General features: G+C 51.4%; 56 protein-coding genes, 2 pseudogenes and 1 other annotated feature (2 of these 59 cut by a window edge). Of the genes and pseudogenes, 41 read left to right on the top strand and 17 right to left on the bottom strand.

Going from position 1 to position 57,204, the window contains the following annotated elements:
• The 20 genes and pseudogenes from BMF08_RS18830 to ugd all read left to right on the top strand — a co-directional run.
• Window positions 1-1,186: the 3' portion of an MOP flippase family protein gene (locus BMF08_RS18830; RefSeq protein WP_072569042.1), read on the top strand. 293 nt of this gene lie to the left of the window's left edge; 1,186 of the gene's 1,479 nt are visible here — the last part of the coding sequence; its start codon lies beyond the left edge, outside the window; it ends in the stop codon at window positions 1,184-1,186.
• Window positions 1,187-1,231: 45 nt separating this feature from the next.
• Complete coding sequence (gene wcaK / locus BMF08_RS18825) at window positions 1,232-2,512, top strand: colanic acid biosynthesis pyruvyl transferase WcaK (protein ID WP_072569041.1); 1,281 nt, start codon at window positions 1,232-1,234, stop codon at window positions 2,510-2,512.
• Window positions 2,509-3,729: a colanic acid biosynthesis glycosyltransferase WcaL gene (gene wcaL, locus BMF08_RS18820; RefSeq protein ID WP_072569040.1), complete on the top strand. Its 1,221-nt coding sequence runs from the start codon at window positions 2,509-2,511 to the stop codon at window positions 3,727-3,729. Before wcaK ends, wcaL begins: the two co-directional genes overlap by 4 nt.
• Window positions 3,730-3,740: 11 nt before the next feature.
• On the top strand, window positions 3,741-5,135 hold the full coding sequence (wcaM, locus tag BMF08_RS18815; protein WP_072569039.1) for a colanic acid biosynthesis protein WcaM: 1,395 nt from the start codon (window positions 3,741-3,743) through the stop codon (window positions 5,133-5,135).
• A gap of 172 nt (window positions 5,136-5,307) precedes the next feature.
• A complete protein-coding gene (gene galF, locus BMF08_RS18810) occupies window positions 5,308-6,198 on the top strand; it encodes a UTP--glucose-1-phosphate uridylyltransferase GalF (RefSeq protein ID WP_072569038.1) in 891 nt (296 codons plus the stop codon).
• Between the two features lie 379 nt (window positions 6,199-6,577).
• Window positions 6,578-7,660, top strand: a complete 1,083-nt coding sequence (gene rfbB / locus BMF08_RS18805; protein ID WP_072569037.1) for a dTDP-glucose 4,6-dehydratase — start codon at window positions 6,578-6,580, stop codon at window positions 7,658-7,660.
• Between the two features lie 2 nt (window positions 7,661-7,662).
• Complete coding sequence (gene rfbD / locus BMF08_RS18800; RefSeq protein WP_072569036.1) at window positions 7,663-8,562, top strand: dTDP-4-dehydrorhamnose reductase; 900 nt, start codon at window positions 7,663-7,665, stop codon at window positions 8,560-8,562.
• A gap of 21 nt (window positions 8,563-8,583) precedes the next feature.
• Window positions 8,584-9,462 (top strand): glucose-1-phosphate thymidylyltransferase RfbA, encoded by an 879-nt coding sequence (rfbA, locus tag BMF08_RS18795; RefSeq protein ID WP_072569035.1) that lies wholly within the window; start codon window positions 8,584-8,586, stop codon window positions 9,460-9,462.
• A 2-nt stretch (window positions 9,463-9,464) separates the two neighbouring features.
• On the top strand, window positions 9,465-10,007 hold the full coding sequence (rfbC, locus tag BMF08_RS18790) for a dTDP-4-dehydrorhamnose 3,5-epimerase (RefSeq protein WP_072569034.1): 543 nt from the start codon (window positions 9,465-9,467) through the stop codon (window positions 10,005-10,007).
• Between the two features lie 9 nt (window positions 10,008-10,016).
• Window positions 10,017-11,147 carry a dTDP-4-amino-4,6-dideoxygalactose transaminase gene (gene rffA / locus BMF08_RS18785; RefSeq protein ID WP_072569033.1) on the top strand — a complete coding sequence of 377 codons (1,131 nt, stop codon included), beginning with the start codon at window positions 10,017-10,019 and terminating at the stop codon, window positions 11,145-11,147.
• Between the two features lie 34 nt (window positions 11,148-11,181).
• Window positions 11,182-12,699: a lipopolysaccharide biosynthesis protein gene (locus tag BMF08_RS18780; protein WP_072569032.1), complete on the top strand. Its 1,518-nt coding sequence runs from the start codon at window positions 11,182-11,184 to the stop codon at window positions 12,697-12,699.
• 7 nt (window positions 12,700-12,706) lie between these two features.
• Window positions 12,707-13,975: a glycosyltransferase gene (locus tag BMF08_RS18775; protein WP_072569031.1), complete on the top strand. Its 1,269-nt coding sequence runs from the start codon at window positions 12,707-12,709 to the stop codon at window positions 13,973-13,975.
• 366 nt (window positions 13,976-14,341) lie between these two features.
• Window positions 14,342-14,483: pseudogene (locus tag BMF08_RS21505) on the top strand (DapH/DapD/GlmU-related protein); the annotation flags it as partial.
• A 212-nt stretch (window positions 14,484-14,695) separates the two neighbouring features.
• Window positions 14,696-15,748: a glycosyltransferase WbsX family protein gene (locus BMF08_RS18765; protein WP_072569029.1), complete on the top strand. Its 1,053-nt coding sequence runs from the start codon at window positions 14,696-14,698 to the stop codon at window positions 15,746-15,748.
• A gap of 57 nt (window positions 15,749-15,805) precedes the next feature.
• A complete protein-coding gene (locus BMF08_RS18760) occupies window positions 15,806-16,834 on the top strand; it encodes an EpsG family protein (RefSeq protein ID WP_072569028.1) in 1,029 nt (342 codons plus the stop codon).
• A 56-nt stretch (window positions 16,835-16,890) separates the two neighbouring features.
• Complete coding sequence (locus BMF08_RS18755; protein WP_083580938.1) at window positions 16,891-17,928, top strand: glycosyltransferase; 1,038 nt, start codon at window positions 16,891-16,893, stop codon at window positions 17,926-17,928.
• A 53-nt stretch (window positions 17,929-17,981) separates the two neighbouring features.
• Window positions 17,982-18,800: a glycosyltransferase family 2 protein gene (locus BMF08_RS18750; RefSeq protein WP_072569026.1), complete on the top strand. Its 819-nt coding sequence runs from the start codon at window positions 17,982-17,984 to the stop codon at window positions 18,798-18,800.
• Window positions 18,790-19,680, top strand: coding sequence for a glycosyltransferase (locus BMF08_RS18745; protein ID WP_083580937.1), 891 nt, complete (start codon window positions 18,790-18,792; stop codon window positions 19,678-19,680). Before BMF08_RS18750 ends, BMF08_RS18745 begins: the two co-directional genes overlap by 11 nt.
• Window positions 19,681-19,898: 218 nt before the next feature.
• A complete protein-coding gene (gene gndA, locus BMF08_RS18740) occupies window positions 19,899-21,305 on the top strand; it encodes an NADP-dependent phosphogluconate dehydrogenase (protein WP_072569024.1) in 1,407 nt (468 codons plus the stop codon).
• Window positions 21,306-21,564: 259 nt separating this feature from the next.
• On the top strand, window positions 21,565-22,731 hold the full coding sequence (gene ugd, locus BMF08_RS18735) for a UDP-glucose 6-dehydrogenase (protein ID WP_072569023.1): 1,167 nt from the start codon (window positions 21,565-21,567) through the stop codon (window positions 22,729-22,731).
• A 31-nt stretch (window positions 22,732-22,762) separates the two neighbouring features.
• Here ugd and BMF08_RS18730 read toward each other — a convergent pair whose 3' ends face one another.
• Complete coding sequence (locus BMF08_RS18730) at window positions 22,763-23,767, bottom strand: NAD-dependent epimerase (RefSeq protein WP_072569022.1); 1,005 nt, start codon at window positions 23,765-23,767, stop codon at window positions 22,763-22,765.
• A 199-nt stretch (window positions 23,768-23,966) separates the two neighbouring features.
• Between BMF08_RS18730 and wzzB the strand changes: the two genes are divergently transcribed.
• Window positions 23,967-24,947, top strand: coding sequence for an LPS O-antigen chain length determinant protein WzzB (gene wzzB / locus BMF08_RS18725; protein ID WP_072569021.1), 981 nt, complete (start codon window positions 23,967-23,969; stop codon window positions 24,945-24,947).
• Window positions 24,948-24,997: 50 nt separating this feature from the next.
• Here wzzB and hisIE read toward each other — a convergent pair whose 3' ends face one another.
• The 9 genes from hisIE to hisL form a co-directional block, all read right to left on the bottom strand.
• Window positions 24,998-25,609: a bifunctional phosphoribosyl-AMP cyclohydrolase/phosphoribosyl-ATP diphosphatase HisIE gene (gene hisIE, locus BMF08_RS18720; protein ID WP_072569020.1), complete on the bottom strand. Its 612-nt coding sequence runs from the start codon at window positions 25,607-25,609 to the stop codon at window positions 24,998-25,000.
• Complete coding sequence (gene hisF / locus BMF08_RS18715) at window positions 25,603-26,379, bottom strand: imidazole glycerol phosphate synthase subunit HisF (protein ID WP_072569019.1); 777 nt, start codon at window positions 26,377-26,379, stop codon at window positions 25,603-25,605. The genes hisIE and hisF overlap by 7 nt, the downstream gene beginning before the upstream one ends.
• Complete coding sequence (gene hisA / locus BMF08_RS18710) at window positions 26,361-27,098, bottom strand: 1-(5-phosphoribosyl)-5-[(5-phosphoribosylamino)methylideneamino]imidazole-4-carboxamide isomerase (protein WP_072569018.1); 738 nt, start codon at window positions 27,096-27,098, stop codon at window positions 26,361-26,363. The genes hisF and hisA overlap by 19 nt, the downstream gene beginning before the upstream one ends.
• The gene (gene hisH / locus BMF08_RS18705; protein ID WP_072569017.1) at window positions 27,098-27,688 is read right to left on the bottom strand and encodes an imidazole glycerol phosphate synthase subunit HisH; all 591 of its coding nucleotides are present in this window, start codon (window positions 27,686-27,688) and stop codon (window positions 27,098-27,100) included. Before hisH ends, hisA begins: the two co-directional genes overlap by 1 nt.
• The gene (hisB, locus tag BMF08_RS18700; protein WP_072569016.1) at window positions 27,688-28,755 is read right to left on the bottom strand and encodes a bifunctional histidinol-phosphatase/imidazoleglycerol-phosphate dehydratase HisB; all 1,068 of its coding nucleotides are present in this window, start codon (window positions 28,753-28,755) and stop codon (window positions 27,688-27,690) included. Before hisB ends, hisH begins: the two co-directional genes overlap by 1 nt.
• The gene (gene hisC, locus BMF08_RS18695; RefSeq protein WP_072569015.1) at window positions 28,752-29,813 is read right to left on the bottom strand and encodes a histidinol-phosphate transaminase; all 1,062 of its coding nucleotides are present in this window, start codon (window positions 29,811-29,813) and stop codon (window positions 28,752-28,754) included. Before hisC ends, hisB begins: the two co-directional genes overlap by 4 nt.
• Window positions 29,810-31,114, bottom strand: coding sequence for a histidinol dehydrogenase (gene hisD / locus BMF08_RS18690; protein WP_072569014.1), 1,305 nt, complete (start codon window positions 31,112-31,114; stop codon window positions 29,810-29,812). Before hisD ends, hisC begins: the two co-directional genes overlap by 4 nt.
• 5 nt (window positions 31,115-31,119) lie before the next feature.
• The gene (gene hisG, locus BMF08_RS18685) at window positions 31,120-32,019 is read right to left on the bottom strand and encodes an ATP phosphoribosyltransferase (RefSeq protein ID WP_072569013.1); all 900 of its coding nucleotides are present in this window, start codon (window positions 32,017-32,019) and stop codon (window positions 31,120-31,122) included.
• Window positions 32,020-32,054: 35 nt separating this feature from the next.
• Window positions 32,055-32,178: a sequence feature (His leader region), on the bottom strand.
• Complete coding sequence (hisL, locus tag BMF08_RS18680) at window positions 32,154-32,201, bottom strand: his operon leader peptide (protein WP_100396937.1); 48 nt, start codon at window positions 32,199-32,201, stop codon at window positions 32,154-32,156. (Overlaps the previous feature by 25 nt.)
• A gap of 174 nt (window positions 32,202-32,375) precedes the next feature.
• On the opposite strand from hisL, the gene BMF08_RS18675 reads away from it, so the two are divergent.
• From BMF08_RS18675 to BMF08_RS18665, 3 genes and pseudogenes are all read left to right on the top strand, one after another.
• Window positions 32,376-33,218: an SDR family oxidoreductase gene (locus BMF08_RS18675; protein ID WP_072569012.1), complete on the top strand. Its 843-nt coding sequence runs from the start codon at window positions 32,376-32,378 to the stop codon at window positions 33,216-33,218.
• A gap of 27 nt (window positions 33,219-33,245) precedes the next feature.
• Window positions 33,246-34,133 (top strand): annotated as a pseudogene (locus BMF08_RS18670) (LysR substrate-binding domain-containing protein); the annotation flags it as partial.
• A 289-nt stretch (window positions 34,134-34,422) separates the two neighbouring features.
• The gene (locus BMF08_RS18665; protein WP_072569010.1) at window positions 34,423-35,784 is read left to right on the top strand and encodes an APC family permease; all 1,362 of its coding nucleotides are present in this window, start codon (window positions 34,423-34,425) and stop codon (window positions 35,782-35,784) included.
• 88 nt (window positions 35,785-35,872) lie between these two features.
• Here BMF08_RS18665 and sbcB read toward each other — a convergent pair whose 3' ends face one another.
• On the bottom strand, window positions 35,873-37,309 hold the full coding sequence (gene sbcB, locus BMF08_RS18660; protein WP_415877722.1) for an exodeoxyribonuclease I: 1,437 nt from the start codon (window positions 37,307-37,309) through the stop codon (window positions 35,873-35,875).
• Window positions 37,310-37,505: 196 nt separating this feature from the next.
• Between sbcB and dacD the strand changes: the two genes are divergently transcribed.
• The 11 genes from dacD (at window position 37,506) to BMF08_RS18605 (ending at window position 46,838) form a co-directional block, all read left to right on the top strand.
• A complete protein-coding gene (dacD, locus tag BMF08_RS18655; protein ID WP_072569009.1) occupies window positions 37,506-38,663 on the top strand; it encodes a serine-type D-Ala-D-Ala carboxypeptidase DacD in 1,158 nt (385 codons plus the stop codon).
• Between the two features lie 129 nt (window positions 38,664-38,792).
• Window positions 38,793-39,266: a DNA gyrase inhibitor SbmC gene (sbmC, locus tag BMF08_RS18650; protein ID WP_072569008.1), complete on the top strand. Its 474-nt coding sequence runs from the start codon at window positions 38,793-38,795 to the stop codon at window positions 39,264-39,266.
• A 159-nt stretch (window positions 39,267-39,425) separates the two neighbouring features.
• Window positions 39,426-40,484, top strand: coding sequence for an FUSC family protein (locus tag BMF08_RS18645; protein ID WP_072569007.1), 1,059 nt, complete (start codon window positions 39,426-39,428; stop codon window positions 40,482-40,484).
• A gap of 166 nt (window positions 40,485-40,650) precedes the next feature.
• Window positions 40,651-40,986 (top strand): DUF496 family protein, encoded by a 336-nt coding sequence (locus BMF08_RS18640; RefSeq protein WP_072569006.1) that lies wholly within the window; start codon window positions 40,651-40,653, stop codon window positions 40,984-40,986.
• Between the two features lie 132 nt (window positions 40,987-41,118).
• The gene (gene cbiB / locus BMF08_RS18635; protein ID WP_072569005.1) at window positions 41,119-42,081 is read left to right on the top strand and encodes an adenosylcobinamide-phosphate synthase CbiB; all 963 of its coding nucleotides are present in this window, start codon (window positions 41,119-41,121) and stop codon (window positions 42,079-42,081) included.
• The gene (locus tag BMF08_RS18630; RefSeq protein WP_072569004.1) at window positions 42,078-43,613 is read left to right on the top strand and encodes a cobyric acid synthase; all 1,536 of its coding nucleotides are present in this window, start codon (window positions 42,078-42,080) and stop codon (window positions 43,611-43,613) included. Before cbiB ends, BMF08_RS18630 begins: the two co-directional genes overlap by 4 nt.
• A complete protein-coding gene (gene cobU, locus BMF08_RS18625; RefSeq protein WP_072569003.1) occupies window positions 43,610-44,155 on the top strand; it encodes a bifunctional adenosylcobinamide kinase/adenosylcobinamide-phosphate guanylyltransferase in 546 nt (181 codons plus the stop codon). Before BMF08_RS18630 ends, cobU begins: the two co-directional genes overlap by 4 nt.
• The gene (gene cobS, locus BMF08_RS18620; protein ID WP_072569002.1) at window positions 44,152-44,892 is read left to right on the top strand and encodes an adenosylcobinamide-GDP ribazoletransferase; all 741 of its coding nucleotides are present in this window, start codon (window positions 44,152-44,154) and stop codon (window positions 44,890-44,892) included. Before cobU ends, cobS begins: the two co-directional genes overlap by 4 nt.
• 20 nt (window positions 44,893-44,912) lie before the next feature.
• Window positions 44,913-45,968, top strand: a complete 1,056-nt coding sequence (gene cobT / locus BMF08_RS18615) for a nicotinate-nucleotide--dimethylbenzimidazole phosphoribosyltransferase (protein WP_072569001.1) — start codon at window positions 44,913-44,915, stop codon at window positions 45,966-45,968.
• A 209-nt stretch (window positions 45,969-46,177) separates the two neighbouring features.
• Window positions 46,178-46,531, top strand: a complete 354-nt coding sequence (locus tag BMF08_RS18610; RefSeq protein WP_072569000.1) for a type II toxin-antitoxin system RelE/ParE family toxin — start codon at window positions 46,178-46,180, stop codon at window positions 46,529-46,531.
• A gap of 4 nt (window positions 46,532-46,535) precedes the next feature.
• Window positions 46,536-46,838, top strand: a complete 303-nt coding sequence (locus BMF08_RS18605) for a helix-turn-helix domain-containing protein (RefSeq protein ID WP_072568999.1) — start codon at window positions 46,536-46,538, stop codon at window positions 46,836-46,838.
• A 41-nt stretch (window positions 46,839-46,879) separates the two neighbouring features.
• Here BMF08_RS18605 and BMF08_RS18600 read toward each other — a convergent pair whose 3' ends face one another.
• Window positions 46,880-47,185 (bottom strand): ArsR/SmtB family transcription factor, encoded by a 306-nt coding sequence (locus BMF08_RS18600; RefSeq protein ID WP_072568998.1) that lies wholly within the window; start codon window positions 47,183-47,185, stop codon window positions 46,880-46,882.
• Between the two features lie 210 nt (window positions 47,186-47,395).
• Here BMF08_RS18600 and fusA point away from each other — a divergent pair, with 210 nt between their 5' ends.
• Together fusA and BMF08_RS18590 are read left to right on the top strand one after the other, a co-directional pair.
• Window positions 47,396-49,495 (top strand): elongation factor G, encoded by a 2,100-nt coding sequence (fusA, locus tag BMF08_RS18595; RefSeq protein ID WP_072568997.1) that lies wholly within the window; start codon window positions 47,396-47,398, stop codon window positions 49,493-49,495.
• A gap of 296 nt (window positions 49,496-49,791) precedes the next feature.
• Window positions 49,792-50,205: a GFA family protein gene (locus tag BMF08_RS18590; RefSeq protein WP_072568996.1), complete on the top strand. Its 414-nt coding sequence runs from the start codon at window positions 49,792-49,794 to the stop codon at window positions 50,203-50,205.
• Window positions 50,206-50,329: 124 nt separating this feature from the next.
• Here BMF08_RS18590 and BMF08_RS18585 read toward each other — a convergent pair whose 3' ends face one another.
• A complete protein-coding gene (locus tag BMF08_RS18585; RefSeq protein ID WP_072568995.1) occupies window positions 50,330-51,409 on the bottom strand; it encodes a YcjF family protein in 1,080 nt (359 codons plus the stop codon).
• 460 nt (window positions 51,410-51,869) lie between these two features.
• On the opposite strand from BMF08_RS18585, the gene BMF08_RS18580 reads away from it, so the two are divergent.
• Window positions 51,870-52,139 carry a hypothetical protein gene (locus BMF08_RS18580; RefSeq protein ID WP_072568994.1) on the top strand — a complete coding sequence of 90 codons (270 nt, stop codon included), beginning with the start codon at window positions 51,870-51,872 and terminating at the stop codon, window positions 52,137-52,139.
• A gap of 35 nt (window positions 52,140-52,174) precedes the next feature.
• Complete coding sequence (locus tag BMF08_RS18575) at window positions 52,175-52,798, top strand: glutathione S-transferase family protein (RefSeq protein WP_072568993.1); 624 nt, start codon at window positions 52,175-52,177, stop codon at window positions 52,796-52,798.
• Between the two features lie 30 nt (window positions 52,799-52,828).
• Here BMF08_RS18575 and BMF08_RS18570 read toward each other — a convergent pair whose 3' ends face one another.
• Entirely contained in the window at window positions 52,829-53,554 is a 726-nt protein-coding gene (locus BMF08_RS18570) for an SDR family oxidoreductase (RefSeq protein ID WP_072568992.1), read from the bottom strand.
• Between the two features lie 122 nt (window positions 53,555-53,676).
• Here BMF08_RS18570 and BMF08_RS18565 point away from each other — a divergent pair, with 122 nt between their 5' ends.
• Window positions 53,677-54,621 (top strand): LysR substrate-binding domain-containing protein, encoded by a 945-nt coding sequence (locus tag BMF08_RS18565; RefSeq protein ID WP_234007195.1) that lies wholly within the window; start codon window positions 53,677-53,679, stop codon window positions 54,619-54,621.
• Between the two features lie 116 nt (window positions 54,622-54,737).
• Here the strand turns inward: BMF08_RS18565 and BMF08_RS18560 are convergent, their stop codons facing one another.
• The gene (locus BMF08_RS18560) at window positions 54,738-55,244 is read right to left on the bottom strand and encodes a phenolic acid decarboxylase (RefSeq protein WP_072568991.1); all 507 of its coding nucleotides are present in this window, start codon (window positions 55,242-55,244) and stop codon (window positions 54,738-54,740) included.
• 97 nt (window positions 55,245-55,341) lie between these two features.
• Between BMF08_RS18560 and BMF08_RS18555 the strand changes: the two genes are divergently transcribed.
• Window positions 55,342-56,229, top strand: coding sequence for a LysR family transcriptional regulator (locus BMF08_RS18555; RefSeq protein WP_072568990.1), 888 nt, complete (start codon window positions 55,342-55,344; stop codon window positions 56,227-56,229).
• Window positions 56,230-56,377: 148 nt separating this feature from the next.
• Here BMF08_RS18555 and BMF08_RS18550 read toward each other — a convergent pair whose 3' ends face one another.
• Together BMF08_RS18550 and BMF08_RS18545 are read right to left on the bottom strand one after the other, a co-directional pair.
• Window positions 56,378-56,722, bottom strand: a complete 345-nt coding sequence (locus BMF08_RS18550) for a cupin domain-containing protein (protein WP_072568989.1) — start codon at window positions 56,720-56,722, stop codon at window positions 56,378-56,380.
• Between the two features lie 397 nt (window positions 56,723-57,119).
• Window positions 57,120-57,204: the 3' portion of an Imm42 family immunity protein gene (locus BMF08_RS18545; protein ID WP_234007194.1), read on the bottom strand. Its footprint extends 356 nt past the window's final position; only the last 85 of its 441 coding nucleotides appear in the window; the start codon falls outside the window, past its right edge; it ends in the stop codon at window positions 57,120-57,122.

Genomic DNA, 57,204 nt, shown 5'->3' with positions numbered 1-57,204 from the left:
AAGCGACGTGATTGCCGGGGTACTGAATAACCCGGATCTGGCGCCGCTGATCAAAACGCTGTCGGTGGCTTTTGTGCTGATCCCCCACGGTCAGCAGTTCCGCGCCCTGATGCAGAAAGAGCTGGAGTTCAGCAAGATCGGCATGATTGAAACCGTATCGGTGATGGCGGGCTTCACCTTTACGGTGATCAGCGCCTGGTACTGGCCGCTGGCGATGACCGCGATCCTTGGTTATCTGGTCAACACCGCGGTGCGTACGCTGCTGTTCGGCTTCTTCGGCCGCAAAATTTACCGTCCGGGTCTGCGCTTTTCGCTGGCTTCCGTCAACTCCAACCTGCGCTTTGGCGCATGGCTGACGGCGGATAGCGTGATCAACTACGTCAACACTAACCTCTCCACGCTGGTGCTGGCGCGTATTCTCGGCGCCAGCGTCGCGGGCGGCTATAACCTGGCGTACAACGTCGCGGTGGTGCCGCCGATGAAGCTTAACCCCATTATCACCCGAGTGCTCTTCCCGGCCTTCGCCAAAATTCAGGACGACACGCAAAAGCTGCGGCTCAACTTCTACAAACTGCTGTCGGTGGTGGGCATTATCAACTTCCCGATCCTGCTCGGTCTGATGGTGGTGTCCGATAACGTGGTGCCGCTGGTGTTTGGCGAGAAGTGGAACAGCATCATCCCCATTCTGCAATTGCTGTGCATCGTCGGCCTGCTGCGCGCGGTGGGGAACCCCATTGGATCGCTGCTGATGGCGAAAGCCCGTGTCGATATCAGCTTCAAATTTAACGTCTTTAAAACCTGCCTGTTCGTCCCGGCGATTATCGCAGGCGGGCACATGGGCGGCGCGCTGGGCGTGACGCTGGGCTTCCTGCTGGTGCAGATCATCAACACCATTCTGAGCTATTTCGTAATGATTAAGCCGGTGCTCGGTTCCAGCTATCGCCAGTACATTCTGAGCCTGTGGCTGCCGTTTTACCTGTCGCTGCCGACGCTGGTGGTGAGCTACGGCCTGGGGCTGGCGCTGGACGGGCATTTGTCCCTTGCCACGCTGCTGGCGGTGCAGATCCTGGCCGGTGGGCTGGCGTTCGCGGTGATGATTGTGCTGTCGCGTAATGCGCTGGTGGTGGAGCTGAAACGTCAGTTTTGCCGCAATGAAAAATTAAGAATGCTGCTGCGCGCAGGTTGATTTTATTCACAAATTTACGACATCAATAATTCAGGTGAAACTGTAATGAAACTACTTATTTTAGGTAACCATACCTGTGGAAACCGTGGGGACAGCGCGATTTTACGCGGCTTACTGGATGCCATTACGGTGCTTGAGCCTGACGCTGAAGTGGATGTCATGAGCCGCTATCCGGTGAGCTCCTCCTGGCTATTAAATCGTCCGGTGATGGGCGATCCGCTGTACAGCCAGATGAAACAGCACAATACCGCCGCCGGTCTGGTCGGGCGGGTGAAGAAAGTCCTGCGTCGCCGTTATCAGCATCAGGTGCTGTTATCCCGCGTGACCGACAGCGGCAAGCTGCGCAATATCGCCATTGCCCAGGGCTTTACCGATTTCGTTCGCCTGCTGTCAGGCTATGACGCCATTATCCAGGTGGGCGGATCTTTCTTTGTCGATCTTTACGGCGTGCCGCAGTTTGAGCATGCGCTCTGCACCTTTATGGCGAAAAAACCGCTGTACATGATCGGCCACAGCGTCGGGCCATTCCAGGACGCGCAGTTTAACCAGCTGGCGAACTATGCGTTCGGGCACTGCGATGCCTTGATCCTGCGTGAGCGCGTAAGTCTTGATCTGATGAAAAAGAGCCAGATCAACACTGATAAGGTGGAGCAGGGCGTCGACACCGCGTGGCTGGTGGATCATCACGATAGCGATTTTACCCCCAGCTATGCGGTGCAGCACTGGCTGGACGTGGCGGCCTCGCAGAAAACCGTCGCCATTACGTTGCGCGAACTGGCGCCCTTCGATAAACGCCTCGGCACCACGCAGCAGGCCTACGAAAAAGCCTTCGCCGAAGTGGTTAGCCGTATTCTGGATGCGGGCTGGCAGGTAATGGCGCTCTCCACCTGCACCGGCATCGACAGCTATAACAAAGATGACCGCATGGTGGCGCTCAATCTGCGTCAGCATGTCAGCGATCCGTCCCGCTATCACGTGGTGATGGATGAGCTTAACGATCTGGAGATGGGCAAAATTTTTGCCGCCTGTGATCTGACCGTCGGCACCCGTCTGCATTCGGCGATCATCTCCATGAACTTCGGCACACCGGCCATCGCCATTAACTACGAGCACAAATCCGCAGGCATCATGCAGCAGCTTGGCATGCCGGAGATGGCCATTGATATTCGTCATTTGCTCGACGGCTCGCTCGCCGCGATGGTGGCGGATACCCTCGGCCAGCTGCCCGCCATTAATCAGCAACTTTCAACGGCGGTGGCCGCAGAACGCAATAATGGATTGCAGATGGTGAAATCGGTGATGGACAGAGTGCGGGGTAAGCAATGAAGGTCAGTTTTTTCCTGCTGAAGTTTCCGCTGTCGTCCGAAACCTTCGTGTTGAACCAGATCACGGCGTTTATCGATATGGGGTTTGACGTGGAGATTATCGCCCTGCATAAGGGCGATCTCAGCAATACCCATGCGGCCTATACCGAATACAAGCTGGCGGAGAAGACCCACTGGCTGCTGGATGAGCCGCAGGGCAAAGCCGCAAAACTGCGCTACCGGGCGCAGGCGATCCTGCGGGGCGCGGGGCGCGCATCCACCTGGAAGGCGCTGAATATGCGCCGCTACGGCGATGAAGCCCGTAACCTGATCCTCGCCGCCATTTGTGGCCTGGCACCACGCACTTTCAGCGCCGATGTGTTTATCGCCCACTTTGGTCCGGCAGGCGTGACGGCAGCAAAACTGCGTGAACTGGGGGTGATCCGCGGCAAAATCGCCACCGTCTTCCACGGTATCGACGTCTCGCACCGGGACGTACTGGCGCACTATACGCCGGAGTATCAGCAGCTGTTCCGCCGCGGCGATCTGATGTTGCCCATCAGCGATCTGTGGGCCGGTCGCCTGCAAAATATGGGCTGCCCGCCGGAGAAGATCGCCGTTTCGCGTATGGGCGTGGATATGTCGCGCTTTACCCTGCGCGAGGTGAAAGCGCCCGGACAACCCTTGCAGATAATCTCCGTGGCGCGCCTGACCGAGAAAAAAGGGCTGCATGTCGCCATCGAAGCCTGTCGTCTGCTGAAGGCGCGCGGTGTTAATTTCCACTATCGCATTCTCGGCATCGGACCCTGGGAGCGCCGTCTGCGCACTCTGATCGAACAGTTCCAGCTTGAGGACGTGATCGAGATGCCGGGCTTTAAGCCCAGCCATGAAGTAAAGGCAATGCTCGATGAGGCTGACGTCTTCCTGCTGCCGTCCGTGACCGGCGCTGACGGCGACATGGAGGGCATTCCGGTGGCGCTGATGGAAGCCATGGCGGTAGGCATTCCGGTCGTCTCTACCGTACACAGCGGTATTCCTGAGCTGATCGACGCTGACCAGTCCGGCTGGCTGGTGCCGGAGAACGATCCCCAGGCGCTGGCTGACAAACTGGCCGCCTTCAGCAGCATGCAGAGCCAGCAGCTGGTGCCGGTGGTGACCCGCGCCCGTGAAAAAGTCGAAACGGACTTTAATCAGCAGAAAATCAATCAGCGTCTGGCGACGCTGCTCCAGACGCTCTGAACTGAGGTTTTATGACAGCATTTTCCCGTCGACACTTTATTAAGGCCGGTTCCGTACTGGCCTCGCTTCCGCTTCTGCCTGCCGCCGCCTTCGCGCAGGGCAGTAAATCCACCGTTGATGTGCGCGACTACCAGAAAAATGACTGGATCGCCGCGTTTAAACAGGCGTTCGCCGATGGCGAGACGGTGGAAGTACCCGCCGATCTCGTTTGTGAAAACATCAATACCGGCATTTTCATCCCGGAAGGGAAAACCCTGCTGGTGCGTGGTGCCCTGAAGGGGAATGGCCGCGGACGCTTTGTGTTACAGGATGGCAGTAAGGTCATAGGTGAGAAGGGCGGTAGCCTGTATAACATTACCCTCGACGTGCGCGGATCGGACTGTGTGATCAAGGGGCTGGCAATGAGCGGCTTCGGGCCGGTGACGCAAATCTACATCGGCGGCAAAAATAAACGTGTAATGCGTAACCTGCTGATTGATGACATCACGGTCACCAGAGCCAACTACGCGATCCTGCGCCAGGGCTTCCATAATCGTATTGACGGCGCGCGTATCACCAACAGCCGCTTCAGCTATCTGCAGGGCGACGCCATCGAGTGGAACGTGGCGATCAACGACAGCAATATTCTTATTTCCGATCATGTCATCGACCATATTGACTGCACCAACGGCAAGATCAACTGGGGGATTGGTATTGGCCTCGCGGGCAGCACCTATGACAATGATTACCCGGAACATCAGGCGGTAAAAAACTTTGTCGTGGCGAACATTACCGGCAGCCACTGCCGCCAGCTGGTGCATGTGGAGAACGGCAAGCACTTCGTGATCCGCAATATCAAAGCCACCGATATTACGCCGGAGTACAGTAAGAAAGCTGGCATTGATAACGCCACCGTGGCGATTTACGGCTGCGATAATTTCGTGATTGATAACGTCAACATGACCAACAGCGCCGGTATGCTGATTGGTTATGGCGTAATCAAAGGCAATTACCTCTCTATCCCGCAAAATTTCAAGCTCAACGACGTGCATCTCGATAACAGCAACAGTGAACTGAAACTGCGTGGTATACAGATCTCATCCGGCAACGCGACATCCTTTGTGGCGATCACCAATCTGACCATGAAGCGCGCGACCCTTGCCCTGCACAATAAGCCGCAGCACCTGTTCTTGCGTAACATTAATATCATGCAGGAAGCCGCCACCGGACCGGCGCTGAAAATGCAGTTTGATCTGCGCAAAGACGTGCGCGGTCGCTTTATGGCGAAGCAGGACACGCTGCTTTCCCTGGCCAACATTCATGCGGTAAATGAAAAAGGCCAAAGCTCGGTGGACATCGACCGGGTGGATCAGCATGTGGTCAATACCGATAAACTGAACTTCCGTCTGCCTGATAAACGCACATAAAAACAAGTTTGCGAACATTCCTGGTGCGCCAGGAGGCAGCTTCGGATTACATCTACTGCATACGGATATTAACCGGCGTAACATGATTTGCCTCAACCAGAGGGTGAAAACCTGCTGGATAAAGCAGGCTAAATAGCTATAATTCATCAACCATTTATAGGTGGAATTAATAATGATTAATTTGAAAGCAGTTATTCCGGTAGCCGGACTTGGGATGCACATGTTGCCTGCCACCAAGGCCATTCCAAAAGAAATGCTGCCGATCGTCGACAAGCCAATGATTCAGTACATCGTTGACGAGGTTGTTGCTGCAGGGATCAAAGAAATCGTTCTGGTAACCCACTCTTCAAAAAACGCCGTTGAGAACCATTTCGACACCTCGTACGAACTGGAAGCGCTGCTTGAACAGCGTGTTAAGCGTCAGCTGCTGGCGGAAGTACAGTCTATTTGTCCGCCGGGCGTAACCATTATGAACGTCCGGCAGGCGCAGCCGCTGGGTCTGGGTCACTCCATTCTCTGCGCGCGTCCTATCGTGGGCGATAATCCGTTTGTGGTTGTGCTGCCGGATATTATTCTTGATAACGCCAGCGCCGATCCGCTGCGTTATAACCTCGCCGCTATGGTGGCACGTTTTAAAGAAACCGGCCGCAGCCAGGTGCTGGCGAAACGTATGAAGGGCGATCTGTCTGAATACGGTGTGATCCAGACCAAAGAGCCGCTGGACAGCGAAGGTAAAGTCAGCCGCATTATTAACTTCGTCGAAAAACCGGATCAGCCGCAAACGCTGGATACCGATCTGATGGCCGTGGGTCGCTATGTTCTGTCTGCCGACATCTGGCCGGAACTGGAAAAAACCGAACCGGGCGCCTGGGAGCGTATCCAGCTGACCGATGCCATTGCTAAACTGGCAGAAAAACAGTCGGTAGACGCGATGCTGATGACCGGCGACAGCTTCGATTGCGGCAAAAAAATGGGCTATATGCAGGCATTTGTCAGCTATGGTCTGCGTAATCTGAAAGAAGGTCAAAAATTCCGCGAAAGCATTGCTAAACTATTACGTTAACGGTTGGCTGATGTTCCGGACGGTTTACGAGTAAGTGAACACAGAGCAGTAGATGATCTCAGAGGCGAATATTTGCCTCTGATGATTATCTGCTGCTTTTTTTATTTTCAACTACAAGTTCTTGTAGATCAACGGCTTAAAAAATATGCGAAGGCCGGTGATCCATAAGAATTTTCCTTGTTTCAATGTGAAATAAGGATGACAATTAGCGGTTGAAAACGGGCGTACGCCCGCTACATTTCGCAGTTGCCCTACAAAATGACCTTACTCAGTCCACTGGTAGCTGTTGAGCCAGGGGCGGTAGCGTGCCTGCGGGCTAAAGCCGCGACAATTCTGTCGTGTCGAACTTCCTCTCAATTTACTAAACGGAATGGATAGCGTGAAAATTCTTGTTACCGGTGGCGCTGGCTTTATTGGCTCTGCAGTTGTCCGACATATTATTAAAAACACTCAAGATTCAGTTGTGAATGTTGATAAATTAACGTACGCCGGTAATCTTGAATCGCTCAGTGATGTCGCTGACAGCGAGCGCTATCATTTTGAACATGCTGATATTTGCGATGCCGCAGCGATGGCGCGTATTTTTGATCAGCATAAGCCGGATGCCGTCATGCACCTGGCAGCCGAAAGCCACGTGGATCGTTCAATCACTGGCCCTGCCGCTTTTATCGAAACCAACATTGTTGGCACCTATGTGCTGCTGGAAGCTGCCCGCGCGTACTGGTCAGCTCTTTCGGACGCGGCAAAATCCGCGTTTCGCTTCCATCACATTTCAACTGATGAAGTCTATGGCGACCTGCCGCATCCGGACGAGCATCCACAAGGCGAGGCATTGCCGCTCTTTACCGAGCAAACGGCCTATGCGCCAAGCAGCCCGTACTCCGCGTCCAAAGCCTCCAGCGATCATCTGGTGCGTGCGTGGCGTCGTACCTATGGTATGCCGACGCTGGTGACTAACTGCTCCAACAACTACGGTCCTTATCACTTCCCCGAGAAGCTGATCCCGTTGGTGATCCTCAATGCGCTGGAAGGTAAAAACTTACCGGTCTATGGCAAAGGCGATCAGATCCGCGACTGGCTGTATGTTGAAGATCATGCTCGCGCGCTCTACACCGTGGTAACACAAGGTCAGCCGGGCGAAACCTACAACATCGGCGGTCATAACGAAAAACAGAACCTCGATGTGGTGCACACCATCTGCGATCTGTTAGATGAAATCGTGCCAAAAGACTCCTCTTACCGCGATCAGATCACTTACGTGGCTGACCGTCCGGGACACGATCGCCGTTATGCTATCGATGCGGATAAAATCAGCCGCGAGCTGGGCTGGAAACCACAGGAAACCTTTAAATCCGGGATCCGTAAAACCGTTCAATGGTATCTGGATAACCAGCAGTGGGTGGCGAACGTCAAAAGCGGCGCTTATCAGAGCTGGATTGAACAGAACTACGAGAGCCGTTAATCATGAATATTCTTCTGTTCGGTAAAACAGGTCAGGTGGGCTGGGAACTGCAACGCGCGCTGGCGCCGCTGGGCAAACTTACGGCAGTCGATGTGCATTCGCAGGAGTATTGCGGCGATTTCAGTAATCCTGAAGGCGTGGCTGAAACCGTGCGCCGTGTGCGTCCGGATGTGATCGTTAACGCGGCGGCGCATACTGCCGTCGATAAAGCGGAATCCGAACGCGATTTCGCCGAATTACTGAATGCGACCAGCGTAGCCGCTATTGCTAAAGAAGCGCAGGCACTGGGCGCATGGGTAGTCCATTATTCCACCGATTATGTCTTCCCGGGCACCGGCGAGACGCCGTGGAAAGAGACTGACGAAACGGCGCCGCTGAATGTTTATGGCGAAACCAAGCTGGCAGGGGAGAAGGCTGTTGCAGAGAACTGCGAAAAACATCTTATCTTCCGCACCAGCTGGGTATATGCCGGCAAAGGCAACAACTTCGCGAAAACCATGCTGCGACTGGCGAAAGAGCGTGAGACGCTGTCGGTAATTAACGATCAGTTTGGTGCGCCGACCGGCGCTGAATTGCTGGCCGATTGCACGGCACATGCCATTCGCGTTGCGCTGCAAAAGCCGGAAGTCGCGGGCTTGTATCATCTGGTGGCTTCAGGCACCACGACCTGGCATGACTATGCGGCGCTGGTGTTTGAAGAGGCGCGTAAAGCGGGCATCGAGCTTTCTCTTAATGAACTGGCTGCGGTATCCACCGAGAGTTTCCCCACACCGGCAAAGCGTCCTCTGAATTCGCGACTAAATACCGAAAAATTTCAGCACACCTTTAGTCTGGTGCTTCCGAAATGGGAAGAGGGCGTTAAGCGTATGCTCGCAGAGTTGTTTACCACAACTGCACATTAACTCATTGTCTGAGATAGTAAAATGAAAACACGGAAAGGCATTATTTTAGCTGGCGGTTCCGGGACACGTCTTTATCCCGTAACGATGGTAGTGAGTAAACAGCTGTTACCAATCTATGACAAGCCGATGATTTATTATCCATTGTCAACGTTAATGCTGGCGGGTATCCGCGATATTCTGATCATCAGCACGCCACAAGATACCCCGCGCTTCGAGCAGTTACTCGGCGACGGCAGCCAGTGGGGATTAAACCTGCAGTATAAAGTGCAGCCAAGCCCTGATGGATTAGCGCAGGCTTTCATTATTGGTGAAGATTTCATCGGCGATGATAACTGCGCGCTGGTTCTGGGCGATAATATTTTCTATGGTCACGATTTACCGAAACTGCTTGATGGCGCAGTTTCCAGGGAAAACGGTGCAACTGTCTTCGCTTATCATGTCAACGACCCTGAACGTTACGGCGTTGTAGAATTTGATTCACAAGGCACCGCAATTAGCCTTGAAGAAAAACCTGCTGAACCAAAAAGTAATTATGCGGTTACCGGGTTATATTTTTATGACAACGATGTCATAGAAATGGCTAAAAATCTTAAGCCATCAGCACGTGGTGAGCTGGAGATTACAGATATTAACCGCCTCTATCTGGAAAAAGGCAAACTTTCTGTCGCCATGATGGGACGTGGGTTCGCGTGGCTGGATACAGGAACGCATCAGAGCCTTATTGAAGCCAGTAATTTTATCGAAACAATAGAAGAACGACAGGGTCTGAAAGTATCTTGCCCTGAAGAAATTGCTTTCCGCAAAGGTTTTATCGATGCAGAACAAGTGAAAAAACTGGCTGCGCCGCTCTCGAAAAATGCTTATGGGCAATATTTGCTGAAAATGATTAAAGGTTATTAATAATGAATATAATTAAAACTGAAATCCCTGATGTCTTAATTATTGAACCAAAAGTTTTCAGCGATGAGCGGGGTTTTTTCTTCGAGAGCTTTAACCAGAAAGCACTTGAGGAGCATGTTGGTACAACGCTGTCATTTGTTCAGGATAATCATTCAAAATCTACGCAAGGCGTATTGCGTGGATTACATTACCAGGCCGAACCCTATGCGCAAGGTAAGTTAGTACGCTGTGCAGTAGGAGAAGTATTTGATGTTGCGGTGGATATACGACGTGACTCTGCCACTTTTGGTAAATGGGTGGGCGTCACGCTTTCAGCCGAAAATAAACGTCAGTTATGGATCCCCGAGGGTTTTGCTCACGGTTTCGTAGTGCTAAGCGAAACAGCAGAGTTTTTATACAAAACGACAAATTACTATAACCCCTCAGCGGAGCGTAGCATCGTCTGGAATGATCCAACGCTCAACATTACCTGGCCAATATCGGCAGAAAAAGTGATCCTTTCCGCGAAGGATGCGGATGCTAACTATTTTAATGATCTTAAATAAGGCAGCAAAATGATTCCGTTTAATAAGCCGTATATGCAGGGAAATGAGCTAAATTATATTGGCCAGGCAGTGAGTAACGGTAAAATTTCAGGTGACGGTGCATTTACTAAAAAGTGCCATGAGTTTTTTGAGAAAAAATACGGTTTCAAAAAAGTCCTTCTGACTACGTCGTGCACGGATGCTCTCGAAATGGCTGCTATTTTACTTGATATCCAGCCAGGGGATGAGGTGATTGCTCCATCCTATACTTTTGTTTCTACTGTTAATGCATTTTCATTACGCGGTGCAAAATTAGTATTTGTCGATAGTTGCAGCGACAATCCAAATATTGATCCAGTTGCTATCCGTAACAGCATTACAGATAAAACCAGAGCTATTGTAATTGTGCATTATGCGGGTATTGCCTGTGATATGGATGAGATTATGTCTATATCCAGGGAGTATAATATACCGGTTGTAGAAGATGCTGCTCAGGCAATTGACTCATACTACAAAGATAAACCATTAGGTAGTATTGGCACTTTTGGCACGTTTTCATTTCATGAAACAAAAAATATTATTTCTGGTGAAGGCGGAATGCTTGTCATAAATGATGAGCAATATATTCAACGCGCAGAGATCATTCGTGAAAAGGGTACTAACCGCGCTTCATTCTTTAGAGGTGAAGTAAATAAATACGGTTGGGTTGACATCGGTTCTTCTTTCTTACCTTCAGACATTATTGCAGCTTACTTGTATGCACAGCTTGAAAGCTTAGATGACATTCAGGGTAAACGTAAGGCGCTGTGGAATCGTTATAATGCGAATCTTGCCAGCTTAGAGGCTGAAAACCTTATTAAATTACCAGATGTTCCGTCTTATGCTACAAACAATGCTCATATGTATTATATTGTTTGTAACGACATAGAAACCCGTTCATCGCTTATTGCTTATCTGAAAGAAAATGGTATCCACTCTGTATTCCATTATTTATCACTTAATAAGAGTGATTTTTTCCTTGAGAAAAATGAGCCTGTAGATCTTGAATACAGTGACCGCTTTACAGATTGTTTACTCAGACTACCTATGTATTATGAGCTCAGTCTGGAACAGGTAGACTCAATTTGCTCCAAAATATCTGACTTCTTCAAAAACATGTAATGTCAGGATTGGCTGGTTTTTATTGTGAGCGGTTATGTTTAAGAAAGTAATAGTATTATATGCCTCGCAGTTGTACAGAGCCGCATTTCCACTGCTATTAGTACCGTTAATTATTGGCATGCTGGGAACGGAACGTTATGGACTAGTATCATTCTTTACTATGCTTATCATGCTAATGGGTCTGTTAGATGCAGGCATTAGCGGTACGTTCATTAAATTAATTGCAACCAATAAAAATCAGCTTGTTAATTTCACAAGAGTTGTAAATTTATTTCTCAAGGTTTTTTGTGGTTTTGTTGTAGTCGCCGGTATTCTTGTTTTCATCTTTAACAACTATGCAGACTATATAGCTAATGACTGGTTGAAGACCAACCTGTCGAACGATGAAACAATAATATGTATTAAACTTACTGGTGTAATACTGGCATTATTATATCTACGCTCGTACCTCCAGAGTTTTGTTAATGGCATGGAGCGTCAGGATTTAATAGCCATATGGAGTATGTTCTATACTACGTTCTTTTATGGCGGTTCGTATCTCGTATTAGTTTATTATTCTAATACATTGATTGCTTTCTTTACTTCTCTTCTGGCTTTAGCAATTGTTGATATTATTGCCACTGCGGGAGGTGTCGCATACGTCATCATGATGCAGCGAAAAAGCTTGAATGAATATCATGATAATAATGATCAAGCGGTTCATGAGATTATTTCTTTCAGAAGCGTAATTAAGTTTTCCCTGCAATTATCTGGCCTGTCAATGATATGGGTTATAGCTAGCCAGGTAGATAAGATATCTCTCTCAACCTATACCGATCTCACAAGCTATACGCAATATCAGATTGGTGCACAGCTGAGTACGGTAGTGCTTACATTAGCTGCGCCTTTATCACAGTTGCTTTTGCCAAGAATGAGCGCGCTGGTTAAAGAGAAAGATCATACCAAATTTGTTGAACTATTTAGCCTTAGTTCAATAGGTTATATAGTATGTCTCGCGCCTCTGGTTCCGTATATGTATTTATACGGAGGTGATTTAATTTCATTGTGGCTAAAAAACAGAGAACTTGGTTTCACTGTTAATGAATATGCTAAATGGCTGGTTTCCGCTGCCTTTTTTGCTGGGATGATGAATTTTGTCTTTATCCTTTTATATTCTACTGGCCAGTTGAAGTTTCACTTTTACGCCTATGCATTATATTCCGCATTAACAATTCCCTTAACAGTGCTTATTGCCAAGTATTTTGGGCCACACTGGTCCTGCATATTCTATTTTATTCAGACGCTTATGTTTATGTTGTTATGGGGCGGTTACTGTGTACATAAGGAGATGACAGGCTATGTCCGGATCATCCCCTTATTGACGATGCTGATCCTTATGGTTTCTTATGTGGTTTTCAAAATCACGCAAAGCTATGAATTATTTTCAGGCAATAAATTCCTTTATATTTTGTGCCCGCCAATAATTAACCTGGTGATTATTTGTGGTTTTATATATATGTTCAAAAATCAATTCTTAACAGCTATCCATAATTTTAAAATAAAAAAATGGTAGAAAAAATATGAAAATTTTACATTTGTCCACTGGCGATAGTAAGGGTGCTTTCTTTGGTGCGTATCGTACACATACTAATCTTAAAAAGTACGGACACGAATCAAGCATGTGTGTAGTGGAAAAAACATCACACGATAAAGATGTAATTGAGCTTTCACAAAATAAGCGAAAGATATTTAGTATTTTTGGAAGACTGATGCGACGATTTTTTGTGCGTCGAGGTGGCCCGGAAGATAAAATTTATTTAATTTACAATACTACTTTCAGTGTCAGCGAAATTTTTAAAAAATACAGAACTAAACCTGATCTGATTATAGTTTATTTCGTTGCCGATTATCTTTCTGATCATGATATTTTAAAAATACAAAAGCATTATGGATGTCCTGTTGCGTTCTATTTAATGGATGCAGCTATGTTTACCGGCGGTTGTCATTATCCATGGCATTGTGAGGGTTATAAGGTTGATTGTGACAACTGCCCTGCAATGAAATACCCTGAGTTGATCAAACTACCGAAAAATATTTTCCATAAGCGTAAGAAGTATTACATGCAAATGGATTGTTTTTTTCTTTCGGCAAGTAAATGGTTAGATGACCGTTGCGAGTCAAGTGGGATTAAAGCGAAACTGGGCATCAAGAAAGCTATAATCGGTATTGATGAGCAGATTTTCAAACCCCGTACAAAGGTAGTCGCCAACGATATTATTGATGTGCAAATACCTGCCGGGAATAGGGTTATCTTCTTAGGCGCGCAATCCTTAAGTGACCCGAGGAAAGGTGTAAAGTATGTACTTGATGCTTTGGCGTTTATCAGAAAGAACTTTCCCAATCTGCTAACAGGCGTATCGATTTTAACGGTCGGTGATCAAGCCCAGGCTACTCTCCCTGAAGGGATTTCCTTTGTGAATATTGGTTTTATTCATGACAAAGATAAGTATCCTTATCTCTACAATCTGGCAGATGGTTTTATTTGCCCTTCGATAGAGGATGCCGGGCCTATGATGATAAACGAAGCACTGATGTCAGGTGTTCCAGTCATGGCTTTCAAAGTCGGAGTTGCAGAGGATCTCATCGTCGACAGAATCAGCGGTTTCCTGGCGGATAGTATTACTACACAAGCTTTAGCCAATTCCATCATGGAATTTTTAAAATTGGACGATCCTTCTTTAGCCGCTCTAAAAGAAAGTAGCCGTCAAATGGCTTTACAGCGATGTACTTCACAATGCCAGGTTAAAGCTATCGAGTCACTGGTAAGCAATCAATCTCCTTCAGCATAATATAAATGAAAAGATTTCAACCGTCAGGAAAAAGAAATGCTAGTAGCTTTTGTAAAAAGAAATCTGAAATTATTAATGCGTAAGCATGCATGGCGAAAAAGAAATAAACACAATGATACAGCCATTATAAACGATTTTGATTTTGATAAAGTTCAGGTCGGTAAAATGACCTATGGTTCCCTATATGTACTGGAATGGGGTAATCCGCTTGAACGGCTTGAAATTGGTCATTATGTTTCAATTGCAGGAAATGTCACTTTTGTTTTAGGTGGTAACCATTCGACTATAGGAATGACTTCATTCCCTGTATCAGCAAAAAAGAATTTAAATAAAAATATTGATGCTGGTACCAAGGGACCCATAATCATCAACGATGATGTGTGGATAGGGTGCAATGTAACCATTCTTTCAGGAGTCGAGATTGGCCGTGGAGCGGTCATCGCTGCTGGTTCTGTGGTAACAAAAGATGTAGCTCCTTATGCGGTCGCAGGGGGAAATCCGGCAAAGACAATTAGTATGAGATTATCACCTCAAGAAATTGAATATGCTAAACAAATTGATTTTTCCAAACTTGATTTAAATAACATCGCTGATGATGATGTCAGTTTATTTTATACACGTCCGGACGAAGAAGTGCTTTCCGCCATTAATCAGCGTGTGTTCAAAAATTAAAAACAATTTTGGCCGTTTCCAAGTCATTCATTTTATTCCTGGATTTTTATGAAAACTGAAGTTGAAGAGATTTTTACTTACTATTTACCACAGTTCCATGCTATTCCCGAAAACGATCAGTGGTGGGGAAAGGGTTTTACGGAATGGGTCAAGCTCAAAAGTGCTAAGAAAATTTATAAGGACCACGTAATCCCTCAACCCATAGAGCCTTTGGGTTACTATGATTTGAATGACGTTTCGGTGATTGAGAAACAATATAAAATTGCTAAAGAAAATGGCATTACGTCCTTTTGTTTTTGGCATTACTGGTTTAACGATCATGATATGTTGCTTGAGAAACCAGCAGAGTTATTGTTAAAAAGTGATATTGACGTTAAATTCTGTTTTGCGTGGGCAAACCACACCTGGTGGAATAAAACAGAAAATAAACTCCTCAAAGAACAACATTATGATTTTTCTTTGGAGTCATATTTTAATTATTTGCTGCCATTTTTTAAAGATAAGCGATATACCAAAATCGATAACAAGCCAGTGTTCTTTATTTATGATCTTAAAAATGCATTAAATGGCAAAGAGCTTATCGAGTATTTTACTGCAAGGGCGCAGGCAGAAGGTTTTGATGGCATCTACTTTATTGGCGAAAACATGTTGCCTGGGGATCCAGAAACTAAATTGGTAAACCAGTATTTGAATAGTTGTGATTTTATGAAACATAGAACCTTTATAAGGAAATGTTTCGATTTGCTGATCGTTAAACTTCAACGGTATAATATTTTTATACCTCGCATCTACAAATACGAACGATGTGCAAGAAAAATGAACATGGATATTGATCCTAATTCGTTACAAATACCTGTTATTTTTCCGGGATGGGATTCGAGTATCAGGCATGGTAAAAAAGGGGTCATACTGAAAAATAACTCCCCTGAATTATTTGAAGAACATGTTAAAAATACTGCTAACATAGTTAGTAGAATGAAAAGAAAAATGTTGATGGTAAAATCATGGAACGAATGGGCTGAAGGTAATTATATTGAGCCTTGCAATGTGAATGGTGATTCATATTTAAAAATAATCTCTAAGTATTTTACTACTAAGTAGTTTTCACAAGTGCTACGGCAATTGGTATATTGCGTAATAACCTGATTAAGGTGCTAAATGTATTTTTTACTATATCTTTTGCTGGCGATAATAGCTTTTTCAGATGCTTTTTATCACCGAAAAGCCTACCAAGATCTTCTGACCTTCTTTATTGTAGTAGTGCTTGTGATTTTTGCGGCAACACGCAGCAATGTAGGCCTTGATTGGTATGCTTATGAAAATATGTATATCAACCAGTATGAACTTGTTAGTCAAAATATTGAGATTGGATTTGCGAGTATCTATCGACTATTGGATGGATTAAGTTATCCTTGGGTATTAATGATAATTAATATCCTTAATTTTACTTTATTGATATGCTTTCTTGATAAGTTTTCATATTATAAGAATGTCGCCTTATTAGTCTTCTTTTCGGATTTGTTTTTTTATCTGAATTTAAGTGGGATGCGTCAAAGTATTGCTTTATCAATCTCGCTGATTTCAATATTCTTTGTTGTAAGAAAACAACTTTTTTTCTTTGCCATTACTATTTTCATCGCCTGCTTATTCCATAAAACCGCGATTGTATTTTCTTTAGCATATATAGTTAACTATTTCAAAGTTGGATACAGAAATATATTAATTGCTTCTCTTTGTTCATTTATCATTGCTGGCTCATTTTTAACATTGTCAGAGTATCTGAGTGGTTTAGGATATTTCCGTAATGTTGAGCTTTATACTGACAGTGCGTACAACTCAACATACTCAGCTATGGACTATCTGCTTGGGTGTATAAAAAGGGTATTGCCAGTAATACTTTTGCTAATGGTTGTTCCATTACGACAAGTACGCGATAACATTTTCTTGAAACTTTATTTAGTAGGTATGTTTTGCTACCTTGCACTTTATCCCTCTTTCCCGGATATCGCTGTTCGGTTAAGTTTATACTTTTTAGTCTATGATATGATTATTTATGGGCTAATCCTTTATAACTGCAAACATTTAATACAGAAAATAGCGTTCTTCAATGTGTTACTCCTGGTGACAGCTTATAAGATTAATGGTTATACGACCATGGAAGGTTATATCTACCATAACATACTTTAGTGCTGGTCATAAAAGTTGATCATTAAAATTTAGTATGCAAAGAGATTCTGCGATCTATGAAAATATATGTACTGGTACTTAATGCTTGTGATTTAGGTGGAATAGAAAGAAGTTCTTTTACCTTAGTGAATACTCTCAAGCATTCTGGCTATGATGCTGAAATTGTTTCATTACATGAAAATGCTGAAATTCATATTGATGCAAATGAGCAGTATCGATTACTGACGGGTAAAAATGAAATTCATAAGTTATGGAACTTCTTGAAATCACTTCCCCCTGATGCCGTACTTATATCAGCTTATGATCGCATTTCGTTTTTCCTTTCGCTGCTAAGGAAATTCAGTAAAAAGAAATTCATGCTAATTGCTCATCAGCACGCTGATTATTATGCCCATAGATCACGAGTAAGATTGTTACGTAAATACTCTTACCGTTTAGGATGTGACGCCATAGTCTGTCTGACAAAACAAGATAATGAATACTACAGAAAATGGTTTACTAAGGTATATACAATCCCTAACATTTTAGATGTTAATTTTGCAACGGGCGCAGTTAATGAACCAATTGCAACCCGTCCTGTTGACTTTGTTGCAGCCGGCAGACTACACGAAATCAAAAGATTTACCCATTTTTTGAAGTTGCACGATTATATCAAGAGTCACCGAAACATTACGTCAAAATTATTTGGCCACGGCGAAGAATATGAGAGTTTATTATCATCTTCTCCGTCTGCCACAGAGATATTGTGCGGTAAATCAAGTGATATTTTCAAGGATTTTCAAAAGTCAAAATTTCTTATTGTGACGTCTGAGCGTGAAAGTTTTTCAATGGTTATTATAGAGGCCATGGCAGCCGGGTGTGTAGTAGTGAGTTATGACTGTCCTACTGGTCCTGCTGAACTTATTGAGAATGCTGTGAATGGATTTTTGATTGAAAATGGAAATCTAGAGGCGCTTCAGGAAAAATGTCTGGCGTTATTAGATGATGAGCAGCTTTGCGAGTCTATTTCGAAGAACGCTGTCGCTAGCAGTAAAAAATATTATCCAGATGCAGTGGTAAGTTCCTGGAAAAAAGTATTCTCCATGCACTCATAAAATTTGAATTGTATTTATTATGCATGACCTGGTTATTATAAGAATATATCATTATGAATAAAATAAGCGTCATCATTCCGGCTTATAATGCGGAGGGTACTATTGAACGAGCCTTGCTTTCCGTTATCCGACAAGAAGGTGCATTCAATTTTGAAATAATTGTCATTGATGATGGCTCATCTGATAGCACAGCCGATAAAGTTTCGAGATTTGCTCATGAACAGAATATCGATATTGACCTGGTCAGGCAAGCGAATGCAGGGGTAGCGTCGGCAAGAAATGCCGGCATCAGGCGTAGTAGCGGGCAATATATTGCTTTTCTGGATGCTGATGACGAGTGGCGTAGTGATAAAACTCGTAAGCAAATGATTTTTCTGGCAAACAGTGACTATTTTGTTGTTGGTGGCGGGTATCAGAATAGATTTATTAGTGCTGATGGTCGTGACGATCATATACATGTCACGTATCAAATGCAGTTAATGAAACAGTACTTCCAGCCTTCGACTGTGATTCTGCGAAAAGAAGTATTCAGCCACATTGATGGTTTTTCTGAAGGTCGAAGGTACAGTGAGGATGCCCTCTTTTTTTATTACGTAACACATCAATTTAAAAGCGCTGTATTACGTGATAATGTAATCAATTATGCAGATGATAAACATCCATATGCCTCTGGTGCAGGACTTGGCTCAAAGCTATGGAAAATGGAATCAGGCGAATTAAGTAACTATACTGAATTAATGGATAAAAAGCTTATAACAATGCCAAAGTATTTCTTTCTGGTAGCTTTTTCACTATTAAAGTTCTTTAGGCGTTTATTCATTTCAAAAATATACAAGTTACGCATGAAGAATGGTGACCGTAATGAAAGATAAAGTTCTCGTCTTGTTAGCTGCTTACAATGGCAAACAATGGATTGAAGAGCAGGTTGAGTCAATATTAAAACAGTCTAACGTCGATGTAAGAATTGTTATCAGCGTTGACGTTTCAACCGATGGTACTGAAGAACTTGTTCAGTCCATGGCCGCTAAACACCCCAATGTTGAATTTTTACCAATGGGTAAGAAGTTTGGTGGCGCGGCCAGAAACTTTTATCGTCTCATTATGGATGCCGATATTAAAGACGACGAGTATATTGCGTTGTCAGATCAGGATGATATCTGGAAAAATGACAAGTTATGTCGCGCTATTGCTAACCTGGACAAGAATGATTTTTATTCCAGTAATGTGACAGCATTCTGGGAAAATGGCATGCAATGTGAAATTGTCAAATCACAGCCTTTTGTTGATTACGATTATTATTTCGAGGCTGCTGGCCCTGGATGTACTTATGTTATAAAAAAAGCGGCCTATCTTGAACTTAGAAAGTTTATAATTGATAACCAGGGGCCGGTTTGTAATATTGCTTTGCATGATTGGTTTATATATGCTTTCGCTCGTTCCAGAAATTACAAATGGTACATCGACAACAATTCTGGGATGCTTTATCGTCAGCATGCAAGTAACCAGGTTGGCGCTAACAATAGCTTACGCTCAATATTCAAAAGACTTAGCCTGGTGAAAAACAAATGGTATCGGGCTGAAATCGAAAAAATAATTGAGCTATTCCCTTTAAGTAATGACAGATTTTTACACAAAAATATCCATTCAGGTTATGTCGGTAACTTGAAATTAATGTTCCATGTTTGCAGGTTAAGAAGACGCTCCCGGGATCGGGTGCTCTTAGCCATGGCGCTGGCCCTTAATTTCTTTTAATAGACGTTATAGTCGTTAAAAATACTTTTGTTAGTAGTTATTTTTTCATAAATAGAAACTATTTTCAGGTTTATGAGATTTTATCAAAAAATGCTTATTTGCTGTGTAAAGACCTGACAATTCATGAACTATTGTTTTTAATATTTTTGAGTTAACATCTAAGACACATTTTCAAGCCGCGCACATGACGCGGTGACCACACCTGACAGGAGTATGTAATGTCCAAACAGCAGATCGGCGTTGTTGGTATGGCCGTGATGGGGCGCAACCTGGCGCTGAACATCGAAAGCCGTGGCTATACCGTTTCCGTTTTCAACCGCTCCCGCGAAAAGACTGAGGAAGTCATTGCTGAAAATCCGGGCAAAAATCTGGTTCCTTTTTACAGCGTTGAGGAGTTTGTTGAATCCCTTGAAACGCCTCGTCGTATCCTGTTAATGGTGCAAGCAGGCGCGGGTACAGATGCTGCTATCAACTCCCTGAAACCGTATCTGGACAAAGGCGACATCATTATTGATGGCGGTAATACCTTCTTCCACGACACTATTCGTCGTAACCGCGAACTCTCTGCAGAAGGTTTCAACTTCATCGGTACCGGTGTGTCTGGCGGTGAAGAGGGCGCACTGAAAGGCCCGTCAATCATGCCTGGTGGTCAAAAAGAAGCGTATGAGCTGGTTGCGCCGATCCTGACTAAAATCGCTGCCGTTGCTGAAGATGGCGAGCCTTGTGTGACTTACATCGGTGCCGATGGCGCAGGTCACTACGTTAAGATGGTTCATAACGGCATCGAATACGGCGACATGCAGCTTATCGCTGAAGCTTACTCGCTGCTGAAAGGCGGTCTGAATCTGTCCAACGAAGAGCTGGCGCAGACCTTTACCGAATGGAACAAAGGTGAACTGAGTAGCTACCTGATCGACATCACTAAAGACATCTTCACGAAAAAAGATGAAGAGGGTAAATACCTGGTTGATGTGATCCTGGACGAAGCAGCCAACAAAGGTACCGGGAAATGGACCAGCCAGAGCTCGTTGGATCTTGGTGAGCCGCTGTCGCTGATCACTGAATCCGTGTTCGCGCGTTACATTTCCTCTCTGAAAGAACAGCGTGTTGCAGCCTCCAAAGTGCTGTCTGGCCCGCAGGCTAAACCGGCTGGCGATAAAGCAGAATTTATTGAGAAAGTACGTCGTGCACTGTATCTCGGTAAAATCGTCTCTTATGCTCAGGGATTCTCACAGCTGCGCGCGGCTTCCGAAGAGTACAACTGGGATCTGAACTACGGTGAAATCGCCAAGATTTTCCGTGCAGGCTGCATTATTCGCGCACAGTTCCTGCAGAAGATTACCGATGCTTATGCGGAAACCCCGGCCATCGCAAACCTGCTGCTGGCACCGTATTTCAAACAAATCGCCGATGACTATCAGCAGGCACTGCGTGATGTGGTTGCTTATGCCGTACAAAACGGCATTCCGGTGCCGACTTTCGGCGCGGCTGTGGCTTATTACGACAGCTACCGTGCTGCCGTACTGCCTGCAAACCTGATCCAGGCACAGCGTGACTACTTCGGCGCACATACCTATAAGCGCACCGATAAAGATGGCGTATTCCATACGGAATGGCTGGATTAATCTGATTTAACCTGAAAACTACTAAACGCCCGGTCTGCAACACCGGGCGTTTTTTTATGCGGAATGCACCTGTTACGGGCGTAGTCACGTTTGAAGGGGTGAGTAATTTCCTAAAAGCTTTTTTCCGGACAAAACCAGGTTCCAGTAGTCGTCTTGACAGGCGATAAAGGTAAGAGGTAAAACCCCCTCAGTTAACAAATTTCAGTGGTGGTGGTATTGCCATCTCCAGACACTTAAACTTGAAGAAGTTACTTAGCGAATGAAAATAACAATCTCCGGTACAGGTTACGTTGGTCTTTCAAACGGTATTTTGATCGCTCAACATCACGAAGTGGTCGCGCTGGATATCATCCAGGCCAAAGTCGATATGCTTAACCAGAAAATCTCTCCCATTGTTGATAAAGAGATTCAGGAATATCTGCAGACAAAACCGCTTAATTTTCGTGCAACCACCGACAAGCAGGATGCCTATCGCGATGCGGATTTTGTGATTATTGCCACGCCAACTGACTATGATCCGAAAACGAATTACTTTAATACCTCAAGCGTAGAAGCGGTGATCCGCGACGTGCTGGAAATCAACCCGCAGGCCGTGATGATCATTAAATCCACGGTGCCGGTTGGCTTTACGCAGTCAATCCGGGATGAACTGGGTATTGATAACGTTATTTTCTCTCCGGAGTTCCTCCGTGAAGGGAAGGCACTTTACGACAATCTGCACCCGTCACGTATTGTCATTGGCGAGCGTTCAGAACGCGCGAAGCGTTTTGCGTCCCTGTTGCAGGAAGGCGCCATCAAAAAAGATATTAAAGTGCTGTTTACGGACTCGACTGAAGCCGAAGCCATTAAGCTTTTCGCTAATACCTATCTGGCAATGCGCGTGGCCTATTTCAACGAACTGGACAGCTATGCCGAAAGCCTTGGTCTGGATTCCCGTCAGATCATTGAAGGTGTCTGCCTCGATCCGCGTATCGGCAGCCATTACAACAATCCGTCATTTGGCTATGGCGGTTATTGCCTGCCGAAAGATACCAAACAATTGCTGGCAAACTATCAGTCCGTTCCCAACAACCTGATCTCAGCCATCGTTGATGCAAACCGTACGCGTAAAGATTTCATCGCGGATTCCATTCTTTCCCGCAAGCCTAAAGTCGTCGGTGTCTATCGTCTGATTATGAAGAGCGGCTCAGATAATTTCCGCGCCTCTTCTATTCAGGGGATTATGAAGCGTATTAAAGCGAAAGGCGTGCAGGTTATTATTTACGAACCGGTCATGAAAGAAGATGAATTCTTCCATTCCCGCGTTGTGCGCGATCTGGATGCATTCAAGAAAGAAGCGGATGTCATCATTTCAAACCGCATGGCGGAAGAACTGGCGGATGTGGCGGATAAAGTATATACCCGCGACCTGTTCGGCAGCGACTGATAAAAAAGGCCCTCAGATGAGGGCCTTTTTTTTACACTTTATAAAATGCTTTATACCAGTCAACAAAGTTCTTCACGCCCTGTTTAACCGAGGTTTGCGGACGGAAGCCGATAACATCATATAACGCTTTGGTATCCGCGCTGGTTTCCAGCACGTCACCCGGCTGGATCGGCAGCATATTTTTTTGCGCTTCGATGCCAAGAGCCTCTTCCAGAGCAGTGATGTAATCCATCAGTTCAACAGGTGAGCTGTTGCCGATATTATAAACGCGATACGGCGCAGAACTGGTCGCCGGTGAACCTGATTCCACTGTCCAGCTGGTATCAGCTTCCGGGATCACGTCCTGTAAACGGATGATGGCTTCGGCGATATCGTCAATATAAGTGAAATCACGCTTCATCTTGCCGTAGTTATAAACGTCGATGCTTTTACCTTCCACCATCGCTTTGGTGAATTTAAACAGCGCCATATCCGGACGACCCCATGGGCCATATACCGTAAAGAAGCGCAGGCCGGTAGTCGGCAAACCATACAGGTGTGAATAAGTATGAGACATCAGCTCATTGGCTTTTTTCGTCGCGGCGTAGAGCGACACCGGATGATCCACGGAATCGTCCGTTGAAAATGGCATCTTGCGGTTCAGGCCATACACTGAGCTTGAGGATGCATATAACAAATGTTTCACCTTGTTATGACGACAGCCTTCCAGCACGTTGACATGACCGATCAAATTAGAATCAGCGTAGGCGAGGGGATTATCCAGCGAGTAACGTACGCCAGCCTGGGCGCCGAGATGGATCACGCGATCGAATTTCTCGTCGGCAAAGAGTTGCGCCATACCTTCCCGATCGGCAAGATCCAGCTTTTTAAACTGAAAGCCCGGCACCTGTAGTCGATCCAGACGTGCCTGCTTGAGGCTGACATCGTAATAATCATTGAGATTATCAATACCGACAACCTGATGACCCGCCTGCAACAGGCGCTCGCTAACGTGGTAACCAATAAAACCGGCAGCGCCAGTCACTAAAAATTTCATACTTGTCCTTTTCACCTGCGGTGCAACATGCCCGCTATTGTATGCTGATGCCATCAGCAAGGCTACCGGTGCAGGTGACCTTTATCTGTAGTTTCAGACAGTAACAAAATTAAACGGATTCTGATTCCAGGATTTTATGGAAAGTGTACACTACACTGAATTTTTAATCTTAGACTGGAATCTTCTTCTTAAGGTTGCTATGACGCACAACGATAATAATTTTGTCAGAAGTAATAATAATTCTGAACAAATTGATCTAATTGATATTTTTATGCAGCTGTGGCGTGGGAAGTGGCTTATTGCCATTTTCATTATGATTGCAGTTGTGGTCGCCGGAATCTATGTGTCCTTTGTAAAAGAGAAATGGACTTCAACGGCTGTTATCACCATGCCAGATGCCGGTCAGATAGCAGGTTACACCAATGCAATGGCGCTGATTTATGGTGATGGAAAAGTCGACAATCCTGACATTCAACAGCGAGTGATCACTCGTTTTAGCGGGGCGTTTTCTGCACTGGCTGAAACGCTTAAAAATCAGTCGGCGCCTGAGGCCCTGACCATTGACTCTGCGGTAAAAGGTCAGCCCTTACCGCTTAAGGTCACCTATCAGGGCGATTCAGCCAAACATGCGCAGCAGCAACTGGCGAAATATATTCAACAGGTTGATGAGCAAATAGCGGATGAGCTGGATCAGGATCTGGCAATCAACATCAAATCACGTCTTACAGAGCTGCAGGACTCGCTGGCGACTCAGGAAAAAGTGGCTCAGGAGCAAAAAAATCTGCGCATCAAGCAGATCACGCAGGCGCTGACTTTTGCTAAAGATGCTGGTGTTAACCAACCCCAGGTGCAGCAAACCCAGGATGTCACCCAGGATACTTTATTCCTGCTGGGTAGTGATGCGCTGGAGTCCATGATTAAGAATGAAGCCTCACGACCGCTGGTGTTCTCCGGGGATTATTATCGTACACGACAAAATCTGTTAGATATTCAGCGTATCAAACCCGATCCGGCAAATATGCATGCCTATCGTTATGTCATGAAACCAACGGAACCCCTGTTCCGCGACAGCCCGAAACGCTCTCTGACGGTATTGATCGCGGCATTGTTGGGTGCCATGGTTGGCGCTGGCGCCGTCCTGGCCCGCAACGCCATCCGTAACTACCAGCCTAAATACTAAAATTCAGGCACAAAAAAACCGGGCACTTAGCAGCCCGGTTTTTTTTCGTCTTATTGATGCCGCTTACGCAGGTTCTCAATCACTGTCGTCATATCCAGTTCCTGATCCTGCAACAGTACCATCAGGTGATACATCAGATCGGACGCTTCATTGGTTAATTCCTCACGATCGTTAACCGTGGCGGCAAGGGCCGTCTCCACGCCTTCTTCACCGACTTTTTGCGCGATGCGCTTGGTGCCGCTGGCGTACAGCTTCGCGGTATATGAACTTTCAGGATCCGCTGTCTTACGCTCCGCCAGCAATTGTTCCAGCTGGTACAGAAATAGCCACTGATGGCTCGCTTCGCCGAAGCAGCTTGAGGTGCCCTTATGACAGGTAGGGCCGATGGGATTGGCCAGCACCAGCAGGGTATCGTTATCACAGTCAGGGGTAATGCTGACTACGTTCAGGAAATGTCCGGAGGTCTCGCCTTTGGTCCATAAGCGCTGCTTAGTGCGTGAATAAAACGTCACTTTGCTGCTCTCCTGCGTTTTCGCCAGCGCCGCTTTATCCATATAGCCCAGCATCAGCACTTCGCCGGATACCGCATGCTGCACCACGGCGGGCAGCAGTCCGTCGGTTTTTTCCCAGTCCAGTCGGGCCAGTTGTTGCTCTGTTAACATACCCTGATCTCCACGCCCTGGGCTGCCAGGTACGCTTTTAATTCACCAATATTAATAATCTGTTTGTGGAACACCGAGGCTGCCAGCGCGCCATCCACATCGGCGTCGCGGAAGGCTTCGAGGAAATGTTCCATGGTGCCCGCGCCGCCCGAGGCAATGAGCGGTACGTGGCAGACCTCGCGGACTTTTTTCAGCTGCGCAAGATCGTAGCCGTTACGCACGCCGTCCTGGTTCATCATATTAAGGACGATTTCCCCCGCGCCGCGCTTCTGCACTTCCTGCACCCAGTCGAGGGTTTCCCACTGTGTCACGCGCGTGCGGCTTTCATCGCCGGTATACTGATTAACGTGATATTTGCCGCTGGCGTCATCAAACCAGGTATCAATACCCACCACAATACACTGCACGCCAAAGCGATCCGCCAGACGGGTGATCAGCTCCGGATCCGCCAGCGCCGGGGAGTTAATGGAAATCTTATCCGCGCCGAAGGTGAGAATGCGCGCCGCATCTTCTGCGGATTTAATCCCGCCCGCCACGCAGAAGGGGATGTCGATCACTTCCGCCACGCGCGTCACCCAGCTTTTATCCACCACGCGGCCATCGCTGGAGGCGGTAATATCGTAGAACACCAGCTCATCCGCGCCTTCCTCGGCATAGCGTTTTGCCAGCGGGACGATGTCGCCGATAATCTCATGATTACGGAACTGCACGCCCTTCACCACCTGGCCGTCACGTACGTCCAGGCAGGGTATTATCCGTTTTGCCAGCATTGGATGGCCTCCGTTACGTTAAATTTACCTTCCAGCAGCGCACGCCCGACAATCACGCCGCGCACGCCCGTGCCGCGCAGGGCGGCAATATCTTCCAGATCGCCAATGCCGCCGGATGACTGGAACGCCACCTGCGGATAACGGGCGCAGACTTCTTTATATAAAGAGACGTTCGAGCCTGCCAGCGTACCGTCACGGGAAATATCGGTGCACAGCACATGCTTAAGGCCTGACGGCAGATACTTCTCCACCAGCGCTTCCAGCGACACGCCGGAGTCTTCCTGCCAGCCGCTGACCGCCACCTGTTTGTTGCCCGCCTCGTCAATGCGCACATCCAGCGCCAGCACCAGCGCATCAGCGCCAAAACGGCTGAACCACTGTTTAACCAGCTGCGGGGATTTTACCGCCGTGGAGCCAACCACCACCCGCGCCACGCCGGCCTCCAGCAGCGCCGCCACGTCATCTTCGCTTCGCACGCCGCCGCCCACCTGCACAGGGACGTTCACGCCCGCCACCAGCGATTTAATCAGCGGGATCTGTCTTTTTTGCGGATCTTTTGCGCCGGTTAAATCCACCAGATGCAGCACCTCTGCCCCCTGCGCGGCATACTCCTGCAAACGAGGCAGCGGATCGTTACCGTAGTCGCGCTGCTGGCCGTAATCACCCTGATGCAGACGCACTACCGTGCCGTCGATCAAATCTAATGCCGGAATAATCATTACATCTCCAGGAAGTTTTTCAGCAGCTGCGCGCCTGCGGCACCGGAGCGTTCCGGGTGGAACTGCACGCCATAAAAGTTATCTTTCTGCACCGCGGCGGTAAAGGCCTCGCCATAATGGCACTGGGCAATAGTCCAGGTATTCACCGGCATGGCATAGCTGTGCACGAAGTAGAAATAAGATCCGTCTTCAATGCCCTGGAACAGGCGATTGCCCGCTTTTGGATAAATGCGGTTCCAGCCCATATGCGGCAGCGGCAGCCCGACATCTTTCATTTTCGGCACGTCCTGCTCAATGATGCCCAGCAGATCGACGCCGTTATTCTCCTCGCTGCGGCTGCCAAGCAGCTGCATGCCCAGACAGATCCCCAGCACCGGCTGGGTACAGGCTTTGATCAAATCGCTCAGCTCGCGTTCGTGGATCTGATCCATCGCTGCCTGGGCGGTGCCCACGCCTGGCAGAAACAGTTTGTCGGCGCGCAGAACCACATCCGGATCGCGGCTCACCAGCGGCGTATAACCGTGGCGCATCACTGCGGATTTCACCGAATTCAGGTTGGCGCAGCCGGTATCAAGGATCACCACGTTCATCACAGCACCCCTTTAGAGGAGGGAAGGGTATCGCCTTCCACACGGATCGCCTGGCGCAGCGTGCGGCCAAAGGCTTTGAACAGGCTCTCCACGCGGTGGTGATCGTTCTTGCCTTTGGTTTTCAGGTGCAGCGTCACCGCCATGGTATAGGAGAGGGAGCGGAAGAAGTGCTCGACCATCTCAGTGCTCAGATCGCCCACGCGCTGATAGGTAAAGTCCGCGCGGTATTCGAGGTGCGGGCGGCCGGAAATATCCAGCGCGCAGCGCGCCAGGCATTCGTCCATCGGCAGCACAAAGCCGAAACGGTTGATGCCGCGCTTGTCCCCCAGCGCCAGCTTCAGCGCTTCGCCCAGCGCGAGGCCGGTATCTTCCACCGTGTGGTGATCGTCAATATAGAGATCGCCTTTCACGGCTATTTCCATGCGGAAGCCGCCATGGGTGGCGATCTGATCCAGCATGTGGTCGAAGAAGCCGACGCCAGTATTAATCTTGCTGCTGCCTTCGCGATCCAGCCACACCTTAACGTCGATCTGCGTCTCTTTGGTATTGCGTTCAATGTGCGCGTAGCGATCGCGGCGGGTCAGCTGCTCGCCGATCATCGTCCAGTTCAGCGTCTCGCGGTTATAGCGCAGGCCGGTGATGCCCATATTGTCGGCAAGCTGAATATCTGTCTCGCGATCGCCAATGACATAGCTGTTGGCTTTATCCAGCGCCTGTTCCGCCAGATAGTGCTCCACAAGGCGGGTTTTCGGTTTGCGGCAGTCGCACTCGTCCGCCGGCAGGTGCGGGCAAATCAGCACCTCGTCAAAGACCACGCCCTGAGAGGTAAAAATCTGCATCATCAGATTGTGCGGGCCGTCGAAATCAGCCTGCGGGAAGCTTGACGTGCCCAGTCCGTCCTGATTGGTGATCATCACCAATTTGAAACCGGCTTTTTGTAAGGCTAGCAAAACCGGAATGGCATCCGGCTCGAAGGCCAGCTTGTCAAAACGATCGACCTGAAAGTCGCTCGGCGGCTCGCTAATCAGCGTGCCATCACGGTCAATAAAGAGGTACTTCTGGCTCATACTTGCTCCGCACGTAAGGCGTCAATGACGCGCTGGCTTTCTTCCCGGGTGCCGATAGTGATGCGCAGGCAGCCGCTTAAAGTGGGTTGTTTATTTTGATCGCGTAAGATAATGCCCTGATCCCAGAGCGATTTAAATACCGCGCTGGAGGCGGTGAGGCGCACCAGAATATAGTTGGTTTCCGAATCAAAAACCTGCTCGACGCAGGGAATATCGCGCAGATTCGCCACCAGATACTGACGTTCCGCCAGGATCTGCGCCACGCGCTCGCGCATTGCGGCAATACCCTGCGGGGTCAGCGCCTGCGCGGCGATGTCCGCCACCGGCGTGGAAAGCGGGTAGGGGGCGATCACCTTCATCAGCAGGCTGATGACTTCTTCATTGGCGAGCGTAAAGCCACAGCGCAGACCCGCCAGCGCGAAGGCTTTCGACAGGGTACGCAGCACTACCAGATGCGGATACTCCGCCAGCCAGCCGGTGAGCGTCGCCTGCGGGCAAAACTCAATATAGGCTTCATCGGCGACAACCAGCGCTTTACCGCGGGTCATCTCCAGCAGCGCCCGCAGATCCGCCGGGTTGACGATCTGCCCGGTCGGGTTGTTCGGGCTGCACACGTATACCAGCTTAACGCCGTCGAGCTTTTCAGCAATGGCGGGCACGTTAAGCTGCCAGTCGTCCAGCGCCTGCACGGTACGCGTTTCCACCCCAAAGGTTTCGGCGCTGACGCTGTACATGCCGTAGGTTGGGGGGCAGAACAGCACCGCATCCTTGCCCGGCTCGCAAAAGGCGCGGATCAACAGTTCGATACCTTCATCAGCGCCCCGACTCACCAGCACCTGCTCCGGTTTCAACCCGGCGTAAGTGGCATAGCCGTCAATCACCGCTTTCGGCTGACACTCCGGGTAACGGTTCAGCGTCTGCTGTGTAAATTGAAACGCTACCGGCGTCGGGAATTCATTGGCATTCAGCCAGACATCGCCCTTACCGCCCAGACGGCGCGCAGACTGATAAGGCGTCAGGTTGCGCACATTTTCGCGTGCGAGTTCGGTGATGCTCATGCTTGCTCCTTAAGGGCGTTAACGCGCAGCGTCACGGCATTTTTGTGCGCGTGCAGGCGTTCGGCGGCGGCGAGGGTTTCAATGGTGGAGGCGAGGGCGGCGAACCCGTCGCGGGACAACTCCTGCACGGTCATGCGTTTCTGGAAATCCGCCAGCCCGAGGCTGGAGCAGGTGGCGGTATAACCGTAGGTCGGCAGCACGTGATTGGTGCCGGAGGCGTAATCCCCCGCCGATTCCGGTGACCAGTCACCCAGAAATACCGAACCGGCGCTGGTGATGTCGTCAACCAGCGCACGCGCTTCGCGGGTCTGGATGATCAGGTGCTCCGGACCGTAGGCATTGGAGATGGCCACGCACTGCGCCAGGTCCCGCGCCACAATCAGACGGCTGGCCGCCAGCGCCTGGCGGGCGGTATCAGCACGGGGTAAATCCGCCAGCTGACGCTCAACGGCCTGCGCCACCGCTTCTGCCATGGCGTTGTCCGGCGTCAGCAGAATAACCTGCGAGTCCGGGCCGTGTTCGGCCTGGGAAAGCAGATCGGAGGCCACGAAATCCGGCGTCGCGCCGCTGTCGGCGATCACCAGCACTTCAGAAGGCCCGGCAGGCATATCAATGGCCGCGCCATCAAGACGCTGGCTGACCTGACGCTTGGCTTCGGTCACATACGCGTTGCCGGGGCCGAAAATTTTATCCACGTGCGGGATGGAATCGGTGCCGAAAGCCATGGCCGCAATCGCCTGCGCGCCGCCCACTTTATAGACGTCCTGCACACCGCACAGCTTCGCGGCATAAAGAATTTCATCGGCAATCGGCGGCGGTGAGCAGAGCACCACTTTCCGGCAACCGGCGATGCGCGCCGGTGTCGCCAGCATCAATACTGTCGAGAACAGCGGAGCGGAGCCGCCGGGAATATACAGGCCGACCGAATCGATCGGACGGGTCACCTGCTGGCAGCGCACGCCCGGCAGGGTTTCGACATCCACGGTTTGCAGCTGCTGCGCCATGTGGAAGGTGTCGATATTTTTGACCGCCACGGCCATCGCCTGCTTCAGCGTCTCTCCCAGTCGGGCGCTGGCGTCGTCAATTTCCTGCGCGGTGACTTTCAGCGCGCCAACCTCGGTTTTATCAAACTTCGCGCTGTACTCACGCAGCGCATCGTCACCCCGGGCTTTCACGTTATCCAGGATCTCAGCGACCGTGCGGCTGATGCTTTCCGAGGCGGAGATCGCCGGGCGCTGCAACAGTTCACGTTGCTGCTCCGGGCTACAGCTGTTCCAGTCGATTACAGTATTGAAGCTCATCGCCGTCACTCCATCATCTTCTCAATCGGTAGTACCAGGATCGAACTGGCGCCCAGCGCTTTCAGTTTTTCCATGGTTTCCCAAAACAGCGTCTCGCTGCTCACCATGTGCATCGCCACGCGCTGCTGATCGCCTGCCAGCGGTAAAATGGTCGGACGTTCCGCACCTGGCAGCAGGGCGATCACTTCATCAAGACGCTCGGTTGGCGCGTGCATCATGATGTACTTGGATTCACGGGCCTGGATCACGCCCTGAATACGGGTCAGCAGTTTGTCGATCAACTGCTGTTTGGCATCGTCCATCTCACCATCACGCTGGATGAGACAGGCTTTGGAGCGGTAAATCACTTCCACTTCGCGCAGGCCGTTAGCTTCCAGGGTGGCGCCGGTGGAGACCAGGTCACAAATCGCATCGGCCAGACCGGCGCGGGGCGCCACTTCAACAGAACCATTGAGCAGACAGGATTTAAAGGAAACGCCTTTCTGATCCAGATAGCGCTTCAGCAGGTGCGGATAAGAGGTGGCGATGCGTTTACCGTTGAGCGCCGCCGGGCCGTCCCAGACCTCATCCACCGCGGTCGCCAGCGACAGACGACAGCCGCCGAAATCCAGACGACGCAGGGTGAAGTAACGCGGATCTTCGCCCTGGGCGCGGCGGGTCAGCAGCTCTTCTTCCAGCACGTTCTCGCCGATAATGCCCAGATCGACCACGCCGTCCATTACCAGGCCCGGAATGTCGTCGTCACGCACACGCAGAATATCGATCGGCATGTTTTCTGCCAGCGCGATCAGACGCTGCGTGTGCAGGTTAATTTTAATGCCGCAGCGGGCGAGCAGTTCGCGTGAATCATCACTTAAGCGCCCGGACTTCTGAATAGCTATGCGTAAACGGGTATTGTCTAACATTCGGATTATCCTCTGTTCCTGCCTGAATTTGGTTCAAAAAAAAGCCCCCGGAAGATGATCTTCCGGGGGCTTTTTCATACGTTCATGCACCACTGGAAGATCTGAATGTCTTCCAGCACACATCGCCTGAAAGACTAGTCAGGATGATGGTGATGGTGGTGGTTAAATTGAACGCGTGTCATAAATTTTCTCGATGAATGAATATTCAACTGCTTGCGATTAACCTAAACCAGTTTAGCCCTGTAAGGCAAGGGCTTTTTTCCATCATTAAATCATTTCATATTGATTCTATGAATTGTCAGTTCTCTCACCCTGGCGTAGCCTTACTGCAGATGCGTGAACGTCAGGAGAAAGGCATGAAGAAGGTGGCAATTGTCGGACTGGGCTGGCTGGGGATGCCGCTGGCATTAGCGCTGTCGGCGCGGGGCTGGCAGGTAACCGGCAGTAAAACAACTCAGGACGGCGTTGAGGCCGCGCGCATGTGCGGCATTGACAGCTATCTGCTGCAACTCACCCCGGAGCTGATGTGCGACACCGACGATCTCGACGCCCTGATGAACGTCGACGCGCTGGTTATTACACTACCTGCCCGCCGCAGCGGGCCAGGGGACGAATTCTATATGCAGGCGATGCAGGAAATTGTCGACAGCGCGCTGGCGCACCGCATCCCGCGTATTATCTTTACCAGCTCCACCTCGGTCTACGGCGACGTTGCCGGTACGGTAAAAGAGGACAGTCCTCGCCAGCCGGTGACCGCCAGCGGGCGCGTTCTCAAAGATCTGGAAGACTGGCTGCATAATCTGCCGGGCACCTCGGTGGACATCCTTCGTCTGGCGGGGCTGGTGGGGCCGGGGCGTCATCCGGGCCGCTTCTTTGCCGGTAAAACCGCGCCCAACGGTCAGCATGGCGTCAATCTCGTCCATCTGGATGATGTCGTCGCCGCAATCACCCTTTTGTTGCAGGCTCCAAAAGGCGGGCACATCTATAATATCTGTGCGCCTGCCCACCCGGCGCGATCGACATTTTATCCCGCCATGGCACGGCAGCTGGATCTGCCGGTGCCGCAGTTTCATGATGCGCCGACTGCTGACAAAGGCAAAATCGTTGACGGCAGCCGCATCACCAAAGAGCTGGGATTTGACTATCAATACCCCGATCCGCTGCTCATGCCGATGGACACGGCGACTGGCAGGGATTGACTGGTCGCACACCCTGAGGGGGCGAGCATGAAACCATTGCTGGATGTGCTGGTGATCCTGGATGCGCTGGAAAAAGAGGGCAGCTTTGCAGCAGCCTCCGCAAAGCTCTATAAAACGCCCTCTGCGCTGAGTTACACCGTGCATAAGCTGGAGAGCGATCTGAATATTCAGTTGCTCGACCGCAGCGGGCACCGGGCGAAATTCACCCGCACCGGACAGATGCTGCTGGAGAAAGGGCGCGACGTACTACACGCCGTCCGGGAACTGGAAAAGCAGGCGGTGAAGCTTCATCAGGGCTGGGAAAGCCAGCTGGTGATAGGCGTTGACGACACCTTCCCGTTTTCCTTGTTGTTACCGCTTATTGACGCCTTTTATCGGGATCATAGTGTCACCCGTCTGAAGTTTATCAATGGCGTGCTGTCAGGCTCCTGGCAGGCGCTCATTAACGGCGAGGCCGATATCATCGTCGGCGCGCTGCATGAACCTCCTCATCTCAGCGGCTTTGGCTTTACCCGACTGGGCAGCCTTGAACAGGTTTTCGCCGTTGCCCCGCATCATCCGCTGGCGAAAGCAGCAGAGCCCATACCCCGTCATGACATCAAACGCCATCGCGCCATTGTGGTGACCAGCGGTAAGCAGGCCATGCCGGACGATCATGAAGCGATCGCGGTTTTCGATTTTAAGACTAAACTTGAGTTGCTACGGGGCGGCCTCGGCTTTGGCTGGGTACCGCGCTATCTGGCGCAGCGCTTTCTCGACAGCGGCGCGCTGATTGAAAAACGCGTCACTGACGAGGTGTCTGGGGAACCCGTCTGGCTGGGCTGGAATGAGCAAACCGCAGGCCTCGCCAGCGCGTGGTGGTGCAGGGAAATAGTGGCAAATAGTGCTATTACCGGCGTTTACAATTTTGCTGATGCCCGTCACGGCGGGCAATCGTAAAAATATTCGCATGACAGGCCTTTCACAGTCTTGTCATCGCGCCCGGATTTGGGGCAAAATACGCCGCCTGCAAAAAATGAGATTAACCGACGTTAAACGCGTCGGTTATTTTTTTTGCAATAAAAACGTCATTTAATCAAAGAGGCCGGGCTTCGTACCGGATAGATACACATTTAAAAAACGACAGTCGTTGTCGCTGAGGAAAGAAAACAGATGGGGCAATTTTTTGCATTTGCGATGGCATCTGCCGTAATGGGGGTTCACCATGTCGCATAACGTTACTCCAAAAACCTCTCGCGTGGAATTGCGTAAAACCCTTACGCTGATTCCGGTTGTTATGATGGGTCTTGCCTATATGCAGCCGATGACGCTGTTCGATACGTTCGGCATTGTCTCTGGATTGACTGATGGTCACGTCGCGACGGCTTACGCCTTTGCGCTGGTGGCGATCCTGTTCACTGCGCTCAGCTACGGTAAACTGGTTCGCCGTTTCCCGTCTGCGGGCTCCGCCTATACTTACGCCCAGAAATCCATCAGCCCGGCTGTTGGCTTTATGGTGGGCTGGTCATCGCTGCTGGACTACCTGTTCATGCCGATGATCAACATCCTGCTGGCGAAAATCTATTTCGAAGCGCTGGTGCCGAGCGTGCCATCCTGGATATTCGTAGTCGCGCTGGTAGCCTTTATGACTATCTCCAATCTGCGCAGCATCAAATCAGTGGCGAACTTCAACACCCTGATCGTGATCCTGCAGATGGGGATTGTGGCGGCTATCATTGGCCTGATCGTCTATGGCGTGGCGCACGGTGAAGGCGCAGGTACGCTGACCAGCACCCGTCCGTTCTGGTCCGAAGGCGCGCACGTGGTGCCGATGATCACCGGCGCAACCATCCTGTGCTTCTCGTTCCTGGGCTTCGATGGTATCTCTTCGCTGTCTGAAGAAACGAAAGACGCCGAGCGCGTGATCCCGCGTGCCATCTTCCTGACCGCGCTGATTGGCGGCCTGGTGTTTATCGTGGCCTCTTACTTCCTGCAACTGTACTTCCCGGACATCTCGCGCTTTAAAGATCCGGATGCGTCACAGCCGGAAATCATGCTCTACGTGGCGGGTAAAACCTTCCAGTTCGGCGTGCTGATTTTCTCCACCATCACCGTACTGGCATCCGGTATGGCAGCGCATGCTGGCGTATCCCGTCTGATGTACGTGATGGGCCGTGACGGCGTGTTCCCGACCCGTTTCTTCGGTTACGTGCATCCGAAATGGCGTACTCCGGCATGGAACGTGCTGCTGGTGGGCGCGATTGCGCTGCTGGCGATTAACTTCGACCTGGTGACCGCGACGGCGCTGATTAACTTTGGTGCGCTGGTGGCCTTCACCTTCGTTAACCTGTCGGTGATCTCCCAGTTCTGGATCCGTGAAAAGCGTAACAAAACGCTGAAAGATCACTTCAACTACCTGGTGCTGCCAATGTGTGGCGCGCTGACGGTAGGCGCACTGTGGCTGAATCTGGAAGAAAGCTCCATGATCCTTGGCCTCATCTGGGGCGCTATCGGTCTGCTGTATCTGGCCTGCGTGACTAAAAGCTTCCGCAATCCGGTTCCGCAGTACGAAGATATCCCGCAGTAAAAGCAGCACCCGCTAAATGACGTATAAAAAAACCGGAGGTTAACGCCTCCGGTTTTTTGCTTTCTGTACCGCCCTCAGAAGAGGGAGGTCAGACAATGTCCTGCACATACTGGAACAGCGCTTTCAGTAACGCCTGCTTCTCAGCGTCTCCTTCATGCTGGCTGTAGAGCATTTCCAGCTCCTGCACCCACGCCTGCAAAAATTCCTCTGTGAAGATACTCTGCCGGTGCGCATGCCAGCGCTGCTGCTCCGCCTCATCCAGCGTGCCGGGGTAGTTACGCGCCCGGTAGTTAAACAGCAGCTTTTCGATGCGTTTATCAGCAAAAGTAATATCCAGCGCCGGCAGATTACGCGGATCGGTTTCCAGCACAATCTTCATCGCGGCGCGATCGGCATCGCTGAAAAACCCGTTATACAACTGGGTATCGACGTTTTCCGACGGCACAAAAGGCTCGGCGTCGGCGAAAATCGCCACCACTTTTTCCCGCACCTGCGGGTTTTCACGCAGTAGTTTAAGGTTGTCGAGACAGTGCTGGCGGTTAATCCCCAGTCGGTCAGCGTCGGCGGCGCGCAGCGTATTGGCCTGCGCCAGCACCGGGCACTTATTCAGATGCACCAGCTTCACCGGCACGGCGGCGTCATCGCCAAGATCGTCTTTCGCGGTGTAAAGCCGCTCACGCAGCGCATCGGCCTCAAGGGTTAACAGCGGCGACATATCCCCGGCGAGATCAACCATAATCACCGCATTGCGGTTCTCAGGATGCCAGGCCAGCGGGGCCACCCAGCTGGTATTGCCGCGCCACGCGCCAAACATCCCGGAGACATGCACCAGCGGCGTCATCTGCGGCACATCAATCAGCGCCGTCAGTTTATGTTTACTGCGATGCTCATAAAGATACTGGAACAGCTTCGGCTGCTTCGCCTTCACCAGCTGCGCCATGGCGATGGTCGCGTAGACGTCCGCCATCGCGTCATGGGCATTACTGTGCTCAATGCCGTTGGCGCGGGTCAGGTGCTCCAGGCGGAAGCTCGGCAGCCCGTCGTCGTTTTCCGGCCAGTTGATGCCGTCGGGACGCAGGGCATAGCAGGCGCGCATCACATCCAGCAGATCCCAGCGGGAATTGTGATTCTGCCAGCTCCAGGCATAGGGATCGTAAAAGTTGCGATAGAAAATATTGCGCGTCACTTCATCGTCGAAGCGCACATTGTTGTAGCCCACCACACAGGTTTCCGGCACCGTAAAAAGGGCGTGGATACGCCTGGCGAAGGTGGCTTCGTTATCGCCTTTCGCCAGCGCGATCTGCGGTGTGATCCCGGTGATCAGCACCGCCTGCGGCTGGGGCAGGTAATCATCAGCCGGCTTGCAGTAAAAGACCTCCGGCTCGCCGATAACGTTAAAATCCGCATCGGTTCGCAAAGCGGCGAACTGCGCGGGGCGATCCAGCGCCGGGCTGGTGCCGAAGGTTTCGTAATCGTGAAATAAAAAAGTTGGCTGCGGAGCGGAATCAGACACCAGTGAGTTCATCCTGTTTTGAAGTGACCTGTCTATGGTAAACCATCCCGCCGCTTCTTCCGACATAAATGCCATCCGGCTGCTGATTTTGCGAGCAATCATCCAGACTCCGCGCGCCACTGTCACATTTCTTTGCAATTAAACGGAGTAACGACATAAGAAATTCCGTAAAAAGGTCAGCCATTTACCTGAATCAGAGGATCTCCCGTTGAAACGCCGTTTGTTTATTGCCGCATCATGTATTGCTGTTTGCGTGAATTCTGCGCTGGCTGCCGATTTACCCGTCACCCCTCAGCCACCGCAAATCCAGGCCGCGTCCTGGGTTTTAATGGATTACACCACCGGCCAGGTATTAACCGCGGGCAATGAACATCAACAGCGCAACCCGGCCAGCCTGACCAAGCTGATGACCGGCTACGTTGTCGATCGCGCCATTGACAGCCACCGCATCACCCCGGACGAGGTGGTAACGGTCGGTCCGGACGCCTGGGCGAAAGGCAATCCGGTGTTTGACGGCTCCTCGCTGATGTTTATCAAACCGGGCGACCGCGTCACGGTGCGCGATCTCAGCCGCGGGCTGATCGTCGATTCCGGCAATGACGCCTGCGTGGCGCTGGCGGATCATGTGGCGGGCGGCCAGCCGCAGTTTGTGAAGATGATGAACGATTACGTGCAGAAGCTGCACCTGCGCGACACCCATTTTGAAACCGTGCACGGCCTCGATGCGCCGGGGCAGCACAGCTCCGCCTGGGATCTGGCGGTGCTCTCCCGCGCTATTATCCACGGCGAACCGCAGTTTTATCATATGTACAGTGAGAAAAGCCTGACGTGGAACGGGATCACCCAGCAGAACCGCAACGGCCTGTTGTGGGATAAATCCCTTAACGTGGATGGCCTGAAAACCGGCCACACTTCCGGCGCAGGCTTCAACATTGTCGCCTCTGCCGTTGACGGCCAGCGCCGCCTGATTTCAGTGATCATGGGTGCCGACAGTCCGAAAGGACGCGAAGACCAGGCGCGTAAACTGCTGCACTGGGGCCAGCAGAATTTTGATACGGTGCAGGTGCTGCGCCAGGGGCAGAAGGTCGGCAGCGAGCGCATCTGGTTCGGCGATAAGAAACAGGTGGCGGTCGGCACCGGACAGGATTTCTGGCTGGCGCTGCCCAAATCGGAAGTGCCTTACATTAAGGCAAAATACACCCTGACCAACAAAGATTTACAGGCGCCGATAGCGGCGCATCAGCAGGTGGGGGAGATCGCGCTTTACGATCGCGACAAAGTCATCGCCCACTGGCCGCTGTACACCCTGGAGAGCGTGGGTAAGGGCGGGGTATTCTCGCGCATAAACGACTGGTTCCATCATTAATCTTAAGCATTCAGCTGACTGACTGGCGAGTATGCGAGCCTGCTCGCATACTGACAAACTGGTGGGTGTAGAGTGATTTTGCATCATTTATAGTGTGTATCCATACAGTTAAATTCGTCGGAGGCAGCAATGGACTATCAAATCAAAGACGTTGATTCGCGTAAGATTGCCGGTTTTCATCTGGTGGGGCCGTGGGAAAAAACCGTAAAGCAGGGCTTCGAACAGCTGACCCTGTGGGTGAAGAGTAAGCAGCTGCAGCCCCTGGAGTGGATCGCGGCCTATTACGACAATCCCGATGAAGTACCAGCTGAAAAGCTGCGTGCCGATGTGGTGATCGCGGTGGATGAAGACTTTGTCCTGCCGGAAAACAGCGAAGGTGTGATGCTCACCGAACTGCCCGGCGGCGCTTATGCGGTAGCCCGCGCGCGCGTTGAAAACGAGGATTTCCAGCAGGCCTGGGACGGATTCTTCGACACGCTGTTAGCGGATCAGAATTACCAGATTGCACGGGGTCCGTGCTTTGAGATCTATCTTAATGTCGACAGCGGCGAAGGGCACTGGGAGATCGACATGCATATCCCCGTCGAGCCAAAAGTGCTCTGACGGCGTTTTGGCCCAGCCTTCAGAATTGATCCTGGAGGCGTTTATGGCGCGACTGGCGAGTAAATCGTCATTTTTGCCATCATTCAGGCCATAACGCGGAAATCGCCTGGTAAAAAGCCGCTACAATTGCGCCTTTGTTGTTTTAGCCGGAGAACGGGTGTGCGCCCCGACAAATCACTCAGCCCTTTTGAAATTCGTCTCTACCGTCACTATCGTATTGTCCACGGGGTGCGGATCGCGCTGGCGTTTATTCTGACGTTCTTACTGGTGCGCTTACTTCAGGTTCCCGAAGGCACATGGCCGCTGATCACGCTGGTGGTGATCATGGGGCCGATCTCTTTTCTGGGCAACGTGGTACCGCGCGCCTGGGAGCGCATCGGCGGCACTATTTTTGGCTCGGCGCTGGGGCTGGTGGCGTTAAAGCTGGAGTTGATTTCGCTGCCGGTGATGTTGCTGTGGTGCGCGGCGGCCATGTTCCTCTGCGGCTGGCTGGCGCTCGGCAAAAAGCCCTATCAGGCGCTGCTGATTGGCATCACCCTGGCGGTGGTGGTGGGTGCCCCCGCGGGGGATATGCACACGGCGCTGTGGCGCGGGGGCGATGTCATTCTCGGTTCCCTGCTGGCGATGCTTTTTACCAGTATCTGGCCTCAGCGCGCCTTTATCCACTGGCGCATTCAGATGGCGAATTATGTTACCGCCTTTAACCGAGTCTATCAGGCGGGGTTTTCACCGAACCTGGTGGAACGTCCGCGGCTGGAAAAGCACCTGCAAACCATCCTTAACGACGTGGTGAAAATGCGCGGGCTTATCACGCCCGCCAGCAAAGAGACGCGTATTCAAAAATCCATCTTTGAGGCGATCCAGACGGTGAGCCGCAATATGGTGTGCATACTGGAGCTGCAAATCAATGCCCACTGGGCCTCGCGCGCCAGCCATATGGTGATGCTGAATGCCCATACCCTGCGTGACATGCAAAACATGACGCAGCAGACTCTGCTGACCATTGCCCATGCGCTCTACGAGGGTAACCCGCAGCCGATAGTGGCGAACAGCGAAAAGCTTAACGACATCACCCGTGAACTGCGGGAGCTTATTCAGGCGCATCAGGGAGAAACCCTGGCGGAAACGCCGATGCACGGCTATGTATGGTTAAGTATGGAACTGGCGCGTCAGCTTGAACTGCTGTCGCATTTGATTTGTCGCGCACTGCGCAAATAAGCTCCACCTGTGCAGGGGATGCGTGCGTGTTGTTTCGATTCAGCATAAATTAGGGTTATGATACCCGCAGGCACAAAAGCATTGTCATTAGCAGCCGCTGAAAGTAGTGTTGAGCCGGGGTGGGTGCTTTTACGAATCCGAATCTTATATTAGCAGGGGTGTAAAAATGGAAACTACTAAGCCTTCGTTTCAGGATGTTCTGGAATTTGTTCGTCTGTTCCGTCGTAAAAACAAACTCCAGCGTGAAATCCAGGACGTTGAGAAAAAGATCCGTGATAACCAGAAACGCGTGCTGCTGCTGGATAACCTGAGCGATTACATCAAGCCGGGCATGAGCGTTGAAGCCATCCAGGGCATCATCGCCAGCATGAAAAGCGATTACGAAGATCGCGTTGATGACTACATCATCAAAAACGCCGAGATCTCCAAAGAGCGTCGCGAGATCTCCAAAAAGCTCAAGACCATGGGTGAAATGAAAACCCACGAACCTAAAGCCGAGTAATTCCTTTGCGGTGAGGGACTCTCCCTCACCGTTCTGTTCCCCCGTCGCGCATCCGTGTAAAGTGATGACAAACCTCCACTTTTACCGGCTATCTATGATCGTTCAGTTTTCCCTTTCCCTAAGGCAAAGGCCATGACGCTGCTTGCCTGGTGTGCCGCCTGGCTGCTTGACCGCTGGCTTGGCGATCCGCCGCACTGGCCGCATCCGGTACGCTGGATCGGCACGCTCATTACGATCGTCCAGCGGCAGGTGCGCCGCCTTTGCAGGCAGGATATTACCCTGCGCATCGGCGGCGGCATCATGTGGCTGCTGGTGGTGGGGATAAGTTGGGGCGTTGCCTCTGGCGTCATCACGCTGGCAACGGCGCTGCACCCGTGGGTCGGCTGGCTGGTGGAGGTATGGATGATCTACACCATTCTGGCGACGCGTTGCCTCGACGACAGCGCCCGCGCCGTGGAAAAGGCCCTCCGTCACGGCACGCTGGAAGAAAGCCGGGAAAAACTGTCATGGATCGTCGGGCGCGACACCTCCGCACTTCAGCCTGCGCAAATCCAGCGCGCGGTGGTGGAAACCGTGGCGGAAAATACCGTCGATGGCGTGATAGCCCCGCTGTTCTTTTTACTGCTCGGCGGCGCGCCGCTGGCGATGGCCTTTAAAGCGGTGAACACCCTGGATTCGATGGTCGGCTACAAGCACGAAAAATACCGCGCCATCGGTATGGTCAGCGCGCGCATGGACGATGTGGCGAATTTTATTCCCGCCAGGCTCAGTTGGCTGCTGTTCAGCCTTGCGGCCTGGCTGTGCCGTCAGGATGCCGCCAGCGCCCTGCGGATTGGTTTCCGGGATCGCCGTAATCACAGCAGCCCCAACTGCGCCTGGCCGGAAGCCACGGTCGCCGGTGCGCTGGGTATTCGCCTGGGCGGTCCGAATAACTATTTTGGTCAGCGGGTAGACAAACCCTGGATTGGCGACGCGCGTCGTGAGATCCATGTGGATGACATTCCCCGCGCCGTACAACTGATGTGGGTCGCCTCTACCCTGGCGCTGGTACTGTTCGCGCTGGTGCATCTGGCGTTCTCCGGATGGCAATTATGAATCAATCACCGCAACCCTTAGCCATTATGGTGCAGGGCACCGCCTCGGATGTGGGTAAAAGTATGCTGGTCGCCGGGCTGTGCCGGATTTTCTGGCAGGACGGCCTGCGCACCGCGCCGTTCAAATCGCAGAACATGGCGCTTAATTCCGGCATCACGCCGGACGGCCACGAAATGGGTCGCGCGCAGATTTTTCAGGCGGAGGCGGCAGGTATCGAGCCTGATGTGCGCATGAACCCGGTGCTGTTAAAACCCACCGGCGACCGCCATGCGCAGATCGTGCTGATGGGTAAAGTCGCCAGCCACATGGACGCCGTCAGCTATCACGACTTCAAGCCGCAGCTGCGTGAGCAGATTATCGAGGTTTATCAGAGCCTGGCGCAGGAGTACGAGGTGCTGGTGCTGGAAGGCGCGGGCAGCCCGGCGGAGATCAACCTGCGCGACCGTGATATCGTCAACATGGGTATGGCGGAAATGGCCGCATGCCCGGTGATCCTGGTGGCGGACATCGATCGCGGCGGCGTATTTGCCGCCATCTACGGCACCCTCGCGCTGTTGCAGGAGCACGAACGCTGGCGCGTAAAAGGGGTGATCATCAATAAATTTCGCGGCGACGTGGCGCTGCTCACCTCCGGCCTGCGGCAAATTGAAGCGTTAACCGGCGTGCCTGTGCTGGGGGTGATGCCGTGGCTGGACATCGATCTGGAAGATGAAGATGGCGTGGCCCTGCAACGCGGCAAATACCGGCATACCGGCGAACGGGAGATCACCATCGCCGTGGTGCAACTGCCGCATATCTCTAACTTCACTGATTTTAACGCGCTGGCCGCGCAGCCGGACGTGCGGCTGCGGTACGTGCGTCATTCCGATGAACTGGAAAATTGCGATCTGCTGATCCTGCCGGGCAGTAAAAATACCCTGGGCGATCTGCACTGGCTGCGGGAGTGTGGGCTGGCGCAGGCGGTGGTGCAGTTACATCACGCCGGGGTGCCGGTGTTCGGCATCTGCGGCGGCTATCAGATGCTCGGCGAAACCATCACCGATGACGTGGAGTCACACATGGGCAGGCAACCGGGCTTAGGCTTCCTGCCGGTGGAGACGATCTTTGCGCCGCAGAAAACCACCACAAAAGTGACGGCGCGCAGCGGCACAACGCTTCCCGGCTGGCTGGCGGGAGCCCGCGATATGCCGCTCAGCGGCTATGAAATCCATATGGGCGACACCACGCGGCACGAAGGCTGCCGCCCGGCGCTGTGGCTGGAAAAACAGGGGCAACGCGTGGCAGATGGCGCGGTGAGCGACGACGGTCTGGTGTTTGGCACTTACCTGCACGGCCTGTTCGACAGCGATGCCTTCACCCGCGCGGTGATCAACGGCCTGCGCCAGCGCAAAAATCTGCCGCCGCTGGCGTCAGGCTTCAGCTGGCAGGATCACAAAGCGCAGCAGTTTGACCGGCTGGCGGAGGCCATGCGCAGCCATATCGACATCGAAAAAATCTACCGGATTATGCGCGAGCATAAGGAGCCAGCATGATCACCCTTGTCACCGGCGGCGCGCGCAGCGGTAAGAGCCGTCATGCGGAAACGCTGGTCAGCGCATCACCACGGGTGCTGTATATCGCCACTTCGCAGATTTTTGATGAGGAGATGGCCGCCCGGATCCAGCATCACCGTGATAGCCGCCCGGCGCACTGGCGCACCGAGGAGCGCTGGCAGCAGCTGGACGACATCATCACCCCGGATAACGATCCGCAGGAGGCGATTTTGCTGGAGTGCATCACCACGCTCATCACCAACCAGCTGTTTGCCCTGGGCGGCGACAGCAATCCCAACGGCTGGGATTATCAGGCGCTGGAAGCCAGCGTGCAGCAGCAGCTCGAGGCGCTGATTGCCGCCTGTCAGCGTTGCCCGTCGCCGGTGGTTCTGGTCACTAACGAAGTGGGGATGGGAATTGTGCCGGAAAACCGGCTGGCGAGGCATTTTCGCGATATCGCCGGGCGGGTGAATCAGCGGCTGGCGCAGGCCGCCGATGACGTCTGGCTGGTGGTGTCCGGTATTGGAGTCAAAATCAAATGAAACTCTTTCTGGCAACGCTTGCCTTTATGAGCCGCATCCCGGTGCCGGAACGCTTTATGCAGGGACTGGCGGTAGAGCAGTACGTGCGCGGTATCGTCACCTTTCCGCTGGTGGGCGTGGTGCTCGGCGCGCTTGGCGGGCTGGTGTTTATCCTGCTAGACGGCTGGTGCGGCTTCCCGCTGGCGGCGCTGTTCAGCGTGCTGGCGCTGGCGCTGCTGACCGGCGGTTTCCATCTCGACGGGCTGGCGGACACCTGTGACGGCGTATTTTCCGCCCGTACGCGGGAGCGGATGCTGGCGATCATGCGCGACAGTCGGCTGGGCACCCACGGCGGCCTGGCGCTGATCGTCGTGCTGCTGGCGAAAGTGCTGGTCATCGCCGAACTGGCCCTGCGCGATATGCCGGTGCTGACGGTGCTGATCGCCGCCTGCGCCGCCGGACGCGGTGGTTCCGTGCTGCTGATGTACGGGCATCGCTATGCCCGCGAGGAGGGACTCGGCAACCTGTTTATCGGCAAAATCAGTCTGGCGCAGACGTTGTTCACGCTGGGTATCACCGCTTTACTGGCGGCGATGCTGTTGGGCATAACGGGACTGCTGGCGCTGGCGATAACGCTCGTCGCCATTTACCTGCTCGGCCTGATGCTCAAACGCACGCTTGGCGGGCAGACCGGGGACACGCTCGGTGCCGCCATCGAACTGGGTGAAGTCATTTTTATGCTGGCGCTGCTTCGCTAGCCCGCACACTGAGAACCATCATGCAGACACTGATCGATCTATTCCCGCCGATCCCGGCTCCTGATGACGCGGCCATGGTCGCCGCACAACGGCATATCGACGGGCTGCTTAAACCACCGGGCAGCCTCGGGCGGCTGGAAGCGCTGGCGGTACAGCTCGCCGGTCTGCCGGGGCTGAAAGGCAAAACCGCGCTGCCGGATAAAGCCATTGTGGTGATGTGCGCCGATCACGGGGTCTGGCAGGAAGGGGTGACCGTCTCGCCGCAGTTTGTCACCGCAATCCAGGCCGCCAACATGACACGCAACAATACCGGCGTCTGCGTACTGGCAGCGCAGGCGGGGGCACAAGTGCTGGTGGTGGACGTGGGGATCGACAGCGATCCCATTCCCGGCATCCTCAATATGAAAATGGCGCGCGGCAGCGGCAACATCGCGGTTGGCCCGGCAATGCCCCGCGAACAGGCGCAGGCGCTGCTGCTTGACATCATCCGTTATACCCGCGAACTGGCGGCCCGGGGCGTGACGGTGTTCGGCGTCGGCGAGCTGGGTATGGCGAATACCACGCCAGCCGCGGCGATGGTCAGCGTATTTACCGGCGCGCAGCCTGAAGACGTGGTCGGCATAGGCGCGAATCTGCCGCCCTCGAAGTTGCCCCATAAAGCGGAGGTGGTCAGGCGGGCAATAGCAGTGAATCAGCCTGATGCGCAGGACGGACTGGACGTGCTGGCGAAACTGGGGGGCTACGATCTGCTGGGCATGACCGGCGTCATGCTCGGCGCGGCCTCCTGCGGCCTGCCGGTGGTGCTCGACGGTTATCTCTCTTACGCCTCGGCGCTGGCGGCCTGCCGTATCGCACCAGCGGTGAAGCCCTATCTCATTCCCTCACATTTATCGGCGGAGAAGGGCGCGAAAATCGCCCTCGCGCAGCTGGGGCTTGTGCCGTATCTGAATATGGGAATGCGGCTCGGCGAAGGCAGCGGCGCGGCGCTGGCGATGCCCCTTATCGACGCCGCCTGTGCCATGCATCACCAGATGGGTACGCTCGCTGACAGCCATATTGAGCTGCCGGAAACCTGATATACGAGCGCCGGGCATATGCCGCCCGGCATCCGTCTTTCCGATCCTCACCGCATTTATTCCGCATGCTCTGCAACAACCATCGATTTTTCTGAAGGCGCCTTCCGGCGTGACAACTGTCTGGCTGTAATGCGGCATTTTATTGTGCACATTCTCTTTTATAGGTTTGCACCTATATAACTTTTGACCTATATTATTGAGGGGCGCAGATGTGGGTAATTGAAACAACGGACAGATTCGATACCTGGTACAGCATGCAAAATGAAACCGATCGGGAATGCATTCTGGCGTCGCTGCTGGTGTTGAGGGCGAAAGGGCCGCAGCTGGCCAGGCCTTATGCAGACACCATCAAAGGTTCACGCTACGCCAATATGAAGGAGCTGCGTATCCAGAGTCGCGGCGATCCGATCCGTGCTTTTTTTGCCTTCGATGTTATGCGCACCGGGATCGTCCTGTGCGCAGGCAGTAAGGTGGGCAATGAGAAACGCTTTTATGATGTGATGCTGCCGCTTGCCGAACAAGAGTATGCCGAACATCTGAAAAAAATTAACCGTAAGGGGTAATCTGATGGGAAGAACGCTGACGCAAATTCTGGCGCAGGAAAATCCTGACGTCGTGGCAAACGCCGAAGCGCAGGCGGCGGACATTCTGCTTAATATTCATCTTGCCGAGCTGCGTGAAAAAGTGCGCAAAACCCAGAATGACATGGCGCAGGCGCTGGGCGTCAAACAGCCAACGGTGGCTGGCATGGAGAAACCAGGTCGCGATTTAAAACTTTCATCGTTAAAACGCTACGTTGAGGCGGCGGGCGGTAAGCTGCGTCTGGATATTGAGCTGCCCGACGGTTCTCATTATGGCTTCAGTCTCTGATTACCGGCCTGCCGACGGGCGTCTGTGCCCGTCATGATTGTTTATTCCGTATGCATCACGTTCAGCAAAATATCCATCAGGCCGGGAAAGCGCGCATCCAGATCCTCGCGGCGCAGGGAAATTAAATTCTCCCGCCCCTGCGGGCGCTGCCAGATCACGCCGCTGTCGCGCAGTACGCGCCAGTGGTGAGTCATGGTGGACTTGGCCACATCCCTGCGCAGCGCGCCGCACGCCTGTTCGCCCTCATCAGCCAGGGTTTTCACAATGTCCAGCCGCAGGGGATTGCCCAGCGCGAAAAGCACATTTTCAAGGCGGATTTGTTCACGTTCAGGGTGATTGGCGATCATAGCGCTCCGTAATGGTCAGACAAAGGGTACAGCAGGCCGGATAATATACTGGAAGGCTGCGGGCAATACCACGCGCCAGGCGCACCAGATTATCAACTATAACTATAGCTAAAATAGTTCGAATATACTCGTACAATTGGACTATGATGATCCTGGTTAACTCCCGCGACCATGCCGGTCGCTTACTGTCAAACTGACTAAGGACGCATCATGCCCCGACCCATCCCCCTTGAACGCTATCGTAATATTGGTATTTCTGCCCATATCGATGCGGGGAAAACCACCACTACCGAACGTATCCTGTTTTACACCGGCGTGAGCCACAAACTGGGTGAGGTTCACGATGGCGCTGCAATTACGGACTGGATGGCGCAGGAGCAGGAGCGCGGGATCACCATTACCTCAGCGGCCGTCAGCTGTTTCTGGCCCGGCATGGATCACAGCTTTGAACCGCACCGCATCAATATTATCGACACCCCGGGGCACGTTGATTTCACGATAGAAGTGGAGCGATCCATGCGCGTGCTCGACGGTGCGGTTATGGTCTATGACTCGGTGGGCGGCGTACAGCCGCAATCGGAAACCGTCTGGCGGCAGGCCAACAAATACCATGTGCCGCGTCTTGCCTTTGTGAACAAAATGGATCGCCCCGGCGCAGATTTCTTCCGCGTGGTGCAGATGATGATCGACCGCCTGAAAGCGAATCCGGTGCCGATTGTCATCCCCATCGGCAGCGAAGAGCACTTCAGCGGCGTGGTCGATTTGATCAAAATGCGCGCCATTGTATGGGACGACGCTACCCAGGGCATGACCTTCAGCTATGCGCCGGTACCGGACGATTTACTGGCAACCGCGCAGCAGTGGCGGGAAAAAATGGTCTCGGCGGCGGCAGAAGCCACCGAAACCCTGATGGATCGCTATCTGGAAAGCGGCGATCTCAGCGAAGCGGAGATCATCGTCGGGTTGCGCGCCCGCACCGTCGCAGGTGAGATCCAGCCGATGCTCTGCGGCAGCGCCTTTAAAAACAAAGGCGTACAGCGCATGCTTGATGCGGTGGTTGAACTGATGCCATCGCCGCTGGATATTCCCGCCATCAAAGGCGTGGATGAGAAGGGCGACACCATCGAACGTCATGCGGACGACAATGAACCCTTCTCGGCGCTGGCGTTCAAGCTGATGACTGACCCCTACGTCGGGCAGTTGACCTTTATCCGCGTCTATTCCGGCGTGCTGAAAAAAGGCGACGCGGTGTACAACCCGGTGAAAGGCAAAAAAGAGCGCATCGGCCGCATCGTGCAGATGCAGGCCAATGACCGGCTGGAAGTGGACGAGCTGCGGGCAGGCGATATCGCCGCCTGCGTCGGGCTTAAAGACGTGACCACCGGCGATACCCTGACCGATCCGGCGGCGGTGATCACTCTTGAGCGCATGGAGTTCCCGGACCCGGTGATCTCGCTGGCCATTGAGCCGAAGACCAAAGCGGATCAGGAAAAAATGGGTATTGCCCTGCAACGACTGGCTTCGGAAGATCCGTCGTTCCGTCTGCACACCGACGAAGAGTCCGGGCAGACCATTATTTCCGGTATGGGCGAGCTGCATCTCGAGATCATTGTTGACCGCATGAAACGTGAATTCGGCGTTGAGGCGAACATCGGTCGCCCGCAGGTGACCTACCGCGAAACGCTGCGCAAAACGGTGAAAGAGGTGGAAGGCAAGTTTGTGCGCCAGTCCGGCGGCAAAGGCCAGTATGGTCATGTGGTGCTGACGCTGGAACCCCAGGAAGCGGGCAAGGGCTTCGTTTTTGAAGACGCCACCAAAGGCGGCGTGGTACCACGGGAATACATTCCGTCGGTGGAAAAGGGCATCCGTGAAGCGCTGAATAATGGGGTGCTGGCGGGCTATCCGGTGGTGGACGTGAAAGTGACGCTGACCTTTGGCTCCTATCACGACGTCGACTCTTCGGAGATGGCGTTCCGCATGGCGGCGATTTTCGGCTTTAAGGAGGGGGCGAAACGCGCTGATCCGGCGATCCTCGAACCGATGATGCATGTCGAGGTGGAAACGCCGGAAGAGTACGCCGGTAATATCATGGGCGATCTCAGCTCCCGGCGCGGTCTGGTGCAGGGCATGGAAGAGCGTTTCGGCAGCCAGATCATCCGCGCCGATGTGCCGCTGGCGGAAATGTTCGGCTACGCCACCACGCTGCGCTCAATGTCACAGGGACGGGCGACTTACAGCATGGAGTTCCACCACTATGCTGAAGCGCCGCGCAACGTGGCGGAGGCGATTATCGCCAGCCGCGCGAAGTGATGGCGCTTAAGCCGTAAAATAAATCCCCGCCATGCACCATGGCGGGGATTTTTCGCTGTGCTCTGCCGTCCGTACGTTATCTGCGAAACGTCTTAATACTTGTTACAACGCCACCTGGCAGCATCCATAATTGTCTTTTACTGTTAAAGCTCCTCCACTGTGAAAAGGATGGGTTATGAGCACCGCTCCGGAAACAGATTTCACTAACGATTTGTCAGGGTTTGTTGGCACACATATGGCGTCCCTTTTATCGTTTTTTCATTCGCGGCAGACTATGTTTGCCTCACGGGGGCTTTATGACTGATAAAATTGCAGGGCGTTGTCATTGCGGAACAGTGCGATTCGCCGTTGAATTATCCGATGGCTTTAATACGATTCGCCGGTGCAACTGCTCTTTATGCCGGATGCGGGGGGCGGTGGCTGTCTCCGCTCAGCTCGCAGGACTGGAGATATTAAGCGGCAAAGACGTCTTAACCGAATACCGTTTTAATACCCGACAAGCGGCGCATTATTTTTGCTCCATCTGTGGCATTTATACCTTCCATCAACGGCGATCTAATCCTGAGCAGTATGGCATCAACGTTGCCTGTCTGGAGGGGGTATCTCCCTTTGATTTTGAAACCGTGCAAGTGATGGACGGTATTACTCATCCTGCCGATGGCGGTGGTGGGGTGGCGGGTATTCTTAGATTTAATAAATTAGGAACATGAATTAGAGGGGCGAAGTTAAATGGTTAATTATGAAATTCATCCCCAGGACAATCTACTCGAACAAACATGATAAAAAACCGCTGATAGCACACATATGGCGTCGTCAGCGGATCCTTTTCCTGAATTATGCTCCGGCTTTTATCATCTTATCTTTGAGCTTTTCTCCAATTTCACTGGCTGAAGGTTCAGCATCTGGATCCTTTGAAAAAATCTCAACGAGTACAGCAATGTAGGCTTCTCCCAGTGCAATAGTTATTGCGCTGGCAGTGGCTGCAGAGATTGCGCCACCAGCAATGGTTCCAAACCCTGGAAAGCATTTTAAAATGTTAACCACAACAGTACGTCCTAAAAACGTTGCTCCGCCTACACCTATTGCAGAAGCAACCAGAGTGCTAAGTGTTCCTTTCGATAGCTCCAGACCGAAGACGGATGTAATGCCCGCTATCATGCCAATCTGAATAGGGGCAAGAATGGCAGCATCTGAAAACGGTATTGGGCTTGCGCCTGCAGCAGCGGCTGCCGTAGCAGCACCAGCTACTATTTTATGTGCCTGAGTTTTCCTGTAATTGATGTTGGCTCTTTGTGCCGCCGCCAGAGCCCTTCGCTTTCCCTCAGGAATAACCTCTGAGGTCAGTTCTATCAGGCTTTCTAGCCCCATAGCCTTGATGATATGCCCATCATCCATCTCTTCCTCAATAGCTCTGACACGGATAACGTTTTTCACTTCCGGAAGTAAGCTCTGCACTTCATTTTTGAACCCATTATCACTTCTTGCTTTCGTAATCACTGCAATAACTGGCATATGTTGGGACAGCATATTATGCAAATCGACTTCAGCCTGCTCAACGCGACGTCCATCTTCTTGTATGCATAGCCATGCAACATGAATATGCCGGTTTGTATCTCTGTCTGAGGCTCGCTCTTTAATCAGCTTTTCAAGATCAGATTGTGTTTCCTGGAACTGCGACATTTCCAGCCCCCTGGTATCAAAAATTGTAAGTGGAACACCCTCTTTTGTTATTTCTCTTGTATTTTGGGTAACTGGTCGTCCCTGTCCTGTTTCTGCCATTTTTTGCTGAAAAACAGAGTTTATTAGCGTGCTTTTCCCCACCCCTGATCGACCAGCAATGAGTATAGAAATTTTCCCTCTTTCAGTGGTAGCTTTATTGATGGCCTCTTTCAAAATATTATCAATGTTTTCCATGAGTTATCCTTTGCTGGTATGCATTATTGATGCTTTGAATATTGTCAATATGAAGGTTGGTTGTATTTTATTTTATTAAAAGTGCCAGAATCTTGTTAGGCATCCAGGATGAAGACACTTTTTTAGCATGTAAATATTATACTGCTAGTATCTTGCAAATGTTAATGAATTACAATGGGTTAATGGCAAAATCTATGGGCTATATTGTATAAATCTCTAAGCAGTAGATAACACTTTCACAAGAAAATTTGCATAGTCAGCAGTGCATACTGGCTTTAATACAGCAAGACAGGTGTTATTGCATACTTCTTTTCTTTTACTGAAAATTTAACTTAATGCAGCATATTATTTTGAATAAAACAAAAACCTTATATTTACAGTCTGGTGCAAGTAAGACTTTTCCATCTGCCGCATTTTAATTATGCTGTATTATTGCCTTCACTTGTCTGGGAGATATCTCATGCCGGAATACTGTTTTTATCAGAAGGGTAAACATATTGTGGTGCTGGAAAGAACGGACGCCCGGGGCGCGTTACCGTTGTCTGAGCAGGGATATGAAAAGCAGTTTGAAGAAGTCAGTGCCACCGATCAAAACCATGCGCTGGCACGTCTTGCAGATATTCGCCGGGAAAAGGAGATCGATCAGCATAATTTCATCTCCGGTGCCGCCACCATGCCGTTTATCGGGCTGATGGCCGCGGCCGCCACTAAGCTATTTTGTAAAAAGTAGCCCGGATAATAACCTCTTACTGAACGGTGCCAGGCATGCTGAAAATACTGGGCAAAACGACATCCATTAACGTGCGCAAAGTGCTGTGGACCTGCGAAGAAATCAAAATGGACTATCTGCAGGAAGATTACGGCAGCGGATTTACCCCGACGGAAACGGATGAGTTCCGCGCCCTGAACCCGAATGCCATGGTGCCGGTGATCATTGACGACGATTTTGTGCTGTGGGAATCAAATTCCATCTGCCGTTATCTGGTGCGCAAAGCCGGGCGTGACGACCTGTTGCCCGGCGAACCGCGTGCCAGCGCGGATGTCGAGCGCTGGATGGACTGGCAGGCGACGGAGTTTAATAACGCCTGGCGCTATGTCTTCCCGGCGCTGGGGCGCAGGGATCCGGCCTTTAACGATCCGGCAGCCATTGCCGCAGGCATTAACCAGTGGAACCACTGTATCGGCATTCTTGAACAGCAATTACAGCGCACTCATCACTGGGTGACGGGCGAGACCTTTACCCTGGCCGATGTGGTGCTCGGGCTGTCGGTAAACCGCTGGAAAATGACGCCGTTCGCAAAGCCTGATGTGCCAGCCATTGAAGCCTGGTTCGCGCGGCTCAATGAACGTCCGGCGTTTTTACGCCATGGCAATAACGGGATGCTATGAGCGTACCAGGCAAGTAACCGTAAGTTCCTGTTACCATGGGGCTCTGTTTTGATCAAAATAGAAGCCCGCAGTGATGTCTGCATTTGCCTCCTCTGCCAGCCAGACAATTCCCCTGGCCGCTTCCGCCACCGTTCTGTAGCCCGTATGGCCGTTAAAATCCGTGGCGGTATAACCGGGATCAACGGCATTTACGCTGATACCCTCAGCCATCAACCCTTTAGCGAAAGCGACCGTAATGGCATTAACGGCACTTTTAGAGCTGGTATACCCCATTGCCTGCACCCGGGAGTAGGGATGATTTAAATCAGACACCCATTCCAGCGAACCCAGACCACTGCTGACCATGATGATTCTGGCATTCTGCGCGCATTTAAGCAGGGGAATAAACGCCTGGGTCACTCTGATAAGACCAAATACATTCGTATCATAGACGGCCATAATGTCATCAATAGGTTGCTCGCCAGGGGCAACATCATGCGAGCCTAAAATACCGGCATTGTTAATCAGTACATCCAGTTTACCGTCTTCATGTTGTATCCGCTGAGCGGCCTCTTTTATGCTCAGCATATTTGTCACGTCGATAATAATAAGCTGTGCGTCGATACCGTCTTTCGTCAAACTGTTCACAGCCAGTTGGCCCCGATCCTGGTCACGACTGCCCAGCCAGACCTTATATCCCAGTAAACCCAGCTCCCTGGCGGTCTCAAAACCAATACTTTTGTTTGCGCCAGTGATAAGAACGTTTTTGTTTTTCATGTTCGCTTCCTGATGATCGGTTGTGTGTGGCTTTTTTAGTAAAAAGCGGTTTTTGTGTTTTGCATTTATAGCCTGCCTGATAGTGTTTGATAATCAGGCATAATGAGAACAGGCTGATCGACATGGCGAACAATAGCAGTGCGACGGGGATGGATAATCTGTCGGTTTTTATGGCGGTATTTAAGGAGAGGAGTTTTCGCACGGCGGCGAAGCAACTTGGCTTATCGCCATCGACAGTCAGCGAAAAAATATCCGCGCTGGAAATGAGCCTTGGCGTACCGCTTTTTACCCGCAGCACGCGAAGCGTCACGGCGACAGAGGCAGGTCAGGCGCTGGCCGGGCGTATCGCGCCCTTACTGATGGAAATGAGAGCGGCCCTCAATGATGTCACCAGTACCCGGCAATGTGTGCGCGGTGAGCTTAAGCTGAACGTGACGGGGGCCGTCATGGTGGACATTCTGCCGCCTTTGCTTGACCGTTTTCTCTCGCAACATCCGCAAATACGGGTAGAAATTATGGTCGAAGACCGTCTGGTGGATGCCATAGCCGCGGGCTGCGATGCGGGTATACGCTATGGCGAACATCTGGCGAAAGATGTCATTGCCGTCCCCATAGGTCCCAGATTACAGCGATTAGCCCTGGCGGCCGCCCCCGCGTATCTCGCATCAAAGGGCGCGATCGCTCATCCTGCCGATCTCCTTGAGCATAACTGTATACGCATGAAATTTTCGAGCGGTGCGCTGGTTCCCTGGCAGTTTGAGCGCCAGGGTGAAACCATCACTGTTGATCCGCCGGGCTATATCACTATTGGCGTTGACGGTGCCTCTGCGGCCATCGACCTTGCACGACGCGGCAAGGGCGTTATCGCCATGTTTGAAAACTGGCTACAGCCCCATTTCAACTCGCGGGATCTTGAACCCGTGTTACCGCAATGGTGGCAGCCGTTTGAAGGCCCCTGGCTCTATTTTTCCAGCAGGTTCATGTCTGCGCCGTTACGCGCCTTCATTGATTTTCTCAGAGAGGAGCGGGAAAAGGATTTGGGGGCATCCGGCTCTGCTTCATGCTGAGTAAGCAGTGGGAGAACGGCGGTCAAACTTACGTTTTAATGGCAATGTTGTGGTTTAGCAGAAAAAAAAGAAACCGTCGTCGTGACCGGTTTCTTTTAAATGTAACGCTTTCTTATTTAACGCAGGTTATCGGGGAAATTTTCCGGCAGTTCACTCGCCGCGCAGGCAATCACACTGTCATTATTCGCACCGCAGTCACGAATAAAGGTGATGGTGGCAAATTCATCAATAACTTCCGTCGGATAAGCCGGACCGGCATCACGGTACTGGTTCATCCGCGGGATATGGTCATTCTGGAAACAAACCGTTTTTTCAGGGTTATTCATTACCCAGCGCGGGAAGAAAATAGTGCCATGGAAGAGTTTATCGCCCAGGTTGGCAATTAAGCTTACATCCGTCCCGGTTGGCTCGGTCCAGGAGATTTTATAAATATTCTCACCCACGCGGACAATATAAGCACGCTGATCTTTGACCCAACGATTTCCTACCAGGCCGCTGTGAATACGGTAGTCCAGAGTTTGTTCGTTTTTGACATAAATTTCGTAGTTCCAGCCGTTATCGTAGGTGTACACCAGATGTTTACCGACAAAACCGCTTAAATCATGTTTATCAAAGTTGCTCATATCAGGTCTCCTCTGTTCGATAAAGCCAGTCTAATGCTTTAATATTTGGATGAATAGCGCTAAATTATGATGAATTTAATCTAATAATTGAATCATTATGAACAGAACCACCCTGGAACAATGGGCAATACTGGATTGTGTCTTCACCACCGGCAGCTTTGCCCGCGCCGCCGAAACGCTACACCGCAGCCAGTCTTCGATTAGCTACAATCTCGCGCAACTCCAGACGCTACTGGGCGTGACGTTGCTGGTGCCGGAAGGGCGCCGTACTGTATTAACCCCAACCGGGGCCACGCTGCTGAGCCAGGTACGCCCACTCCTGAAAACGTTTAGTTATGTGGAGGCACAGGCTGCGACTTTGCAGGATGGGATGCGGTCGCAGCTTAATGTGGTGGTGGACGTTATCTATCCCCGGGAGCGCCTTTTCTCTGCCCTGCAACAATTCCAACAACGCTGGCCGCATATTCGGGTGAAGCTGACGGAAGTCACGGAAAGCATGTTCCCCTCCATGCCTGCGGTGGACGATGCTGATGTGATGATCGTGACTGACCGGCAAAATATTGCTGGCCGGGGAGAGTGGCTGATGAACGTGGATTTTATAGCCGTGGCCCATCGCGATCATCCGCTGCTGTCGGTATCCGGCCCCCTGACCGAAGCACTGCTTGGTAATTGGCCACGCATACAAATAACAGATGGCGGTGACACTGCCGCAGGGGATAGCCACAACTGGGATTTCTCTACTCTGGATGCGGCGGCAGGCGCTGTCGTGGCCGGTCTGGGATATGGCTGGCTGCCGCAGGCCTATATTCAGCAACAACTGGCGGCAGGTATACTGAAACCATTGCCCCTCAGCCACGGCACTCGCCGGGTCACGCCTTTACACATCATCCTGCGTCAGGATGTTCCGCCGGATGAACCGGTCAGTTTCCTGATATCAGCCCTGAAAATGGCGCTGGACACCACACCGCCAGCGGCGCCCCGGTAAGCACCTGGTTTCAGGCTTTACCCCTTGCGACTGAACGTCCTGATAGATATCAAACAGGCCTTCACATCTGGTCAGGCCCGCCAGCCGAGCCGGGCAGGTGCGGGATAATTATGGGTATTCCTTCAAAACCGCTGTCGGAGAGCTTTTATCAACAGGAAGAGAGATCAGAACGATCGCCCCGGGTTGTCGGATGAGAGATGACAATAAATTCGACGGGTTGATGGCTGTCGTTCCGGGCCTGATGTTTTGCCCCCGGCGGGATTTCAATTCCCTGCCGGGAGGTGATTTCATGTTTATCACCTTCCAGTTCCATCATCAGAGTACCCTCAAGGACATAAAAAAACTGTCTGGAAACAGAGTGAAAGTGTCGCTTCTCGTGCGTACCTGGAGGCATTTTTTCGTGAATAATTAGCATATCCTGCCGGTTTACCAGATACCAACCGTCGCAATCATCACCCCAGGTATAATGCTCAGCATTGTCTTTTGAAATCACCGTTTTTCTCCTGTGTGTAATTTTCTTGCTTGTATTCATTAGAGACAGGCAGACTAACGCGACAAGGTAGAGAGCACTACCACCATATTTAGAATTGACTCCACTGTTTTAAATGGCTTGTCAGGAGAGGAACAAGCAAAGCAGAAGTAAATAACATTACTTTACTAGCTTGTAAGAACGAGAAGGTCCGTTTTTCGCTCATAGCGGACCTTCGACTCAATAAGAATGTCCGCTTTGTGCCAAAAGCGGAAGTTTGCAACATGTTTTATGCTTATTGAGTAGGAGAAATTCTTGCATAGTTAAGCTGAATGCTGGACGTTACAAACGCCCTTGTTGTAATTTTCTAAGATGAGGATATAAATGTTTTAAATTCAAAACTCTTGGCCCTTGAACGTCATTAACGATCTATCTGTAATAAAGAATTGGTATACTCCCTGAAGCTTGAAATTATTTTATTCATTTCAATTTTTTCTATAGTTATA

It is taken from the genome of Enterobacter sp. SA187 (assembly GCF_001888805.2).
Classification (GTDB): Bacteria; Pseudomonadota; Gammaproteobacteria; order Enterobacterales; family Enterobacteriaceae; genus Enterobacter_D.
This window is presented reverse-complemented; position numbering and strand designations above follow the sequence as displayed.

Bases quoted from the DNA above. Each gene is read 5' to 3' on its own strand.
- wcaK (WP_072569041.1), top strand. From the start codon at position 1,232: ATGAAACTACTTATTTTAGGTAACCATACCTGTGGAAACCGTGGGGAC.
- wcaL (WP_072569040.1), top strand. From the start codon at position 2,509: ATGAAGGTCAGTTTTTTCCTGCTGAAGTTTCCGCTGTCGTCCGAAACC.
- wcaM (WP_072569039.1), top strand. From the start codon at position 3,741: ATGACAGCATTTTCCCGTCGACACTTTATTAAGGCCGGTTCCGTACTG.
- galF (WP_072569038.1), top strand. From the start codon at position 5,308: ATGATTAATTTGAAAGCAGTTATTCCGGTAGCCGGACTTGGGATGCAC.
- rfbD (WP_072569036.1), top strand. From the start codon at position 7,663: ATGAATATTCTTCTGTTCGGTAAAACAGGTCAGGTGGGCTGGGAACTG.
- rfbA (WP_072569035.1), top strand. From the start codon at position 8,584: ATGAAAACACGGAAAGGCATTATTTTAGCTGGCGGTTCCGGGACACGT.
- rfbC (WP_072569034.1), top strand. From the start codon at position 9,465: ATGAATATAATTAAAACTGAAATCCCTGATGTCTTAATTATTGAACCA.
- rffA (WP_072569033.1), top strand. From the start codon at position 10,017: ATGATTCCGTTTAATAAGCCGTATATGCAGGGAAATGAGCTAAATTAT.
- BMF08_RS18780 (WP_072569032.1), top strand. From the start codon at position 11,182: ATGTTTAAGAAAGTAATAGTATTATATGCCTCGCAGTTGTACAGAGCC.
- BMF08_RS18775 (WP_072569031.1), top strand. From the start codon at position 12,707: ATGAAAATTTTACATTTGTCCACTGGCGATAGTAAGGGTGCTTTCTTT.
- BMF08_RS18765 (WP_072569029.1), top strand. From the start codon at position 14,696: ATGAAAACTGAAGTTGAAGAGATTTTTACTTACTATTTACCACAGTTC.
- BMF08_RS18760 (WP_072569028.1), top strand. From the start codon at position 15,806: ATGTATTTTTTACTATATCTTTTGCTGGCGATAATAGCTTTTTCAGAT.
- BMF08_RS18755 (WP_083580938.1), top strand. From the start codon at position 16,891: ATGAAAATATATGTACTGGTACTTAATGCTTGTGATTTAGGTGGAATA.
- BMF08_RS18750 (WP_072569026.1), top strand. From the start codon at position 17,982: ATGAATAAAATAAGCGTCATCATTCCGGCTTATAATGCGGAGGGTACT.
- BMF08_RS18745 (WP_083580937.1), top strand. From the start codon at position 18,790: ATGAAAGATAAAGTTCTCGTCTTGTTAGCTGCTTACAATGGCAAACAA.
- gndA (WP_072569024.1), top strand. From the start codon at position 19,899: ATGTCCAAACAGCAGATCGGCGTTGTTGGTATGGCCGTGATGGGGCGC.
- ugd (WP_072569023.1), top strand. From the start codon at position 21,565: ATGAAAATAACAATCTCCGGTACAGGTTACGTTGGTCTTTCAAACGGT.
- BMF08_RS18730 (WP_072569022.1), bottom strand. From the start codon at position 23,767: ATGAAATTTTTAGTGACTGGCGCTGCCGGTTTTATTGGTTACCACGTT.
- wzzB (WP_072569021.1), top strand. From the start codon at position 23,967: ATGACGCACAACGATAATAATTTTGTCAGAAGTAATAATAATTCTGAA.
- hisIE (WP_072569020.1), bottom strand. From the start codon at position 25,609: ATGTTAACAGAGCAACAACTGGCCCGACTGGACTGGGAAAAAACCGAC.
- hisF (WP_072569019.1), bottom strand. From the start codon at position 26,379: ATGCTGGCAAAACGGATAATACCCTGCCTGGACGTACGTGACGGCCAG.
- hisA (WP_072569018.1), bottom strand. From the start codon at position 27,098: ATGATTATTCCGGCATTAGATTTGATCGACGGCACGGTAGTGCGTCTG.
- hisH (WP_072569017.1), bottom strand. From the start codon at position 27,688: ATGAACGTGGTGATCCTTGATACCGGCTGCGCCAACCTGAATTCGGTG.
- hisB (WP_072569016.1), bottom strand. From the start codon at position 28,755: ATGAGCCAGAAGTACCTCTTTATTGACCGTGATGGCACGCTGATTAGC.
- hisC (WP_072569015.1), bottom strand. From the start codon at position 29,813: ATGAGCATCACCGAACTCGCACGCGAAAATGTGCGCAACCTGACGCCT.
- hisD (WP_072569014.1), bottom strand. From the start codon at position 31,114: ATGAGCTTCAATACTGTAATCGACTGGAACAGCTGTAGCCCGGAGCAG.
- hisG (WP_072569013.1), bottom strand. From the start codon at position 32,019: ATGTTAGACAATACCCGTTTACGCATAGCTATTCAGAAGTCCGGGCGC.
- BMF08_RS18675 (WP_072569012.1), top strand. From the start codon at position 32,376: ATGAAGAAGGTGGCAATTGTCGGACTGGGCTGGCTGGGGATGCCGCTG.
- BMF08_RS18665 (WP_072569010.1), top strand. From the start codon at position 34,423: ATGTCGCATAACGTTACTCCAAAAACCTCTCGCGTGGAATTGCGTAAA.
- sbcB (WP_415877722.1), bottom strand. From the start codon at position 37,309: ATGAACTCACTGGTGTCTGATTCCGCTCCGCAGCCAACTTTTTTATTT.
- sbmC (WP_072569008.1), top strand. From the start codon at position 38,793: ATGGACTATCAAATCAAAGACGTTGATTCGCGTAAGATTGCCGGTTTT.
- BMF08_RS18640 (WP_072569006.1), top strand. From the start codon at position 40,651: ATGGAAACTACTAAGCCTTCGTTTCAGGATGTTCTGGAATTTGTTCGT.
- cbiB (WP_072569005.1), top strand. From the start codon at position 41,119: ATGACGCTGCTTGCCTGGTGTGCCGCCTGGCTGCTTGACCGCTGGCTT.
- BMF08_RS18630 (WP_072569004.1), top strand. From the start codon at position 42,078: ATGAATCAATCACCGCAACCCTTAGCCATTATGGTGCAGGGCACCGCC.
- cobU (WP_072569003.1), top strand. From the start codon at position 43,610: ATGATCACCCTTGTCACCGGCGGCGCGCGCAGCGGTAAGAGCCGTCAT.
- cobS (WP_072569002.1), top strand. From the start codon at position 44,152: ATGAAACTCTTTCTGGCAACGCTTGCCTTTATGAGCCGCATCCCGGTG.
- cobT (WP_072569001.1), top strand. From the start codon at position 44,913: ATGCAGACACTGATCGATCTATTCCCGCCGATCCCGGCTCCTGATGAC.
- BMF08_RS18610 (WP_072569000.1), top strand. From the start codon at position 46,178: ATGTGGGTAATTGAAACAACGGACAGATTCGATACCTGGTACAGCATG.
- BMF08_RS18605 (WP_072568999.1), top strand. From the start codon at position 46,536: ATGGGAAGAACGCTGACGCAAATTCTGGCGCAGGAAAATCCTGACGTC.
- BMF08_RS18600 (WP_072568998.1), bottom strand. From the start codon at position 47,185: ATGATCGCCAATCACCCTGAACGTGAACAAATCCGCCTTGAAAATGTG.
- fusA (WP_072568997.1), top strand. From the start codon at position 47,396: ATGCCCCGACCCATCCCCCTTGAACGCTATCGTAATATTGGTATTTCT.
- BMF08_RS18590 (WP_072568996.1), top strand. From the start codon at position 49,792: ATGACTGATAAAATTGCAGGGCGTTGTCATTGCGGAACAGTGCGATTC.
- BMF08_RS18585 (WP_072568995.1), bottom strand. From the start codon at position 51,409: ATGGAAAACATTGATAATATTTTGAAAGAGGCCATCAATAAAGCTACC.
- BMF08_RS18580 (WP_072568994.1), top strand. From the start codon at position 51,870: ATGCCGGAATACTGTTTTTATCAGAAGGGTAAACATATTGTGGTGCTG.
- BMF08_RS18575 (WP_072568993.1), top strand. From the start codon at position 52,175: ATGCTGAAAATACTGGGCAAAACGACATCCATTAACGTGCGCAAAGTG.
- BMF08_RS18570 (WP_072568992.1), bottom strand. From the start codon at position 53,554: ATGAAAAACAAAAACGTTCTTATCACTGGCGCAAACAAAAGTATTGGT.
- BMF08_RS18565 (WP_234007195.1), top strand. From the start codon at position 53,677: ATGGCGAACAATAGCAGTGCGACGGGGATGGATAATCTGTCGGTTTTT.
- BMF08_RS18560 (WP_072568991.1), bottom strand. From the start codon at position 55,244: ATGAGCAACTTTGATAAACATGATTTAAGCGGTTTTGTCGGTAAACAT.
- BMF08_RS18555 (WP_072568990.1), top strand. From the start codon at position 55,342: ATGAACAGAACCACCCTGGAACAATGGGCAATACTGGATTGTGTCTTC.